This window comes from Pseudomonas sp. RIT-PI-q, assembly GCF_001297125.1.
Classification (GTDB): domain Bacteria; phylum Pseudomonadota; class Gammaproteobacteria; order Pseudomonadales; family Pseudomonadaceae; genus Aquipseudomonas.
The window spans coordinates 511,706-568,325 of record NZ_LHPC01000028.1 but is presented as its reverse complement, the minus strand read 5'-3'; the positions used below and the strand labels follow the sequence as shown (position 1 = coordinate 568,325).

The 56,620-nt window shown below is 58.4% G+C and carries 52 protein-coding genes (2 of these 52 cut by a window edge); 38 read left to right on the top strand and 14 right to left on the bottom strand.

Annotated elements, in window-relative coordinates:
• The 5 genes from AEQ67_RS15135 to AEQ67_RS15115 form a co-directional block, all read left to right on the top strand.
• Positions 1-665 carry the 3' portion of a zinc transporter ZntB gene (locus tag AEQ67_RS15135; RefSeq protein ID WP_059404626.1) on the top strand. Its footprint begins 331 nt before the window's first position, so only the last 665 of its 996 coding nucleotides appear in the window; the start codon falls outside the window, past its left edge; the stop codon is at positions 663-665.
• 63 nt (positions 666-728) lie between these two features.
• Positions 729-977, top strand: a complete 249-nt coding sequence (locus tag AEQ67_RS15130; protein WP_045060997.1) for a hypothetical protein — start codon at positions 729-731, stop codon at positions 975-977.
• A 2-nt stretch (positions 978-979) separates the two neighbouring features.
• Positions 980-1,804, top strand: coding sequence for a mechanosensitive ion channel family protein (locus AEQ67_RS15125; protein WP_008027407.1), 825 nt, complete (start codon positions 980-982; stop codon positions 1,802-1,804).
• Positions 1,805-1,890: 86 nt separating this feature from the next.
• The gene (gene sigX, locus AEQ67_RS15120; RefSeq protein ID WP_008146300.1) at positions 1,891-2,481 is read left to right on the top strand and encodes an RNA polymerase sigma factor SigX; all 591 of its coding nucleotides are present in this window, start codon (positions 1,891-1,893) and stop codon (positions 2,479-2,481) included.
• Positions 2,482-2,588: 107 nt separating this feature from the next.
• A complete protein-coding gene (locus AEQ67_RS15115) occupies positions 2,589-3,623 on the top strand; it encodes an OmpA family protein (RefSeq protein WP_059404625.1) in 1,035 nt (344 codons plus the stop codon).
• Positions 3,624-3,706: 83 nt separating this feature from the next.
• On the opposite strand, the gene cobA is transcribed toward AEQ67_RS15115, so the two are convergent.
• From cobA to AEQ67_RS15090, 5 genes are all read right to left on the bottom strand, one after another.
• Positions 3,707-4,471, bottom strand: a complete 765-nt coding sequence (gene cobA / locus AEQ67_RS15110) for a uroporphyrinogen-III C-methyltransferase (protein WP_059404624.1) — start codon at positions 4,469-4,471, stop codon at positions 3,707-3,709.
• Between the two features lie 97 nt (positions 4,472-4,568).
• Complete coding sequence (locus AEQ67_RS15105) at positions 4,569-6,239, bottom strand: bifunctional protein-serine/threonine kinase/phosphatase (RefSeq protein ID WP_059404623.1); 1,671 nt, start codon at positions 6,237-6,239, stop codon at positions 4,569-4,571.
• A gap of 7 nt (positions 6,240-6,246) precedes the next feature.
• Positions 6,247-7,458, bottom strand: a complete 1,212-nt coding sequence (locus tag AEQ67_RS15100; protein WP_059404622.1) for a nitrate/nitrite transporter — start codon at positions 7,456-7,458, stop codon at positions 6,247-6,249.
• 332 nt (positions 7,459-7,790) lie between these two features.
• Positions 7,791-8,366 carry an ANTAR domain-containing response regulator gene (locus tag AEQ67_RS15095; protein ID WP_008027390.1) on the bottom strand — a complete coding sequence of 192 codons (576 nt, stop codon included), beginning with the start codon at positions 8,364-8,366 and terminating at the stop codon, positions 7,791-7,793.
• 15 nt (positions 8,367-8,381) lie between these two features.
• Positions 8,382-9,593: a CmpA/NrtA family ABC transporter substrate-binding protein gene (locus AEQ67_RS15090; protein ID WP_059404621.1), complete on the bottom strand. Its 1,212-nt coding sequence runs from the start codon at positions 9,591-9,593 to the stop codon at positions 8,382-8,384.
• A gap of 231 nt (positions 9,594-9,824) precedes the next feature.
• Between AEQ67_RS15090 and AEQ67_RS15085 the strand changes: the two genes are divergently transcribed.
• The 19 genes from AEQ67_RS15085 to AEQ67_RS33840 all read left to right on the top strand — a co-directional run bounded on the left by AEQ67_RS15085 (position 9,825) and on the right by AEQ67_RS33840 (position 29,890).
• Positions 9,825-10,565, top strand: coding sequence for a helix-turn-helix domain-containing protein (locus AEQ67_RS15085; RefSeq protein ID WP_059404620.1), 741 nt, complete (start codon positions 9,825-9,827; stop codon positions 10,563-10,565).
• Positions 10,566-10,569: 4 nt separating this feature from the next.
• Positions 10,570-12,225, top strand: a complete 1,656-nt coding sequence (sctC, locus tag AEQ67_RS15080) for a type III secretion system outer membrane ring subunit SctC (protein WP_059404619.1) — start codon at positions 10,570-10,572, stop codon at positions 12,223-12,225.
• The gene (gene sctW, locus AEQ67_RS15075; RefSeq protein WP_059404618.1) at positions 12,222-13,328 is read left to right on the top strand and encodes a type III secretion system gatekeeper subunit SctW; all 1,107 of its coding nucleotides are present in this window, start codon (positions 12,222-12,224) and stop codon (positions 13,326-13,328) included. Before sctC ends, sctW begins: the two co-directional genes overlap by 4 nt.
• A 23-nt stretch (positions 13,329-13,351) precedes the next feature.
• A complete protein-coding gene (locus AEQ67_RS15070) occupies positions 13,352-15,406 on the top strand; it encodes an EscV/YscV/HrcV family type III secretion system export apparatus protein (protein ID WP_059404617.1) in 2,055 nt (684 codons plus the stop codon).
• Positions 15,407-15,419: 13 nt separating this feature from the next.
• Positions 15,420-15,827, top strand: a complete 408-nt coding sequence (locus AEQ67_RS15065) for an Invasion protein B family (RefSeq protein WP_059404616.1) — start codon at positions 15,420-15,422, stop codon at positions 15,825-15,827.
• Entirely contained in the window at positions 15,824-17,110 is a 1,287-nt protein-coding gene (gene sctN / locus AEQ67_RS15060; protein ID WP_059404615.1) for a type III secretion system ATPase SctN, read from the top strand. The genes AEQ67_RS15065 and sctN overlap by 4 nt, the downstream gene beginning before the upstream one ends.
• Positions 17,055-17,549, top strand: coding sequence for a type III secretion protein (locus tag AEQ67_RS33845; protein WP_330219462.1), 495 nt, complete (start codon positions 17,055-17,057; stop codon positions 17,547-17,549). The genes sctN and AEQ67_RS33845 overlap by 56 nt, the downstream gene beginning before the upstream one ends.
• A gap of 62 nt (positions 17,550-17,611) precedes the next feature.
• Entirely contained in the window at positions 17,612-18,463 is an 852-nt protein-coding gene (locus AEQ67_RS15050; RefSeq protein ID WP_152974851.1) for a SpaN/EivJ family type III secretion system needle length determinant, read from the top strand.
• A complete protein-coding gene (locus AEQ67_RS15045) occupies positions 18,460-19,395 on the top strand; it encodes a FliM/FliN family flagellar motor switch protein (RefSeq protein ID WP_059404612.1) in 936 nt (311 codons plus the stop codon). The genes AEQ67_RS15050 and AEQ67_RS15045 overlap by 4 nt, the downstream gene beginning before the upstream one ends.
• Positions 19,388-20,047: an EscR/YscR/HrcR family type III secretion system export apparatus protein gene (locus tag AEQ67_RS15040; RefSeq protein ID WP_059404611.1), complete on the top strand. Its 660-nt coding sequence runs from the start codon at positions 19,388-19,390 to the stop codon at positions 20,045-20,047. The genes AEQ67_RS15045 and AEQ67_RS15040 overlap by 8 nt, the downstream gene beginning before the upstream one ends.
• A gap of 10 nt (positions 20,048-20,057) precedes the next feature.
• Positions 20,058-20,312: an EscS/YscS/HrcS family type III secretion system export apparatus protein gene (locus AEQ67_RS15035; RefSeq protein WP_059404610.1), complete on the top strand. Its 255-nt coding sequence runs from the start codon at positions 20,058-20,060 to the stop codon at positions 20,310-20,312.
• Between the two features lie 4 nt (positions 20,313-20,316).
• Entirely contained in the window at positions 20,317-21,123 is an 807-nt protein-coding gene (gene sctT / locus AEQ67_RS15030; RefSeq protein WP_059404609.1) for a type III secretion system export apparatus subunit SctT, read from the top strand.
• Entirely contained in the window at positions 21,098-22,132 is a 1,035-nt protein-coding gene (locus tag AEQ67_RS15025) for an EscU/YscU/HrcU family type III secretion system export apparatus switch protein (RefSeq protein ID WP_059404608.1), read from the top strand. The genes sctT and AEQ67_RS15025 overlap by 26 nt, the downstream gene beginning before the upstream one ends.
• Before the next feature lie 276 nt (positions 22,133-22,408).
• Positions 22,409-22,897, top strand: coding sequence for a type III secretion system translocator chaperone SicA (sicA, locus tag AEQ67_RS15020; protein ID WP_059404607.1), 489 nt, complete (start codon positions 22,409-22,411; stop codon positions 22,895-22,897).
• Positions 22,894-24,654: a type III secretion system translocon subunit SctE gene (sctE, locus tag AEQ67_RS15015; RefSeq protein WP_059404606.1), complete on the top strand. Its 1,761-nt coding sequence runs from the start codon at positions 22,894-22,896 to the stop codon at positions 24,652-24,654. The genes sicA and sctE overlap by 4 nt, the downstream gene beginning before the upstream one ends.
• Before the next feature lie 24 nt (positions 24,655-24,678).
• Positions 24,679-25,785, top strand: a complete 1,107-nt coding sequence (locus AEQ67_RS15010) for an IpaC/SipC family type III secretion system effector (protein ID WP_059404605.1) — start codon at positions 24,679-24,681, stop codon at positions 25,783-25,785.
• A 13-nt stretch (positions 25,786-25,798) separates the two neighbouring features.
• Entirely contained in the window at positions 25,799-26,893 is a 1,095-nt protein-coding gene (locus AEQ67_RS15005; RefSeq protein ID WP_059404604.1) for an IpaD/SipD/SspD family type III secretion system needle tip protein, read from the top strand.
• Between the two features lie 103 nt (positions 26,894-26,996).
• The gene (locus tag AEQ67_RS36510; RefSeq protein ID WP_059404603.1) at positions 26,997-27,263 is read left to right on the top strand and encodes a phosphopantetheine-binding protein; all 267 of its coding nucleotides are present in this window, start codon (positions 26,997-26,999) and stop codon (positions 27,261-27,263) included.
• A gap of 83 nt (positions 27,264-27,346) precedes the next feature.
• Complete coding sequence (locus AEQ67_RS33840; protein WP_152974850.1) at positions 27,347-29,890, top strand: hypothetical protein; 2,544 nt, start codon at positions 27,347-27,349, stop codon at positions 29,888-29,890.
• 123 nt (positions 29,891-30,013) lie between these two features.
• On the opposite strand, the gene AEQ67_RS35075 is transcribed toward AEQ67_RS33840, so the two are convergent.
• Positions 30,014-31,246 (bottom strand): hypothetical protein, encoded by a 1,233-nt coding sequence (locus AEQ67_RS35075; protein ID WP_152974849.1) that lies wholly within the window; start codon positions 31,244-31,246, stop codon positions 30,014-30,016.
• Between the two features lie 441 nt (positions 31,247-31,687).
• Here AEQ67_RS35075 and AEQ67_RS14980 point away from each other — a divergent pair, with 441 nt between their 5' ends.
• The 9 genes from AEQ67_RS14980 to AEQ67_RS14940 all read left to right on the top strand — a co-directional run bounded on the left by AEQ67_RS14980 (position 31,688) and on the right by AEQ67_RS14940 (position 38,096).
• Positions 31,688-33,265: a winged helix-turn-helix domain-containing protein gene (locus tag AEQ67_RS14980; RefSeq protein WP_236710337.1), complete on the top strand. Its 1,578-nt coding sequence runs from the start codon at positions 31,688-31,690 to the stop codon at positions 33,263-33,265.
• Positions 33,262-33,753 (top strand): transglycosylase SLT domain-containing protein, encoded by a 492-nt coding sequence (locus tag AEQ67_RS14975; protein ID WP_059404599.1) that lies wholly within the window; start codon positions 33,262-33,264, stop codon positions 33,751-33,753. The genes AEQ67_RS14980 and AEQ67_RS14975 overlap by 4 nt, the downstream gene beginning before the upstream one ends.
• A 140-nt stretch (positions 33,754-33,893) precedes the next feature.
• Positions 33,894-35,063, top strand: a complete 1,170-nt coding sequence (locus AEQ67_RS14970) for a PrgH/EprH family type III secretion apparatus protein (protein ID WP_059404598.1) — start codon at positions 33,894-33,896, stop codon at positions 35,061-35,063.
• A gap of 10 nt (positions 35,064-35,073) precedes the next feature.
• Positions 35,074-35,343 (top strand): type III secretion system needle filament subunit SctF, encoded by a 270-nt coding sequence (gene sctF / locus AEQ67_RS14965; protein ID WP_059404597.1) that lies wholly within the window; start codon positions 35,074-35,076, stop codon positions 35,341-35,343.
• 54 nt (positions 35,344-35,397) lie between these two features.
• Positions 35,398-35,706 carry a type III secretion system inner rod subunit SctI gene (sctI, locus tag AEQ67_RS14960; RefSeq protein WP_059404596.1) on the top strand — a complete coding sequence of 103 codons (309 nt, stop codon included), beginning with the start codon at positions 35,398-35,400 and terminating at the stop codon, positions 35,704-35,706.
• Entirely contained in the window at positions 35,703-36,425 is a 723-nt protein-coding gene (locus AEQ67_RS14955; RefSeq protein WP_059404595.1) for an EscJ/YscJ/HrcJ family type III secretion inner membrane ring protein, read from the top strand. Before sctI ends, AEQ67_RS14955 begins: the two co-directional genes overlap by 4 nt.
• A complete protein-coding gene (locus tag AEQ67_RS14950; RefSeq protein WP_059404594.1) occupies positions 36,412-36,978 on the top strand; it encodes a secretion system protein in 567 nt (188 codons plus the stop codon). Before AEQ67_RS14955 ends, AEQ67_RS14950 begins: the two co-directional genes overlap by 14 nt.
• Positions 36,950-37,669, top strand: a complete 720-nt coding sequence (locus AEQ67_RS14945; RefSeq protein ID WP_059404593.1) for an oxygen-regulated invasion protein OrgB — start codon at positions 36,950-36,952, stop codon at positions 37,667-37,669. The genes AEQ67_RS14950 and AEQ67_RS14945 overlap by 29 nt, the downstream gene beginning before the upstream one ends.
• A complete protein-coding gene (locus AEQ67_RS14940) occupies positions 37,659-38,096 on the top strand; it encodes a hypothetical protein (RefSeq protein WP_059404592.1) in 438 nt (145 codons plus the stop codon). Before AEQ67_RS14945 ends, AEQ67_RS14940 begins: the two co-directional genes overlap by 11 nt.
• Positions 38,097-38,138: 42 nt before the next feature.
• On the opposite strand, the gene AEQ67_RS14935 is transcribed toward AEQ67_RS14940, so the two are convergent.
• Complete coding sequence (locus tag AEQ67_RS14935) at positions 38,139-39,593, bottom strand: hypothetical protein (protein WP_236710341.1); 1,455 nt, start codon at positions 39,591-39,593, stop codon at positions 38,139-38,141.
• A gap of 292 nt (positions 39,594-39,885) precedes the next feature.
• Here AEQ67_RS14935 and AEQ67_RS14930 point away from each other — a divergent pair, with 292 nt between their 5' ends.
• The gene (locus tag AEQ67_RS14930) at positions 39,886-40,905 is read left to right on the top strand and encodes a quinone-dependent dihydroorotate dehydrogenase (protein WP_059404591.1); all 1,020 of its coding nucleotides are present in this window, start codon (positions 39,886-39,888) and stop codon (positions 40,903-40,905) included.
• A 285-nt stretch (positions 40,906-41,190) separates the two neighbouring features.
• Here the strand turns inward: AEQ67_RS14930 and rmf are convergent, their stop codons facing one another.
• Positions 41,191-41,406, bottom strand: coding sequence for a ribosome modulation factor (gene rmf, locus AEQ67_RS33835; protein WP_003223300.1), 216 nt, complete (start codon positions 41,404-41,406; stop codon positions 41,191-41,193).
• Between the two features lie 530 nt (positions 41,407-41,936).
• Between rmf and rlmKL the strand changes: the two genes are divergently transcribed.
• Together rlmKL and AEQ67_RS14920 are read left to right on the top strand one after the other, a co-directional pair.
• The gene (rlmKL, locus tag AEQ67_RS14925) at positions 41,937-44,207 is read left to right on the top strand and encodes a bifunctional 23S rRNA (guanine(2069)-N(7))-methyltransferase RlmK/23S rRNA (guanine(2445)-N(2))-methyltransferase RlmL (protein ID WP_059404590.1); all 2,271 of its coding nucleotides are present in this window, start codon (positions 41,937-41,939) and stop codon (positions 44,205-44,207) included.
• A 359-nt stretch (positions 44,208-44,566) separates the two neighbouring features.
• Entirely contained in the window at positions 44,567-46,966 is a 2,400-nt protein-coding gene (locus AEQ67_RS14920) for a sensor domain-containing diguanylate cyclase (RefSeq protein ID WP_059404589.1), read from the top strand.
• Between the two features lie 114 nt (positions 46,967-47,080).
• Here the strand turns inward: AEQ67_RS14920 and dacB are convergent, their stop codons facing one another.
• On the bottom strand, positions 47,081-48,541 hold the full coding sequence (dacB, locus tag AEQ67_RS14915) for a D-alanyl-D-alanine carboxypeptidase/D-alanyl-D-alanine endopeptidase (protein ID WP_059404588.1): 1,461 nt from the start codon (positions 48,539-48,541) through the stop codon (positions 47,081-47,083).
• Between the two features lie 234 nt (positions 48,542-48,775).
• Here dacB and AEQ67_RS14910 point away from each other — a divergent pair, with 234 nt between their 5' ends.
• Positions 48,776-49,120 carry a YggL family protein gene (locus AEQ67_RS14910; protein WP_007896965.1) on the top strand — a complete coding sequence of 115 codons (345 nt, stop codon included), beginning with the start codon at positions 48,776-48,778 and terminating at the stop codon, positions 49,118-49,120.
• Positions 49,121-49,269: 149 nt separating this feature from the next.
• On the opposite strand, the gene AEQ67_RS14905 is transcribed toward AEQ67_RS14910, so the two are convergent.
• Entirely contained in the window at positions 49,270-50,460 is a 1,191-nt protein-coding gene (locus AEQ67_RS14905; RefSeq protein ID WP_059404587.1) for a benzoate/H(+) symporter BenE family transporter, read from the bottom strand.
• Between the two features lie 347 nt (positions 50,461-50,807).
• Here AEQ67_RS14905 and AEQ67_RS14900 point away from each other — a divergent pair, with 347 nt between their 5' ends.
• The gene (locus AEQ67_RS14900; RefSeq protein WP_054054029.1) at positions 50,808-51,572 is read left to right on the top strand and encodes a GntR family transcriptional regulator; all 765 of its coding nucleotides are present in this window, start codon (positions 50,808-50,810) and stop codon (positions 51,570-51,572) included.
• A 154-nt stretch (positions 51,573-51,726) separates the two neighbouring features.
• Here AEQ67_RS14900 and guaD read toward each other — a convergent pair whose 3' ends face one another.
• From guaD to xdhA, 4 genes are all read right to left on the bottom strand, one after another.
• On the bottom strand, positions 51,727-53,031 hold the full coding sequence (gene guaD / locus AEQ67_RS14895; protein ID WP_059404586.1) for a guanine deaminase: 1,305 nt from the start codon (positions 53,029-53,031) through the stop codon (positions 51,727-51,729).
• An 8-nt stretch (positions 53,032-53,039) separates the two neighbouring features.
• Complete coding sequence (gene xdhC / locus AEQ67_RS14890) at positions 53,040-53,885, bottom strand: xanthine dehydrogenase accessory protein XdhC (RefSeq protein WP_059404585.1); 846 nt, start codon at positions 53,883-53,885, stop codon at positions 53,040-53,042.
• Between the two features lie 144 nt (positions 53,886-54,029).
• Positions 54,030-56,429 carry a xanthine dehydrogenase molybdopterin binding subunit gene (gene xdhB, locus AEQ67_RS14885; protein ID WP_059404584.1) on the bottom strand — a complete coding sequence of 800 codons (2,400 nt, stop codon included), beginning with the start codon at positions 56,427-56,429 and terminating at the stop codon, positions 54,030-54,032.
• On the bottom strand, positions 56,422-56,620 hold the 3' portion of the coding sequence (xdhA, locus tag AEQ67_RS14880; protein WP_059404583.1) for a xanthine dehydrogenase small subunit. It continues 1,256 nt past the right edge of the window; 199 of the gene's 1,455 nt are visible here — the last part of the coding sequence; the start codon falls outside the window, past its right edge; the stop codon is at positions 56,422-56,424. The genes xdhB and xdhA overlap by 8 nt, the downstream gene beginning before the upstream one ends.

The following is a 56,620-nucleotide window of genomic DNA, read 5'->3' as shown; positions in this document are numbered from 1 at the left end:
TCTTCGGTTCGGCTAAACGGGTCATTTCCCTGCGTTTGCGTCCATTACGCGCCACTGATGAGTTGTTGGTGCAGCTGGCTGAGGGCAAGGGACCGAAAACCGCCTCCGAACTCGTCCTTTATATGGCGCAATTCCTCACCAACAAAGTGCAGGATCTGGTCAGTTGCCTCTCGGAAGTGGTCGATGAGGAAGAAGAAAAGCTGGATGCCGACGAACGGTATACACCCGAGCATGGCGCCATTTTGCAGATCCGCCGGCGGGCTGCTGCGTTGAAGCGCTTTCTCGCTCCGCAGCGGGATATTTTCGCTCAGCTGACGCGGATAAAACTGCCGTGGTTCGTCGACGATGATGGCGATTACTGGAACGAATTGAACAACAGCCTGACCCGCTATCTCGAGGAGCTGGAATTGACCCGGGAGCGGGTGGGGCTGGTCCTTGAGGCCGAAGATAGACGTTTGAGCGTGCGCATGAACCGCACGATGTACCGTTTCGGGATCATCACCGGAATCTTTTTGCCGATGAGTTTTCTGACCGGTCTGTTGGGCATCAACGTCGGTGGGATTCCGTTCTCGGCAAGCCCTTATGGCTTCCTGATTGCCTGCCTGATGATGGTCTCGGTGGCACTCGGGCAGTGGTGGTTATTCCGCCGTTTGCGCTGGGTCTGAGGATGAGCCATGTGACCCGGGCAAATTTGATCGCGTCTTTCACAGACATCACGAGAGGTGCGTATGCACGATCCGTTTGAACAGTCTTTACGTGACATGCTCAAGGCATCACCGTCCACCCGGGACGACGATGCGTGCCTTGGCCGTGTACTGAAAACCGCCAACCGCCAGGTCGGCGCCGGTGATCTGTTCAGCCTGCTGGGCCGCTGGCTGCCCGCGCTGATGATCGCCCTGAATAACGGATCGGCTCACGTCTCGCCGGTTTCCCGTCACCGTAAACCTACCGTTCGCACTGCTGATAAGGCTGATTGAATATGGAACTTGATCTCTGGACACAGAGCCTCGTCACTGCAATGACTGCGTTATGGACCAAGGTTGCAAATTTCATCCCGAACCTGTTTGGCGCACTGGTGGTACTGCTGCTAGGTTTTGTCGTGGCGAAACTTTTGGATACTTTGCTGTCCAAGTTGCTCGCCAAGCTGGGGCTCGATCGCCTGATGGGCGGCACCGGTCTGACTAAATTGCTGTCCCGGGCCGGTCTTCAGGTGCCGATTTCGACTCTGATCGGCAAGATTGTCTATTGGTTCGTTCTGCTGATTTTTTTGGTTTCCGCCGCAGAATCCCTTGGACTTGAGCGAGTTTCGGCTACGCTGGACATGCTTGCGCTGTATTTGCCGAAAGTATTCGGCGCCGCGCTGGTGCTGCTGGTGGGTGTTTTGCTGGCGCAACTGGCGAATGGGCTGGTGCGGGGTGCGGCAGAGGGCGTAGGGCTGGATTACGCCGCCGGTCTTGGGCGGATTGCCCAGGGCCTGGTGATTATCATCAGTATTTCGGTCGCAATCAGCCAGTTGGAGGTCAAGACTGACCTGCTCAACCATGTGATTGTGATTGTATTGATTACCGTTGGTCTGGCGGTTGCGCTGGCCATGGGATTGGGAAGCCGGGAAATTGCCGGCCAGATTCTTGCGGGAATCTACGTGCGTGAGTTGTATCAGGTTGGGCAACAAGTGCGTGTTGGCGAGGTCGAAGGTCAGATCGAAGAGATCGGCACGGTTAAAACCACATTGCTGACCGATGAGGGTGAGCTAGTCTCTCTCTCCAATCGGATCCTCCTGGAGCAGCATGTGAGTAGCCGCTAACCCGGCAAACCCTGCTAATGTATGCCGCCGCTAAATGCCCTGAAGGGCTGCGGCGGACATTGACCTGACTGTCGGCCCGACTTGTTTTGAATAAAGCTCAATCGCTCTCCACGCGCTACGACCCCCGCGAGCTCTCTGATGAGGAGTTGGTCGCGCGCTCGCATACCGAGCTGTTTCACGTAACGCGCGCCTATGAAGAACTGATGCGGCGTTACCAACGAACATTATTTAACGTCTGTGCACGATATCTTGGGAACGATCGAGATGCAGACGATGTCTGTCAGGAAGTGATGTTGAAGGTGCTGTACGGCTTGAAGAACTTCGAGGGTAAATCGAAGTTCAAGACATGGCTATATAGCATCACGTACAACGAATGCATCACACAGTATCGGAAGGAACGGCGAAAGCGTCGCTTGATGGACGCTTTGAGTCTGGACCCCCTTGAGGAAGCGTCTGAAGAAAAGGCGCCGAAACCCGAGGATAAGGGCGGACTCGATCGCTGGCTGGTGTATGTGAACCCGATTGACCGCGAAATTCTGGTGCTACGATTTGTCGCAGAGCTGGAGTTTCAGGAGATCGCAGACATCATGCACATGGGTTTGAGTGCAACAAAAATGCGGTACAAACGCGCTCTAGATAAATTGCGTGAGAAATTTGCAGGCATTGCTGAAACTTAGTTCGGCGCAAATATCTCTTACGTGTAGGCAAGTTCTGTTAGACTTGCCGCCGAGTTGTCCCCCGGTTTGCGGGACTGCTTCACAATCACCAGATGGGGATTTAACGGATGAAACTGAAAAACACCTTGGGCTTGGCCATTGGTTCTTTGATTGCCGCCACTTCGTTCGGCGCTCTGGCACAAGGCCAAGGCGCAGTTGAAATCGAAGGCTTCGCAAAGAAAGAACAATTCGACAGCGCTCGTAACTTCAAGAACAACGGCAACCTGTTCGGTGGTTCGGTTGGTTACTTCTTGACCGACGACGTTGAACTGCGTCTGGGCTACGACGAAGTGCACAACGTGCGTTCCGACGACGGTCGTAACATCAAGGGCGCTAACACCGCTCTGGACGCTCTGTACCACTTCAACAACCCAGGCGACATGGTCCGTCCATACGTTTCGGCTGGTTTCTCCGATCAAAGCATCGGCCAGAACGGCTCGAGCGGTCGTAACCGTTCCACCTTCGCCAACGTTGGCGGCGGTGCCAAGCTGTACTTCACCGAGAACTTCTACGCCCGTGCTGGCGTTGAAGCTCAATACAACATCGACCAGGGCGACACCGAGTGGGCTCCAAGCGTCGGTATCGGTGTGAACTTCGGTGGCGGCTCCAAGCCTGCTGCAGCTCCAGCTCCAGCTCCAGCTGAAGTGTGCTCCGACAGCGACAACGATGGCGTTTGCGACAACGTTGACAAGTGCCCGGACACCCCAGCTAACGTAACTGTTGACGCTGATGGCTGCCCAGCAGTTGCTGAAGTTGTTCGTGTTGAGCTGGACGTGAAGTTCGACTTCGACAAGTCGGTAGTCAAGCCTAACAGCTACGGCGACATCAAAAACCTCGCTGACTTCATGAAGCAGTACCCATCCACCACTACTACTGTTGAAGGTCACACTGACTCCGTCGGTCCTGACGCTTACAACCAGAAACTGTCCGAGCGTCGCGCTAGCGCCGTTAAACAAGTTCTGACCAACCAGTACGGTGTTGAATCGTCCCGCGTTCAGTCTGTTGGCTACGGCGAATCCCGCCCAGTTGCTGACAACAAAACTGAAGCTGGTCGCGCTGTAAACCGTCGCGTAGAAGCGCAGGTTGAAGCTCAAGCTAAGTAATTAGCTCGCAGCTCTGAAAAGCCCGGCTTAGGCCGGGCTTTTCTTTGTCTGCGATTTAGTGAAGAAGGGTTGAATCAGTGGATTCAGGCTGACTGATCGGCCGTCATCGCGGGCAAGCCATGCTCCCACAGGGATGATGTTGCTCGGGCTGCCACCGCACCGATTACCAGGATGGCCGGGCTCTTCAACTCAAAGGCGCAGGCATCTTCCTCCATCGCGGTCAGGTCACTGCGACATTCCCGTTGGTGCGCCAGGGACGCGTTTTCAATCATCGCCACCGGCGTATCCGCCGCCATCCCGCCCGCCAGCAGTTGCTCGCGGATCTCGCTCAGTTTCGCCACTCCCATGTAGATCACCAGCGTCGTGCCGCCCTGGGCCAAGGCCTGCCAGTTCAGGCTGCTGCCATCCTGAGTGTGGGCGGTCACCAGCGTCACACCGCGTGCCACGCCCCGGAGCGTCAACGGAATATCGCATTGCGTCGCGCCAGCCAGCCCGGCGGTGATGCCATTGACCAGCTCGACGTCGACCCCGCGTTCGCGCAACCACTGCGCCTCTTCACCACCGCGACCAAAAATGCACGGGTCGCCACCCTTGAGCCGCACCACGCATTTGCCGTGGCGGGCGTAACGCAGCATCAGGCGATGTATGAAGGCTTGAGGCGTGGAGCGACAGCCACCGCGTTTGCCGACGGCAATGATCCGCGCCTTGGGGCAGTGTTCCAGCACGGCGTCATTGACCAGATCATCGATCAGCACCACATCTGCTTCCCTCAACGCCCGAACCGCCTTGAGCGTCAGTAATTCCGGATCGCCAGGACCCGCACCCACCAGCCAGACTTTTGCGCTCATAGTGTTTTCCTCACGAGAAGATCAGAAGATCGCAGCCTTCGGCAGCTCCTACAGGTGTGTGCGATCTCATGTAGGAGCTGCCGAAGGCTGCGATCTTTTAGCCATGAAATGCCAAATACAACAGCACCAGATTCACTACCAACGACACCAGCGCCAAGGTCCGCCAGACCTTCAGCGGCTCGCGCTCCAGCAGCGGCCGAGGTCGTACGCTCAAACTGCGCCGCTCACCCTGTTCCAGCAGCAGTAACCACTCTTCCGCCGTTTCAAAGCGCTGACCCGGATCAGCCGCAACGGCGCGCTCCAGGCTTTGTGCGATCCACTCCGGCAGGTCGGGTCGGTAGCGACTGGCGCTGACCCGCACGCCAAAGCGTGGGCGCTGGAATGCTTCGATTTCGCCATAGGGATAATGCCCGGTGAGCAGGAAATACAAGGTCACGCCGACCGCATACAGGTCCTGTTGCGGTGTCGGCGGGTCGCCGCGAAAGGCTTCCGGCGCGATATAACTGGGCGTTCCGGGCAGGGCCGAGGGCTGATCTTCGGACAGGCCGGGGCAGTAGGCGAGGCCGAAATCCAGCAGGCGTAACTCGCCATCGTCCCCCAGCAGCACATTCTCCGGTTTGATATCCCGATGCAGAATCTGTCGACGATGCAGCATACCGACCGCCCGCAACAGGCGTTCCGCCAGGTCCAGCCATTGGGCCAGTGGCAGCGATCCGACCTGGTCATGCAACTGCGCCAGGGTCGATCCGGAATATTCACGCATCACGTAGTACAAATGCTGACGCTGGCAGGCGGCATGCACTTCAGGGAAATGCCGCCCGGCCACGCGCTTGAGGAACCATTCTTCCGACAGCAACGCCTGACCGGCCAGGTGATCGTCGCGCAGCGCACCGGGCAAGGTTTTCAGTAGCCAGGGCTGTTGCTGAGCATCACGAACCCGATAAAGCACCGACTGCTGGCTCTGGCCGAGGATCCCTTCAACCTCCCAACCCTCGAAGACCTGGCCCGGCTTCAATGCCGGAGGCAGCGGCCATTGCTGCACGTGAATCAAGGCATCGCCGATGTTCGTTTCACCGAGGGCATCGACCCGCACCAGCAAGGCGCTGGCGTTGTCCTGGCTGCCAGCCAGGTGCGCGGCAGTGACCAGCGTCTGCGCAGCACTGTGCAAATCCGGTTGATCACGCAGAATCGCCGCAATCGCCGTGTCACCCAACACTGCCCAGATGCCATCGCTGAGCAGCACGAAGCTCTCATTCAGCCGAAGTTCACCATCAAGAAAATCCAGCACCAGATGCTGATCCAGACCCAGTGCGCGTTTGAGCACGTGCTGCATGCCCGGCTGGTCCCAGACGTGATCCTCGCTGACCCGCTGCAAGGTGTCGGCATGCCAGCGATAGACCCGGCAATCGCCGACATGGGCCAGGGTGAAACGCCGGCCGCGCATGACCAAGGCACTGACGGTGGTCAGCAGCGGTTGCCCGCCACCATTGGCCTGCAACCAGCGATTCTGCGCCAGCAGCAGGCGATCCAGTGCCTGCGCGACGCCCCAGGTTTCCGGCGTGGCGTAGTAATCCAGCGCCAGGGCCTGCAAGGTCGAACGAGCCGCTAGCCCGCCGTCGGCGCATTGGCTGACGCCGTCGGCGATGGCGAACAGGTAACCCTTGCTCGCCGCCAGCGCCGGCGCTGGCGTCACCAGGCGCAGAGCGTCCTGGTTTTCCTCGCGAGGGCCGATGGCGCTGGCTTCGGCGAAGCTCAGTTGCAGGCTCATCGCTGCCTCAGACCCGTGCAGCGGTCACGGCAGCCGAGCCCCAGGTGGTTCTCCAGCGACGTTTGACACCGTGCAGGCCGAACCAGGCAAGTACGCCGAGGCTGGCGAATAACCACAACGCCAGTTGATAGCTGCCGGTGCTTTGCTTGATCGCGCCCATGCCGGCCGCGAGGGCGAAGCCACCGATGCCGCCGGCCATGCCGATCAGGCCGGTCATCACGCCGATCTCCCGACGAAAACGCTGCGGAACCAACTGGAAAACCGCGCCATTCCCCGCGCCCAAACCGAGCATGGTGCAGACGAAAAGTGCCAATGCCGCGTAGGAACTTGGCAGATTGAAACCCACCGCTGCGATGCAGATCGCCGCCACCGTGTACATGCCCAACAGAGTGCGAATGCCACCGAAACGGTCGGCCAGCGCGCCGCCCAACGGACGCATCAGGCTGCCACCGAAGACGCAGGCAGCTGTGTAATAACCGGCAGTCACCGGGCTCAGGCCATATTGGTCGTTGAAATAGCCGGGCAGGGCGCTGGCCAGGCCGATGAAGCCGCCGAAGGTCACGCTGTAGAAAAACATGAACCACCAGCTGTCACGATCACCAAGGGCCTTGAAGTAATCAGACACCGACTTGGCTTTCGGCCGTTCCGGGGCGTTCCTGGCGAGCCAGGCGAAGACGATCAGGGTCAGGATCAGCGGAATCAGGGCGAAGCCGAACACGTTGCTCCAGCCGAATGCAGCCGCCAGGACTGGGGCGATCAGCGCGGCGAGCACCGTACCCGAGTTACCGGCACCGGCGATGCCCATGGCTTTGCCTTGATGCTGCGGCGGATACCACTGCGACGCCAGGGGCAGGGCGACGGCAAAGGACGCGCCGGCCATGCCGAGGAACAGGCCCAGCAGCAGCGCTTGCTCGTAACTGTGAATGCCGAGTTTCCAGGCGCCGAACAGCGCACAGATGACGATCACCTGGCCAATCAGCCCGGCGGTTTTCGGTGACAGGCGATCAGCCAGCAGGCCCATTACAAAGCGCAGCACCGCCCCGGCCAGAATCGGCGTGGCCACCACCAGCCCGCGTTGTTGGGTGGTCAGGTGCAGGTCGGCGGCGATCTGCACTGCCAGGGGGCCGAGTAAGTACCAGACCATGAAGCTCAGGTCGAAATAGAGGAAGGCCGCGAACAGTGTCGGGGTATGGCCGGATTTCCAGAAGCTTGAATTCATCGCGCACCTCAGCTGATAGGAGTCTCGAACGGGAGTCATGCCGGTGGGGCGCCGAAGGGCTGCACCACCGGCCCCAGGCAATGGGGCCAAAACAAAAAAACGCCGCCACCTGATTCGCCAAGGGCAAATGAGGTGGGCGGCGTCTTTGTCGTAGGGGGGGCACCCGCCGTTGGTTACCTGTACCGATTACTTAGCCAAATCTGTGCCAACAGCCGAAACCGTGGTGTGGCTAATCGCGGGCAAGCCCGCTCCCACAGGTTTTGTGGGCACCCAAGATCCATGTGGGAGCGGGCTTGCCCGCGATGGGGCCCAGGCAGGTAAATACAGACGCTTCAGCCCAACAACTCACTCATGGCAATAATCTGCTCCGCCACCTGAATCAGCTTCTGCTGGCGGCTCATCGCCTGGCGGCGCATCAGCGTGTAGGCCTCTTCTTCGTTGCAGTCCTTCATTTTCATCAACAACCCTTTGGCCAGCTCGATGCGCTTGCGCTCGGCCAGTTGCTGGTCGCGGGCGTGCAATTGGGCGCGCAGGGCCTGGTCGCTTTCAAAACGCGCCATGGCCACGTCGAGAATCGGCTGCAAACGTTGTGCGTGAATGCCTTCGACGATGTAGGCACTGACTCCGGACTTGATCGCCTGACGCATCACGTCGGGGTCATGCTCGTCGGTAAACATCACGATCGGCCGCGGTTGGTCGCGGCTGACCAGCACCACTTGCTCCATTACATCGCGGCTCGGTGACTCGGTATCGATCAGAATCACGTCCGGACGCACCGTTTCGACGCGCGCGGGCAGGTCGATGGTCAGGCCGGATTCATCAATGACCTCGAACCCGGCTTCGGTCAGGGCGGCTTTCAGGCGGCCGACTTTCTTCGCGGTGTCGTTGATCAGCAGAATACGCAACATGTTTGCAGTCTCCTGTCAGCGGCTGGCGAGAAGGGGCGAGCTGTCGCTCATGGCGTGCAGCTTGAAACTGCGGGCATAGCCGGCCGGGTCGGAACCGTCCCAGACCTTGCCGTCGATCAACTGGCTGCTGCGCATTTCCAGTCCCAACGCGGCGACACCGACGGCGCTCGCGGCCTCTCGGTACACGTCCAGTTGCTGGACCTGACGGGCCACCGCGAGGTAGTCCGGATCATCGCGCAGCAAACCCCAGCGGCGGAACTGGGTCATGAACCACATGCCATCGGACAAGTAAGGCAAGTTGACCTCGCCCTCACCATGGAAGCGCAGCGCGTGCGGGTCCTGCCAGCGATTGCCCAGACCGTCGGCGTAGTCGCCGATCAATCGCGGTTCGATGCAATCGAGTGGCGCATCGAGGTATTGCGCTGCGCTCAACAGTTGCGCGGTACTGCGGCGATTTTCCGGGCGTTGTTCGATGAAACGGCTGGCCTGCAGAATCGCCATCACCAGCGCCCGGGCGGTGTTGGGGTATTGCTCGACGAAGGCGCGGGTGCAGCCGAGGACTTTTTCCGGGTGATCGGGCCAGATGGTCTGGGTCGTCGCCAAGGTAAACCCGAGGTTCTGTTTCACCGCGCTGGCAGACCACGGCTCACCGACGCAGAAGCCGTCGATGCGCCCCGCTTGCAGGTGCGCGACCATTTGCGGCGGCGGCACCACCACGCTGTCGACATCCTGCAGCGGATGAATGCCCTGACTCGCGAGCCAGTAATACAGCCACATGGCGTGGGTGCCGGTAGGAAATGTCTGGGCGAAGGTGAGTTTTGGGCGAGTTTGGTGCACGTGCCGATCCAGTGCCTCAGGACTGGTCACACCCAGCGCCTGCAAGCCGTGGGAAAGGTTGATGCTCTGACCGTTCTGGTTCAGGCCCATGAGCACGGCCATGTCGGTGGGCGCGACGCCGCCGATGCCCAAATGCACGGCGTAGATCAAACCGTACAGGCTGTGAGCGGCGTCGAGTTCGCCGCTGACCAGTTTGTCTCGCAGATTGGCCCAGGACGACTGGCGCTTGAGGTTCAACGTCAGGCCGTAAGGCTGGGCGAAACCCTGCGTCGCCGCGACCACCACCGAGGCGCAGTCGCTCAGGGCCATGAAGCCGAGATTGATTTCGGTCTTTTCCGGGGCATCGCTGCCATTGACCCAGGCCAATGGGCCGGCTGAAGGTTCATTCATCACTTCTCACCTTGCAAAAAAAGGCGTCGTCCCAGGTCCCTGCGCGAGCAAAGCCGGGTGACGACGCCATTGTCCTCCCACTCATCCCACCGTTGACATGAGTGCTGATGCCTGTTGACGGTGCAAGGCATATGCCAGCGCCCGGGTTTCATCAGCTTTCCATCAAGATTGAAAGCGCCACGCCTTTCATCCTGACGACCGTTACAACACGAGTCGCCACAGGAGGTAAGTGTGCAGATCAATCGACTTTGGGCGACACCCGTGCCTGATATTCGCCGGGACGAGCAGGTGCTGTTCGCGCAGGTCGCCGAGCAGGCGCTATGCCTGACGTTTGCCAGTGGCGCGTTGTGCTGCTGTCTGCCTGCAGGCTGGCAAGGACTGTTGGCGGTGCGCGGCGAGTTTGAAATGACCGGCGGCGCCGGTGCGCAGATTTTGCCGATGCCCGAAGCGTCCTTGGTGAAACTGCAGGTGTTTATCGACCTGGGCGGCGCATTGATCGGCCAAGGCCCACGCCCGACGTCCTGGGCGGCACTTGCTGTCTCTTACGAGACCCTCGATTCCGACAAGAAACGGGAGCGTTGGTACATCGAACAGGCCATGCGTGGCGGCGTGTCGTACCGGGCCTTTGCCAACGTACTGCGGCACAACGAGAACTATTGGCTGGTGCGGTTTCTGCTGGAGCAGGGCGCGAGCAGCGAAAAGCTGACCTGGCTGGCGCAGCGCTATGGCGTGTCGGTGTCGCACTTTCGGCGATTGTGCCGACAGGCGCTGGGCGGTGCGACCAAGCCTGCATTGCGCGACTGGCGCACGGCCCAGGCACTGCTGAGCATGAGCCTGGAAGATCGCTCCCTGACCGACGTGGCGCTGGCGTTCGGCTACGCCTCCTCTTCGCACTTCTCCAAGGAAATTCGCGAGCAGGTGGGTTTCGCACCCAGCAGGCTGGCGGATATCACGCACCTTTCAGGCAAGTAAGTCGATGATTGTTCGTTTCCTCCCTCTGCGCTTGGCACCCACGCTGCTCAGCGGTTTGCTGGTGCTCACGCCGCTCCCGACACTGGCCCTGGCCGACAGTTATGTGGCTCGCGAACAGAGCCTGCGCACGTTTTTCGCTGAGTTGTCCGGGCCACTGGGCAAGCCGGTGATTGTCAGCAAAGCCGCCGCCGCCAAGAAAATCTCCGGCGAGTTCGACCTGAGTTCGGCGCAACGTACCTTTGAGCGAATTGCCGGGCAAATGGGCCTGATCTGGTACAGCGATGGCCAGGCGATTTATTTGTACGATGCCTCTGAACTGAAAAGCTCGGTGGTGTCGCTACAGACCCTCACGGTGGCCAAGCTCCAGGCCTTCCTGCAGCGCTCCGGATTGCACGACAGCCGCTATCCACTGCGCCATGACGGCCTGCGCACGTTCCATGTTTCCGGGCCGCCGATGTATGTCGACCTGATTCTGCAAGCCGCCCAACTGATGGATAACCAGCGTTCGGAGCTGTTGCTGGGCAAGCAGCAGATCGGCGTCATCCAGGTGCAAAACACCTTTGTCGGCGACCGAAAATACGAACTGCGTGACGACAAAGTGACCATCCCTGGCCTGGCCACGGTGATTGAACAGTTGCTCAGGGGCGAGAAGGACGGGCTGGAGCCGACGGTCGCCAGGCCCTTTGCACCGAATCGTCCCGGCGTGATGCCGGAGTTTCCTCTGGAGGGCCTCGCCACCTCGCCGTCTGCTCAGGATCCGGCCGCGCCGCGAATCCTGGCGCGGGAAATGGCCGCCGGCAACATCCGCGTCGTTGCTTATCCCGACACCAACAGCTTGTTGGTCAAGGGGCTGCCGGAGCAGGTGCGCTTCATCGAGAACCTGGTGGCCGTCCTCGACCAGCCCAAGCGGCATGTCGAGTTGTCGCTGTGGATCATCGACCTGCACAAGGACGAACTCAATCAGTTGGGTATCAATTGGCAAGGTTCGATCAAGGTCGGTGGGCAGTTCGCCGCCTCGCTGAATGCGGGCTCGGCGACCACCCTTGATGGCGTCTCGTTTGTCACTCAGGTCATGGCGCTGGAGCGCACCAACCGGGCGAACGTGGTCGCCAGGCCGGTGATCCTGACGCAGGAAAACGTGCCGGCGATCTTTGACAACAACCGGACGTTTTACGCCCCGCTGGTGGGCGAGCGCAGTGTCGATCTGCAACACGTGACCTACGGCACCCTGGTGAGCGTGCTGCCGCGTTTCGCCAGGGCCGACGAGATCGAAATGTCGCTCAACATCGAAGACGGCAACGAAGTCGAAAAATCCGGCGAAGGCGAACACCCGAGCGCATTGCCGACGGTCGGGCGGACGCGGATCAGCACCGTGGCGCGGGTGCCGCAGGGCAAGAGTCTGTTGGTCGGTGGCTTTACCCGCGATGACCACAGCGAGCAGATCGGCCGGATACCGGTACTGGGTTCGATACCCTGGATTGGTCGACTGTTCAGCTACCGGCAGAACCGTTCGGCGAACACCGTGCGCGTATTTTTGATCCAGCCCAAAGAGATCGTCAGCGCGCTGGAACCCGCTGACATTGATCCGGCAACACGCTTGATGACTCCGGAGCAGCACGAACGGGTGCGCCGTGCCTACTTGCGTGCGGATCAACGCTGATGCTGCCGATTGGTTCCATGGGCGGACGCGCCGCACAGGCGCGGCTGAATACAGAAAAGGCCGCCACGCAACCGCAGCCGCAACCCGATGCGCAGATTGATCTCGACGAAAGCGGCACGGCCGCTGCCGCACAGCGGGTTGTGCAGATCAGCGACGAAATGTCGGCGGCATTGGCGCAATTTCGTGGCCGGCGCCACTTCGAATTCAAGTCCGAATCGCTGACCGATAACTTCGAAAAAGTCCTCGAAGACGACACCGTGCCCAAGGCCCGGCAAGTGCTCAGTCTGGCGCGGCTGGGGGACAAGCCGATCGCCTGGTTGCTGCAGATGGCGCGTAGCCTGTTTGCGGATGACAGTGACCTGACATTGGTCCTGCGCGAACTGTTGCGTCGTAAAAAACTCGACGCCGGCACCCGTCAACGGCTTGAAACGCTGTTGCAAACAGTGGTCGCCCAAGGCTCGCCGAAACGCATGAAAGCCGGGATCAACGCCGCGCTGAAAGCCAGGTTGTTCGGCAAGACTATGGCCGTGCGGGCCGGCATATTGCGCGAAACCTACCGGGACTTTCTCGAATCCGATGACGGCCCCGTCAGTTGCTACGAGGACTGGGTGGCGTTGTTCGGCCCCACACAACGCATGACTGTGCTGGCCTTTATCGAAGCCGCGTTGCTGACCGATATCGATGCCCAGGACCCCAGTTGCTCACGGGCCGAGTTTGGCCAGTTGCTGATCAAGTTGACCGACCTGAAACGGCTGCGTTCGGCGGATGGTTTGTTTATCGCCGGCCTGCTCGGCGATGAACTGGTCTGCCGCCACAACCCCGAAGAAATCGATTGGCTGGTGTTTCTCTTCGGCCTGTTGCGCTACCCCGATGAGCTCGACCAATTGCTGCTCGGCGTGTTGGGCGAAAGCGTGCTGCTGAGCGCGCACCGTGAGCGCTCGGCGCTGCTGCACGTGGTGCGTCGGCTCAGCCTGCAATTACCGTTCGAGCTGTTTGCCGATGACGAGGCGCCCTTGCGCCTGGCGCAGCAGTTCATCCATTTGGCGGACATCGCCTTCGCCCAGGAATGCATCGAGCGGCGACGTCCCGCCGCTGACGCCTGAGTTTCCAAGGACACTGACTTTCCATGCTCAATCAATTTCTGCGCAACGTCAGCGCGCGCCCGGAACTGCTGATCCTGTCGCTAATGGTGATGATCATCGCCATGCTGATCATTCCACTGCCGACGGCGCTGGTGGACTTCCTGATTGGCCTGAACATCGTTATTTCGCTGTTGATCTTCATGGGTTCGTTCTACATCGAACGCATCCTCAGCTATTCGACGTTCCCGGCCTTGTTGCTGTTGACCACGCTGTTTCGCCTGGCCTTGTCGATCAGCACCAGCCGGCTGATCCTCAGCCAGGCCGATGCCGGAGACATCATCGCGTCCTTCGGCGAGTTCGTGATCGGTGAAAGTCTGGTGGTGGGCTTCGTGATTTTTTCGATCGTCACGATTGTCCAGTTCATCGTGATCACCAAGGGCTCGGAGCGGGTTGCCGAGGTCGCGGCGCGCTTCTCCCTGGACGGCATGCCGGGCAAGCAGATGAGTATCGATGGTGACCTGAAAGCAGGTGCAATCGATGCCGAAGAAGCGCGTGAAAAGCGCAGTACCCTGGAGCGCGAAAGCCAGTTGTATGGGTCTTTCGACGGTGCGATGAAGTTCATCAAGGGCGATGCGATTGCGGGCATCATCATCATTTTTGTCAACTTCATCGGTGGCATGGCCATCGGTGTCGGGCAGATGGGCATGGACATGTCCACGGCGTTGTCGACCTATACGCTGCTGACCATCGGCGATGGTCTGGTGGCGCAGATTCCGGCGCTGCTGATCGCCATCGGTGCCGGTTTCATCGTCACCCGGGTCAACGGCGATGACAGCAACCTGGGGCGCAACATGCTCGCCCAGATGTTGGGCAACCCATTCGTATTGGGCGTGACCGCACTGCTGGCGGTCGGGGTTGGCCTGTTGCCGGGCTTTCCACTGCTGACCTTCCTGTCGATTGCCGCAGCCTTGGGCCTGGTGGTTTATTTTCGCCATCGCAAGGCCTCCAGAGCCGCCAGCCAGGCTGCTGACCCGCGTCCGGCGGCGTCTGCGCCAGGTGAAGCGCCATCCGAGTTGGGCTTGCTGGAAGACGTGGACAACGTCGCCACACAAACCATCCCCTTGATGTTGCTGGTGCCCACCGCGCGCCTGGAGGAATTGACGAACGCTCGTTTGGCCGCACGTTTTCGCAGCCAGTTTTTCGTTGATTACGGGCTGCGGATACCCGAGCCGGAATTGCGTTCCAGCGATGCCTTGCCGGCCCATCAAGTGGCCGTGCTGATCAACGAAGTGCGGGCCGATCAGTTCGACATCCATTTCGATCACTGGCGTCTGCTCGACTATTCGCCAGAGCTGGAACCCCTGGGTTTCGCACTGGTGCGCGGCATCGACAGCAATCGGCTGGGCGGTGTCTGGGTCACTGCCGCCGACAAGGAACGGGTGCAGCAACTGGGCTACCAACTGCGCCCGGCCTATGACGAATGTTATCGCTGCCTGGTGACGCTGCTGGCGCGCAACATCACCGAGTTTTTCGGGGTCCAGGAAACCAAGCAGCTGCTCGACGAGATGGAAAGTCGCTACCCCGATTTACTCAAGGAGGTCTACCGCCACGTCACCGTGCAGAAGATTGCCGAGGTGCTGCAACGGCTGATTGGCGAGCGGATTTCGGTGCGCAACATGAAGCTGATCCTGGAGTCGCTGGCGCATTGGGCATCCCGTGAAAAGGACGTGATGGCCCTGGTCGAACATGTACGTGGCGCGATGGCCCGCTACATCAGCAACAAGTTCGCCCACGGCAATGACTTGCGCGTGTTGCTGCTGTCGCCGGAGTTCGAAGACGTGGTGCGCAAGGGCATTCGGCAAACCTCCGGTGGCAGTTTCGTCAATCTGGAACCGGCTGAAACGGAAGAGTTGATCGACCGTCTCAGTGCCGGCCTGGACAGCCTGCATATTCCGCAAAAGGACATGGTGGTGCTGTGTTCGATCGATGTGCGGCGCTACATCAAAAAACTGATCGAGGGACGATTCCGCGAACTGGACGTGATGTCGTTTGGCGAAGTCTCCGAAACCATCTCGGTCAATGTCATCAAGACGCTATAAGGAAACGCTGGAAATGAGACAAGTGGACATTGCCGGGCTGTTGCGTGAAGCGCTGTTGCACAGCGGCTGCACAGGCAAGCAGTTGGGGCACTTCGACAGCCACAGCACCATTGAAATGCAGATGAAGGAGATGCCCAACATCAACGTGGGCACCGTCGACGCCGACGTGTGGGTCTGGGCTGCGATAACGGAAATCGGGCCTGGGCAGTTGAACCATTGCGCCGTCGAACTGTTGCAGTTTTTGCTGCAAGGCTGTCCTTGGTCCCGCAGTGGGCAGTTGCACCTGTGCGAGGTGCAGGGGCAGCTCGAACTGCGGCTTTTGAGCAACGAACAAGCCTTGTGCGATGCCAAGGATTTTGCCCAGGCCCTGGACCATTTTGTGGCGGCGATTGAACAACTGTGCGGCATTCTGCGCCAATGAACGGGCGGCTGGAACGACGCGCCGCCCACCCTTTGCGATTGAGCGGCCCATTGCTCGAAGCGAATCTGTTCGACGTGGTGATCGGTGAGGTTTGCGAGGTCCGTCAGCACTGGCGTTCACCGCAGCTGGCGGCCAGGGCGCAAGTGATCGGATTCAAGCCCGGGGTTGTGCTGCTCAGTTTGCTGGGGGAGGCGCGAGGGCTTTCCCGGGAGTCGATGATCGTGCCCACGGGCTCGGTGTTGCGACTGACCTGCAGCGACGCGTTGCTCGGCAGCGTGGTCGATCCGCACGGCACAATCGTCGAGCGGCTGGTGCCCTCGACGGCCGTTCATGAGCAGGAATATCCGGTCGACGCCGACCCGCCACCGTACCACCAGCGCCGGCCAGTGGCCGAGCCGTTGATGACCGGCGTGCGTGCCATCGATGGCTTGTTGACCTGCGGCATCGGTCAGCGCATCGGCATTTTTGCCGCTGCCGGGTCCGGCAAGACGTCGTTGATCAACATGCTGATCCAGCACACCGAGGCGGACGTATTCGTCATTGGCCTGATCGGTGAGCGGGGCCGTGAAGTGACCGAATTCATCGAGCATCTGCGGCAATCGGACAAGCGTTCGCGGTGCGTGGTGGTGTTCGCCACGTCGGATTTTTCATCGGTGGATCGCTGCAACTCCGCTTTGCAGGCCACGGCCATCGCCGAGTATTTTCGCGACCAGGGCAAGCGCGTGGTGCTGTTGCTCGACTCGCTGACCCGCTACGCCCGAGCGCGTCGCGACCTGGCCCTGGCAGCCGGTGAAGCGCCGGCCCGTCGCGGTTATCCGGCATCAGTTTTCGATGCCTTGCCGCGCTTGCTCGAACGACCGGGGGTGACTGCCAAAGGCAGCATTACTGCGTGGTACACGGTGCTGCTGGAAAGCGACGATGAACCGGACCCGATCGCCGAGGAGATTCGCTCGATTCTCGACGGCCATATCTATCTCAGTCGCACCCTGGCCGCCAAAGGCCATTTCCCGGCGATCGATGTGTTGCGCAGCGCCAGCCGCGTGGCCGCGCAAGTGACGGAACCGAGCGTGCAGCAGTTGGCGTCGCAGACCCGCGAACTGATGGCCTGCCTTGAACGCTTGCAGGTGTTCCTCGACCTGGGGGAATACGCACCGGGCTCAAACGCTGCCAACGATCACGCCATGCAACGCCGTGACGCCCTCACCGATTGGCTGCGCCAGCCAACGAATGAATGCTGCGCGCCTGCCGAAACGTTGCGGAGGCTCAATGAACTCATTACCTGATATGCGCCGCTTGCTGGGCTTCAGTGAGTTTCGCCAGCAACGTCACGAGCAGACGCTGCGGCGTACACAGCAGCAATTGCAACCGCTGATTGAGCAGCAGTCGAGCCTCGATGAACACGAGGCCTCGTTGCAAACCCTGCTGGCCAGTCATCGTGCGCAAGCGTGCCTGTTGGATCGCGGGCAACTCCTGACATTGCTGCGTCGGCAGGCTGTCATCCGCCGACAAATTCAAATGGTGCGCCTGGAGCGTGAGCGCATAGCGCAGCAGTCCGTTGAGCTGCATCAAACGTTGCACGAGCAACGCGAGCAATTGCGCTTTTTGCAGCGCAGGCATGGCAAGTACCAGCAGTCCTTTGAGCAGCTGTCGCGCACGCACCGACTCGAAGCGGTGCGCCGAGAGGAACGGGAGATAGAAGACATGATGGGAGTGCGACGATGATTGATGTTTCTGTGATGCCACGGCTGCCGGTTCAACCGGTGGAGCCTGACCTTGATGCGCCGATGGATGAGCTTGAAGAAAGCCTCGTGCCGGTTGAAGAGGATCAGTTGCCGCAAGGTGTGCTCGATCTGCTTGCAATGCTGATGCTGCGTCATCGGCCAATGGCGGCAGCGGGGAGCAGGGAGCCGCTTCTGTTGGCTGTCCCTGCAAAGGGTGAAGGCCCCGACATTCATTTACCGCGCCGGCATGCTCAGCCCGTTGCACTGGATCAGCGATCGGCTCCGTTGTTCAGCGCATTGCTGCAACGCCCGGCACCATCGCGTGTGGAGTTTGTCGCCCCGATCATTGAGAAGCTGGCTACGCGGGTGGCGCGTGTTGAGGTGCCGTTGTCGGTCATCGATCAGGCGTTGCGCTTGCCCGCATTGTCGTCGCCCGAGCGACCGTTGATCTCGGTTGAGCCGTTGTCAGTTGATCGGCCATCGCCCTCCATCGAGCTGGAGACACCTGTCAGCGATCTTGAACTGCATGCAGGGCAATCAAACGTTCAAGTTGCGCGTAATGCCCCACCGGTTGCGCTGCCCGTTGCTGCTCAAATCCTGACCCCACCACCCATGCCACCACCCGAAGTGACGTTGGAAGACGTCGCGGGCTCGTCCCGTGATTTCCTGCAAATCCCGTTCAATAAAGGCACCGTCAGCGGACAAGTGACGATTGCCCGAATGCCCGGTGAGTCAACGCAGAACCTGGTGCTCAGTCCGAGCTCCGCGCAGATCTTCGAGCAACTCGAGGCACCTTTTGAACGGGCACAAGAACCTGGCTGGCGGCTCACTGACAGCGGTGATGAGCAACAGCATCACGGTTCGCGCCAAACGCCCGACGATGACGAGTCAGAACAGCCGGAACACCTGGCATGACAGCGCTGAATGTGCGCCGCGTAAACACGCTGACGCAGGCCCGTGCGCAGGTGGTTGAGCGTTGGCAGCGGGCCGGTCATTGCGCGGGTCTGGGTCAGCCGGAGGGGCCGCAGGGCTATTTGCGCTTCTCGGCCCGCGGCGAGCGGGGGGACTGGCGGGGGGTGGGCCTGGCCCGGGACTGGCTGCATCGCTCGCTGCCGCAGTTGCAATCATTGCTGGCGGTTGAGTGCCCGCAAGCGAGTATCGCCGGGTTATTCCGAACGGTGCCGCGACCCTTGGACCTGGCGGTGGACGAGCTGCACTACCGGGAACTGGCGGACGTCGAGTTGATCGATTCGGCGGTTATCAAGGCGCAGGCATTACCGTGGCTCGACACCGCACAAGGGCGGTTATGGGTGACGGATTTACCCCCGCAGCGCCCTTCGCAACAGACGTCGGAATGGCAGTCATGGCTGGCCGATTTGCCGCTGCGTCTGGAACTGATTCTGGGTGTCAGCGACCTGAGTCGCTCAAGTCGTGAACGGCTTGGATGCGGCGACGTGCTGTTGATCAGTGATTCGACTCGCCAGTGTTGGCTGGCCGATCGGAGCATTGGGTTTTTCACTTTTACCGAAGAGGGTTTACGTATGGAGTTGGCACCTGCCGATTCACCCGCGCAGGCTGAGACCGAACAGCCGGTCAGTGCCGACTTGAACCATTTGCCGGTTCGCCTGGAGTTCGTTCTGGCGACGCATGACATCACGCTAGGCGAATTGGCGGCCTTCGTTGCCGGTCAGGCCATACCGCTGGCCACGGATGCGGCGCACCAAATCGAAGTCCGCGCCAACGGCAAGACGGTTGCTCGCGCGGAGCTGGTGCAGCTGGACGAGCAGCTGGGGGTGGAGTTGCTTGAGGTCTTTCGCAACACGCTATCGGAACCCCGCGATGAATGACGTCTCGCTGATCGCGTTGCTGGCGTTCGCGTCATTACTGCCGTTTCTGGTGGCGGCCGGAACCTGCTACATCAAGTTTTCCATCGTGTTCATCATCGTGCGCAATGCGCTGGGATTGCAGCAGGTTCCATCGAACATGGCCCTCAATGCGATTGCGCTGATGCTGGCGATTTTCGTCATGACGCCAGTGATGAAACAGGGCTACGACTATTACAAAGTCGAGCAGGTGGCTTTCACTGACGTCGAGTCGGTGGTGAATTTCGCCGAGAACGGTCTGGGCGGGTACAAGGCGTATCTGCGCAAGTACACCGACCCGGAATTGGCTCTGTTTTTCGAGCGTGCGCAAGCGGTCCAGAACGAAACCGAGGCAGGCCTGCCCGACGATGAAGAACTCGAGCCGTCACTGTTTTCGCTGTTACCCGCCTACGCGCTGAGTGAAATCAAGAGTGCGTTCAAGATCGGGTTCTATCTGTATCTGCCGTTCGTGATTGTCGACCTGGTGATCTCCAGCATCCTGCTGGCGCTGGGCATGATGATGATGAGCCCGGTGATCATTTCGGTGCCGATCAAACTGGTGTTGTTTGTGGCGCTGGACGGTTGGGCGCTGCTGTCCACCGGGCTGGTCAAGCAATACCTGACCTTGCTGACATGAGGGCCAGTCAATGAATGACCTGGTGTATGCCGGCAACAAAACCCTGTACCTGATTCTGCTGATGGTGGCGTGGCCGATTATTGTCGCGACGGTGGTCGGGCTGGTGGTCGGGTTGATTCAGACCGTGACCCAGTTGCAGGAGCAGACCTTGCCGTTCGGCTTCAAGTTGTTGTCGGTCGCGGCGTGCCTGTTCCTGCTCTCCGGTTGGTACGGCGAAACCTTGCTCGATTTCAGCCGTGAAGTCATGCGCCTGGCGTTGAGTTAGATCGATGTCGGTGACGCTGTTTTTCGATTTGTACGCCTTGTTCGCCGCCGCGGCGGTGGGCGTTGCGCGCCTCGCGCCGATTTTTTTCATGTTGCCGTTCTTGAACAGCGGGGTGCTGACAGGCGCGCCACGTCAGGCGGTGATCGTGCTGGTGGCGCTGGGGTTCTGGGCGTACGTCGGGGTGCCTTTGCCTCATCTCGACGGCTTGGCGTTTTTTGGGCTGTTGTTGCGTGAGGCCGGCATCGGCGTATTGCTCGGGTGCCTGTTGTGCTGGCCGTTCTGGGTGCTGCATGCCATGGGCAATCTGATCGACAACCAGCGCGGTGCGATGCTCAGCAGCACGGTGGACCCGGCCAACGGCGTCGATACCTCGGAGCTGGCGAACTTTCTTCAGTTGTTCGCCGCAGCGGTCTATCTCGAAGGCGGCGGCATGCTGCTGATGCTGGAAACCGTGGGCCAGAGTTACCTGATTTGCGCGCCGGCGAACAGCTGCGAGCTGCACGTGCAACCGATCCTGAGGCTGCTGGATGCCTTGGTGAGCAAGACGCTGGTGATCAGCGCGCCAGTGGTGGCAACGCTGTTGGTCAGCGAAGCACTGCTGGGATTGCTCTCGCGGTACGCGCCGCAAATGAACGCGTTTTCCGTGTCGTTGACCATCAAGAGCCTGGTGGCATTGGTGGTGCTGATGCTGTATTTCGGCGTGCATCTGCCGGATGAAGTCCTGCGCATGGGCTCCAAGTCGCAGACGCTGGAACACTATCTGAGTGTCGACGGGGAGGGTGACGATGTCGTCCAGCGCCTCGAAGACTGAGAAGCCCACGGCCAAGCGTCTGCGCGATGCCTCTCGCAAAGGGCAGACGTTCAAGGCCAAGGACCTGGTGATCACCTGCCTGACCCTGTGCGGCATCGCCTACATGGTCTTCAACAGTTCGCTGCTGGACCTCATGGAAGTCTACCGACGCATCATCGCCAGTGACTTCGATGCCGACTTGCAAAAGTACTCGGCGATGCTGGTGCTGGTGGGACTCAAGGCGTTGTTGCCGCTGCTGTTGGTGTGTGTCTTGACCAGCGCGTTGCCGGCGATGCTGCAAAGCGGTTTCGCGCTGGCCAGTGAAGCCTTGAAGCTGAATCTCGGTGCGTTGAATCCGATCAATGGTTTCAAAAAACTGTTCAGTATGCGCACGGTCAAGGACACGGTCAAAGCGCTGCTTTACCTCGGCAGTTTTGCCATGGCGCTGTGGATTGTCTGGGTCACGCAAAAGCATTTGCTGTTCGGCCAGCTGTTCGTCCAGGCGCCGGATCTGTTCGCGATCTGGGGGCATTTGCTGTTGGTGCTGGTGGTGACTTTTCTGGGCTGCATTGCGCTGATCGTGGTGCTGGATGCGCTCTGCGAATACTGGCTGTTCATGAAAGACCAAATGATGGACAAGGACTCGGTCAAGCGCGAACACAAGGAACAGGACGGCAACCCGGAAATCAAGGGCCGTCGTCGTGACTTGCACCGGGAGCTGCTGTCGGAGCAGGTCAAGTCCGATGTGCGCAGCTCGCGGATGATCATCGCCAACCCGACCCACATCGCTGTCGGCGTGTATTTCCGCCCGGAAATCACCGTGCTGCCGTTCATCTCGCTGATGGAAACCAACCAGCGCGCACTGGCGGTTCGAGCGTATGCCAAGGAGGTGGGTGTGCCGGTCATCAACGACATCGCGCTGGCCCGGCGGATCTTCAAGACCCACCAGCGCTACAGCTTCCTCCAGGTGCAGGAGATCGAAGAAGTCCTGCGCCTGCTGATCTGGCTCGAGCAAGTCGAACAAGCCTAAGACGAACGCAGATTCTGTAGCAGCTGGCGAAGCCTGCGTTCGGCTGCGCAGCAGTCGTAAAACCTGAGTGCGAGGTCGTCCTGAAATACCGCGTTGTCTGATTTCGCGACTGCTTCGCAGCCGAACGCAGGCTTCGCCAGCTGCTACAGGGTTCGCGTCGCCTCTGTTTCTTTTCCAAACCAACGTGGGCGTGAGCGCAATTTGGCAGCAGCTGCGCCAGCGCTTTGGCTCAATGCATTCGTCAGCAGCGCTGACGTTTTTTCAGGAGTGTGGCCGATGAGTCGCGACAAAAAACAAGATGAACAGGTAGCCCTTGACGTCGTGGATGCAGTGCTCGGCGGAGCGGCGTTAAAGGATGTGCAAGGCATCAGCGACGAGCAGATGAACAGCCTGTACGCCTTCGCCTACCAGTTCTATGAGCAAGGGCGCCTGGACGATGCCGAGAAGTTCTTTCACTTCCTGTGCATCTACGATTTTTACAACAGCGATTACTGGATGGGACTGGCTGCGGTGCACCAGCTCAAGCAGCACTACCAGAAGGCAATCGATTTGTACGCCATCGCCTTCGCCCAGGGCAAGAACGACTACCGGCCGATGTTTTACACCGGTCAATGTCAGTTAGCCCTGGGCAAGGTCGGTAAGGCGAAGTTGTGTTTCGAGTACGTGCTCGAGCGGGCTTCGCAAGACGATTTGCGCAAGCAAGCCCAGGTCTATCTCGACACATTGGGCCACATGGAAAAGCACTCTTCAGAGGATGAACAATGAGCGAAATCAGAAACGTATCAACCCCGGTGTTTCAGGGAAACCTGAGCCGTACCGAGGCATTTGAAATCTATGGCAAGGCCGCGAGCCAGGCCGCTCGAACGGCAGAGTTTCAGAAGGCGGGCCAAGAGGCCCTGGCCGGTCTGATGTCGGTGAACTATGAATCCGGGGAACACGGCAAATCCTCCGCGAGCACGGGAAGGCCGCAGCTGCAGGCGCCAGTGGCGCGCGAGGATGGCAAAGAATCGAAAGGTGATCTGTTCACGCTGTTGATGGCGATGATCAGCGAGTTGCTGGGTACGGTCGAAGTCAACAAGCTGAAAAGTCGCCTGGCCATGCTGTTGAGCATGGCCGGCGCGAAACAACAGGGGCATGAAAAACTCGCGGCTGAGTACGCGGCTGCCGTCGAGGCACTGGAAGCGGCCGAGGGCGCGGTAGGCAGTAGTCAGGAACACCTCGATCAGTTGCAAGCGTGGGTCCGGCAGGTCCAGGGGCTGCTGAGCGAAAGCGAAGCGCGCCTGGCAGAGTTGGACCCGGAGTCACCTGAATATGCACGCGAACTGGCGCGGCGTGATCAGCTCAAAGGCGAGCTGACGAGCCACACCCAGACGTTGCAAAAGGCCACCGATGCTCACCTGAAGTTGATCGAGATCGCCAATGCCTGCGCCAAAACCCTGGCCGTTGTCGCCGCGAAAGTCCAGGAGGCCGGCCTCGGCGGTTCCTCCATCAAGGACTCGAATGAGAAGGCCCTGAGCAGCAGCGCACAGGCACTGCTGAACCGGCTGAAGGTTATCGAGCTGTTGGGCGAGGCTGCACAGAACAAGGAGGAACTCAGTCAGGAGCTGTTCCAGGAGCTGCAAGCCAAGCTTCAGGCACACATGGAACTTGAGTCGGAAAAGTACCTGGAAGAGGTCCGTAAAGCCGAAGCGCTGCAGAAGACCATGGGCTGTATTGGCACCATCGTCGGCGCGTTGTTGACCGTCGCGACCATCGTCGCCGGCGTGCTGACCGCGAACCCGGTGCTGATCGCGGTAGGTGTGATCGGTGCGTCGGTGATGATTGCCGATGCGGTAGTCAAGGAGACAACGGGGACTTCGTTCATGGCCGAGGCCATGAAACCGCTGACCACTGTGATGCAGGCCGCTATCAAGTTATTCACCGAGATCTACGCCAAGGTGTTGACTACAATTTTGCGCGATTCGGAACTCGCAGAAGACATCGCGCGAATCGCCGGCATGATCGCGGGGATTGCCTCCACGCTTGCAGCTGTTGCGTTGGTCGCCATTGTCGGGGTTCAGGTGATCGGGCCCATCGTCGGTGCCATTGCCTCGAAACTGGCGTCGGTGGTGGCTCAAGCGGCGCCGGCTGCGGTGCAGGTGGCCAAGCAGATGGCTTCATCGGTCGGCAACTCGCTGACGCAAATGCTGACCCAGCTGCGCGGTTTCATTTCCAACGATGCCGTGTCCCTGGCCCGCTACGCCGCCAACCTCGAAATCGCCCAGGCGGTTACCGAGTTCAGCAACGTGGCAGTGCAAGGCGGGCTGCAGATCAAAAGCGGCGAGCATCAGGCCCAGGCGGCCGAGCACTTGGCCGACGTGCGGGTGCGCATGGCAATCAGCGAAGAGATCACTGGCTACCTGACTCGCCTGGTCGAGGACTATGGCACGGCAATGCAGGACAGAACCCGGCAGATCGAACAGGTTTTTGCCGATATGCAGCGCAGTCATTCGGTGAGCCTGCAAATGGTTCGGCATGTTTGAACTCAAAGATAAAAGGAATTTTTGATGATCTTTATTCACTCATCGGTCGGGAAAACACCCGCGGCATTACCCCACGATCCGGTCAACGATGCCGGCCTGAGCGAATTGATTGCCCAGGACCAGTTTTCAAAAGAACGCAAAGGCAAGCGCCTTTCGGATGCGGTACTGGTCGACCAGATTGTGCAAAAGCAAATACTCCAGAGCGGTGACTCGCCAGCGTCTATTGCCATGGAGCTTGATTATGCGATTAACGCCAGACAGCTGGATGAATCGGATTGGCAAGACTTCGTCGCGGCGTCGGTGAACGTCGATGATGAAGTGCGCAACGACTTGATTTTTGACCCTGGCGCGTGGGAAAAACACGCCAACGTACTGGTCGCCGCGATCATCGCGCTGAACATCTCCCGCGTCGCCAACGCTCAGCTGCGTGGGCATTTCAGTGTCATGGCCGCTGATGCTGCCAAAGCCCAGGGCGCCGCTATTGTCGAGTCGGGCAAGGCTGCGCTGAACAGCGCCATCACCGCGGCCGTGGTGTCCGGTGCCATCGCCGGTTTTGCCATGGTCAAGACCTTTCAGGGCCAAGGGTTGAAACACGCGGACATCAACCTGCACAAGCGCAACGCCCTCGACGCCAACAACATCGCCGGCGACCTCGGTCAGCATGGCAAGCGCGATGACTGGAATCCGGAAACGACCTACAAAATCAAGACGCTCGATGATTACGGCCGCGTAATTACAGTTGATTTCAAACCCAAGGGGGCAACCCTGACGCCTAAGGAGCAGGCCTGGTTCGACGGGGAAATCCTCAAGGCGCAGACGATGGAGAAGACCTCCGACTGGCTAAGCCTGGCGAACGCCAAAGGCATCGAAAAGAAACTCGAAATCGGCCGCGCGCTCAACGCCATGTCGATGAGCATGAGTAAGGTGGTCTCCAATATGGTGCGCATGACCGAGCATGCGGCGCGGGAGAAAGAGGTCCTGCAGCAAAGTGCGCAGAACACCCAGAAGAGCTTGAGTGATGAAGTCGGCCAGAAAGACTCGGCCGAGGCCGCGCTACTGCAAAAGCTGATGGACATGGTGATGCAGCTTTTCCAATCCCGCGCTGATGTGATTCGCGCGATAACGGCTTGAGTGGGGAAACAACATGATAATCAACGGTTTTGTTCCACCGCCAGCTCGGCCATTGGCAGACTTCAACGTTCCCATCGATGCACCGCCGCCGCCTGAAATGCCGGTTGAAATGCACACAGGTTTCTCGCTGACACAGTTGCTCGATCGCTCCATGCAAACGCTGAACCGTAACCTCGGTAACGGACTCAAGATTCAGTTCGATATGGCTAAAGCGATGGACCGCCTGATAGCGGACAGTTCGGCTCAAGCCTTCGTGGCGGAGTTTCTTGAGCAGACGCACACCAGACGTATCAGGCATCTGATGCATGTCCACCAGATGAGGCAGTGCGCAACGGTGTTCCAGCACTGTGCCGAAACACTGCCAGTGGAACGGCAGCGCGAATTGGAGAAAGAAAAAGATCAGATTCTAGAGCGGTTGGTGCTGACGGATGTGCCACTAGAGATTGAGGAGGAATTCCATGCCGAGCTCAAATCTTCGAATGATTTCTTCGACAAACTGCTTGAACTTATCGACCTGATCAAGAACGGCTACCTGGAGGGTTATGAACATATCCTCAAGGCGTACTCAGACTTCTTCGCCGATTTCAACAACGACATAACAGCAATGTTGAAAGAGTGGATTAAAGGAGGCGATGACGGTAAAGAGGTAAGTTTGAACGTCCACGAGCTGAAAGCCGCGTTGGAAAACCTGATGAAGAAATACACTCATCCCAGCCCGGACTCCGTGCTTTATCCGGATCCCAAAAAAGGCGGGGTTAGCTGGGATGAGGCGGATAAATGGCGAAAAGCGTTGGGACTACCTGAGAGTTGTCTCAAGCAAAACGCAGACGGCACTTATTGCGTGGTCATTGACACCGGACCGTTGGAAACCATGATAAAAGGCTTGCCTCCAACGCATCCATTATTTCCATGGGTAACTTGGGATACCGCAAAATTCCAGGCCTGGCAAACCGGCTTCAACGCCCAGGAGGAGCGCATGAAAAACATGCTGCAGTCCCTCACGCAGAAATACTCAAACGCCAATTCTTATCACGATAACTTCAACAAGACACTGTCTTCTCATCTTAATCAATATGCCGACATGCTTAAGGCTATGTTGAATTTTTGATTCTGGATGTAAGAGGAAATTTCATTTAAGAATAATCAGGTGGCGTAGCTCAGGCTTTTGCAAGTCGGAGCCGCGCTGCCTGCTGGTGCTTGGGGTGTAGCTAATGTCAGGTAGACAGATTGTGGATGTTGAAATTGAGCGTCAGGTTATTAGAGTGTTGTCGGAGTATTTTCCGGTAGGTCGTAGGAAAATTGAACGGGGTTCACTGTTGGTGGAAGACTTATACGTCGACTCAATAAGTCTCGTAGAAATTGTTATGGAGCTTAACGAGGTGTTTTGTATGGAGTTGCCTGAGGCAGGAGTAGCTAAGTTCAGGACCGTCTCTGATATTTGCTGTTTGGTAGAAAGCAACAGAGTAACCACTGTGTAGTATTTTACAGCTATTTTTTTGGGGGAGGGGTGTCCGGCTTGTTATTTTAACGTGCTCTTCGAAATTTCAGAGGTGGAAAACAAATGAAAGTTGTATCAAATATCCCTGTTTCGAATGTGTCTTTGGTTAATGGATGTTTGCAGCGTCATGATTCTAATGAAGACGTATTGAAGGATAAGTTGATAAAGTGCGAAAACTCGGTAAGAGTTGAAGGTTTTCCATATAGGGGTGGAGTGTTCACAGGGACCTTGGTAGAGGGTAAACCTTTCGAGGGAGAAGTTAAAGGTGTTGATATTGTTTACAAGAAATTTGATGGTGTTGTTAAAGACGGTGCTTTAGCATATCCAGACAGAACACGTTTCCAGAAAGCGGGAAGTGCCACTCCATTTCAAAAAATTTTGCGAGAAGAGAATACTCCATTTCAGCGATTGGAGAAAGGTGCTTCTTTTTCAAGTGAAGACGAGGCAGTACGTAAGCTTATATTGAATTACGATGCCCAATATACGAAATTAGATGTTAACGAAAAGTTTGATGTGACGAATGACAATCAGCGTCGCTTTTTTGATACTTGCTTTTCCAAGGAAATGCTAACAAGTATCGTCGGGAACGATGCTAAGATGACGGCAATTCGAACACTCTCGGACTCTATTGTTGCGTTTTATAAGAGTGATGTACTTGCAAATGAATTTCCGGATTGGGAGGCAGCTTGTAAAGGTTCTTATTGTGGGAAGGATGCCAGGTTTCAGCAGCTTATGACCCAAAATGATCGTGCGCGAGATGCTATTGATGGTCTGGATATTAATAATGATGCTAAAAAATTACTTCTTGATCTTTATCAGCGAAGATACCTGAATTATTTGGTAGACGAAACCGATGCTTATAAAGATTATCACCCAGTAGGTATAATTAAGTCAAAAACTAACCCTTTGTATTTTAAGCGCGGGCGGCTGGATGGAGATTTTGGTCGTAGCGACAGTTTGAATGTTGGAATACTCCGGAATGTTGATAAGTCACCTGTGGATTTCAGATTTTCCACTATGCCCGACAAAAAGCCAGACGTTGCGTCAGAACTCTATACTCGCTGTCCTGATCGCCTGAATATGGCAGATCCCAGTGGAACTGTAGACAGGGACTCGGACAGTTGGTTGACGTATAATTTTTTAAGCGGTAATACGCCATTTGTCAATGGTCTGTCTGGGTCGATGCTCATAGAAATAAGAGGGATGTTGTTTTTAAAAGAAAAACTTGAGAGCCAAAACGCTGGTGGACATTTTTTAAAGTCGTCGGAGATGATCGGTGTTCTCAATGATTACTTCTCGGCTATTTCTGGCTTGTATGTTTATATTGATGGTGGGCACAGTCTTTTCGAAATTCAATCTTCATTTAAGCAAACTTGGGTTAGAGGTGCGTTCATCAGCACATTTGAGGGTGAAAGTTGGGGGGGCGTCGGCCAAGATCTCTATAATGATACCGAGGCGTTTAAAAAGACTTATCAGGCAACTAAAATTTTTGATGAAGTGCTGCAGCGTCAGCATGCAGTACATAGTCAGTTAGGCTATGTCGATCCGGCAACTCAGTCTGCGTTGCGGAGTCAGACAATGGACTTGGCTGTAAAGCAGAGCGTTGAAGGGAGAAGAGCTCTGTATAGTCCAGGTGCTGCACTGATCAAAGAGCTTGGTGCGGCAGCAAAAGTTCTGCATCTCATTTTTTTAAAGTTGAGTCCTGAAAGTCAAGAGGAAATCGGAGCGCATTTATTGGGCAAGGGACGATTGATGGATGGAAAGACATCTGCCGATTTGGTTGAGGTCCTGCAGCGAGTTAGTAAAGGTGGTACGTCAATGGAAACTGAGTCTGCCAGTGCTACAGACAGAGCCGTAGTGATAGGTCTCATGGGGGATATAGGAGGCTTTTACACTACTCCCGTTAATGCAACTGAAAAATTGATATCTGAGCTTAACCTTCAACTGACAGCGTTAGGCTTATATGTGCCAAGTCGTCTCGACATCCAGAGTATGAAAGACGCTGGTGGATCCGGTGCAGTCGGGCCAGACAAAAGAGCTGAGCGAAAGATAAAGGCTGAAACACTCCGGGGGGAAATACCTTTCCGGACGGGTGTTCATAATACTGGGCGGGAGGCAGACAAGATGTTGAATATTCTTCCTGAAGATCGTATTCCGGAAAATCGCTGGGCAGTATTTGATATTAGAACACCACGGGTAAAGGAGACCACCGAACCGCTCGTTGGACACATGTCAGGTTCTCCGGCCGAGATTTTGCAAGCTTGGGATATGTTGCGTGGAGAGAGGGGGGAAGATCAGTATGTAGGAAGTTTAGCTCGTAATAATTCTTTTTCGAATGACGAGGAGTTCGTCAATCCTATGTCTGGCAAAACATCATCTGACCAAACGCAACGTTATGCTCGTGCTGCAGGTGCCAGCGCCTTTTTGCTTGGGCTCGGCTATCATACCGCAGTGGAAGTTCTTGAAGGCACGCTAGGATATACAGGTCAAAGCATTCGCACTGAAGGAGTTCTGTCTCAATCACAACGAGATGCTGGTGATCTGTTCGGACAAGGCGCCGCTACCGATCTCATATCAGAGTTGCTCACGGCGAACTCTGAGTTCTAGAAATTGTAACTTTATGGCTGAGTTACAGTAGTTCAGGTGCTATTACCAATAGTTAGTCAACTCCTAGAATGCTCGATGCACGGTCGGCATGGTAGGAGTTGACGTTTTTTTTCTAAACTTTAATTAATGTCGGTTTACTGCGGAAGACCGGCCTTCGGTCCAGGTTTTCAACTGTCGAGCAAGTTCAGCATCCTTGATCTCGATGGTAAGTCGACCGTTAAAAAGATCTCCCTGGTTATCTTCAATTAATGCATTGAGTGAATCGCTGTCAATATTCCTCAAACATTCATCCAAAAAAGCTTGGGTGTCTATGGAGAATTCCTCGTGCGGAATATCATTAATGCTTTCCATGTTGTATATAGCAACTGCAGGAAGTAACGAGGTTTCGACGTAATTGGGTTCAAGGTAGTCGTGCAAGTGGCTTTCTTCCCTGGGTGTCAGGGGCAAATCCAGCGAGTGCTGATGGGTCAAAAGAGTATGGAGGTCTGAACTGAGGCTCAAAACTTGGAGGTAAGTTATTTGGCTTTGTAAGATGTTTTCGAATTCGGCGGTGTCCTCTATTTTGCTTTGAGGGATTTCTTTTATTTCTTCATTTTTTTCGAAGGCATAGGATTTTTCTGTCACGGATTTGCCGGTATGAGCGAGTGTCAGAGTTGTTCCCATGACCGATGCATGTGTTTCGACGCTGTGAGCGAGTTTGACAGGGAAGTGATTTGTCGCACCTTCGGCATACAACGCTTTCGTCGTGGGGGTCATGGTTGCTCTGGAGATAAAGGATGTCTGGCGGGAGTCTTTGCCGGACTGTGCTTTAGAAGCACCTAGTTCATATTTTGAATATTCATGCTCCTTCGCATGGGGTTGGTCGATACTGCCTTCCTCATAGTTAACATTGATATATCCACCGGCAAGTACTTGGGAGGCCAGGGTCCATCGATGAAAATGTGGACTGTCCTCTCCCCCCAATCCACTTCCTTTGACACTAAAAGTATGCAGTCGGAGATTCCACCCTTGACCCTCATCGGACATAAGGTACAGTTTTGTAAAAAGAGGAGATTTTGCGGAACTCTGTCGACATTGCTCTAATAAATGACCGTCTGACTTTATGTGATTTAATATTGATACAAGATCTTCTTTTGATATGCTGTCAATGTCGCCGGTGAGTCCGGCTTTATTTTGATAGCCAATCTCCCTGTCCTGATCAAATGCAACATATCGAGTGCTTATTTGATTGTGAATGTTGGTATAGACTTCTTCGTCGCTCTTTTTTTCAGCCTCACTGGCGCGGAGTAAAGGGGGGGTAATGCTTTGTTGTGGAAAGGTGGATGCTTGGGGCTGAATGGATTGAGTAATATGCATTATGGGTTCGGATGGTTGTAGATAGAGGCTTTATAATATTGTCGAGGGTTATAGAGTTCTTGTAAAAATCGCTTATTTTTTTGATTGTATTTATTAGTGTCATGTTTTTGATTTTTTTTAAGAACGGTAAAAATAGTAGTGGCTCATTGAGGGTGGAATGTTTACGTCTGAATGTATTTTCTAAAGTTGGTGCATTTGGATTTGTCCTACAGCTTTAGACGTGATTTCGTCTGTCTATAAATCTCTTTGTCCTACGGATTAGTCTCGCCCAACTTCCTATAGTCCCCCTGCTTGTCATCGTTAAACCTGCCCACCACAGGTTTAACCGCGTTTCAGTACCTTTCTATAGAGACGTCTCAATATATGGACAGTGCAACTGATCAACCGCCAGTCAGGTCATTCGTTTTTGACCACTGGCTATTGCAAAGCGATGGAACGCTGATGCGAGACGGACAAGGAATTCACGTCCCCCCCAAAGAGTTACACGTGCTGCGCCTGCTGCTCGGTTCTGCCGGCACGGTGATCAGCAAAGACCAGCTGCTGGACTGTGTCTGGCCGAATACTGATGCTGCCGAGGAGTCGTTGACCCGGTGCATTTACGCCTTGCGCAAGCTGCTCAAGGAAAACAAGAATTTCATTGCCACGGTGTACGGTCAGGGCTACCGCTTTACCTGCCCGGCGGTTGCGTTGGACCTGCCTTGCCAGGAAACCGCAATGGCGCCATCGCTGGCTATCCTGCCGTTTCGCGGTGTCGATGAGACGGATGCGCTGGATTTGCAGGATGCAATGATCCGGCAGTTGACCGCGGCATTCGGTGAGGCGGTGCATGTCATTCCCTCCAGCCTGATGGCGGGCTATGAGCAGCCGACTGATGCCCGACGGTTGGTCGAGCAATTGGCGGCGGACTATTACGTGAGCGGGCGGTGTACCCGCGCGGGCGAGCAATGGTCGATCGAGTTGATCCGCGGCCGCGATCACAGTCTGCTTCATGGGCAGATGCTCGGCGGTCTCGGTCTTGAGGCGTCGCTCGGGGAGCTGGTTTACCTGGTGGCGCAGCGCCTTCCGGGTTTGCGTCCCGCTGGCGACTCTTGTTCGTCATACCCTGCCGTGGTGGCTTACCTCAATGGGGTGTGCAGCGTGCAGCGACACACCCCCGATAGTTTGCGCGATGCATTCGTGCAATTTCGCCAGTGCCTGCAATTGTCTGCGGGGTATGCGCCGCCCTGGTGTGGTTTGGCTGATGCCTGGCTCGGGCAGGCGATGATCGGTCTGTGTTATCAGGGTCGCGCGATTGAAGAAGCGCATTCGGCGATTTCCAAGGCATTGTTGCTTGACCCTTGCAGCACCGCTGCGCTGACACGCCTGGCCTTGCTCACCAGTCTGCGCGGCTGTGAGGACGCGGCGAAGGTGCTGTTTCGACGATGCTTGCTGGCGTCCGATCAGGCTGATGTTCATTACTTCCATGCCTGGCACCATTGGTTCTGGCGGCGCAATGAGCAGGCGGCGCAAAGCATCGATAAGTGCCTGCGTCATGACCCGAGTTGCGTTCGGGCGCAGGTCTTGCGGGTGCGTATTGCCCTGTCGGGAAGATCCGAAGACGCGGTGCTGATGGCCCGTCAAACTTTGCAGCAAGGGGCGTCGGGCAATCCGTTGCTGGTGATTTTGCACGCCGTGGTGTTGGCGTACTTCGATCAGCATGCGGCTGCCTGGTCTGAACTCGAACAGGCTGGACTGGGCGAAAGTGCGATCGGCGAGCAAGGCCTGGCGGCCTGGAATGTGCTCTTCGGTGTCAATCCGCTGATCGCCCGCAACCAGTATGCAATCTGGTTGCGGCTGGCACGGGCTCGATCCGTCGAGGCGGCGCCGTCGTCGCATTGGTCTGGCCTGATGGGCGGGCCAGTGGTTGCGCCGCTCTGGCGATCATTGCAGCGTGCAACCGATGCCCGGCCTGCCACACCGGCATGGAATCGGCCGATGCAGGAACTGCCGGCGCTCGAAAACGGGCGGCTTCTGGCATGAGGCAGTGCAGAATCAAGTGGCTGTTGGTGCTGGCGTGTCTTGGCGCGGGACCGGCCCAAGCCTATTGCTGGAGTCGGGCGGGGCAGCAACATGCCATCGAACCCGAACTCCTTCAGGCCATTGCCGAGGTGGAGTCAGGGCAGCGCTCGGGCGCCATGAACTACAACAAGGACGGCACTCGCGATATCGGGCTGATGCAGATCAACAGCAGTCATTTATCCCGGTTAGGTGCTCAGGGCATTACCGAGCAGCGCCTGCTGGATGAGCCTTGCTTGTCGGTTGAAGTCGGTGCTTCGGTGCTGGCCGGTTTTGTTGCCCTCTATGGCTACAACTGGACCGCCGTCGGTGCCTACAACGCCGGGAATGCACCTGACCGGCAAGCGGCGCGCCTGCGTTATGCGCACAAGGTCTGGGAGCGTTACCAAGTGTTGAACTCTAATAAGCTCGCGCGACCGGAGGACGCGCTGCAAAAGATGTCGGTGCGTTAGATAACACCATGGCGGCGTGTGTTTGCGGGACAGGATTGCAGATTCTGATCCCGCTCTGGCGAGATCGGCAGAATTCGATCAGGAACACTCAGGGCGATGTTTTTATCATGGGCGCTCATTTAATGCCTTGAGCGTGATCGGTGACTGTCATGTCCGCCCCCCTTTTACAGCCCTTCGTCTTGCGGATTTTCAACGGTCCGCTGCAAGGTTGCGAGTTCCCTCTGCGCGAGCCCAGAACGCTGTTCGTTGTGGCGCCCGTGGATCTATTGGCAGGGGAGCTTGCAGTCAGCGTGCCTGAGGATGCCATCTTCGTTCCACTGGAGCACGGAGGGTGCAATTTCGAAGTGCTGGTGGAAGAGGGCGAGCGGGACGGGGTGACGCTGCGTCGGCTTGACGATCATGCGCAGACACACCATTGCGAACTTCAGCACCTTGAGCAGATCGGCGGTTTGCAGATTGCCGTGCGCCGTGACGATCAGCCTTGGGCGCCTGAACTTCTGGCGCCGCCACAGCTTTCTCTGTCTAAAACAGCCGCTCACCCATGGGCCCGGCCAATCGTCGCCAAATGGGCTTGTGCAGGGCTGGCGTTTTTTCTGCTGGCTGTTGCGGTGGGCCTCTGGTCGGTGCCCGAGCCGACACCCGAAACCGATGTTCGCGCCCTGATCACCGGTGCCAGCGCCGAAGCCGAGGTGGTGCAAGGGCGGGACGAAAGGGTCTACGTGTTTGTTTCTTCCGAGCGCGACGCGGGCTGGAGTCGCCAGGTGCTGATGCGTCACAACACGCAGTCCGGCAAGGTGTTGGTCAAGGACCAGGAGCGCCGCCGACTGGAGCAAGTGCTGGTCGACCATGACCCGCAACTGGCCTGGCATTCCCTTGATCTCAAGAATCCAGCGGTGCCACGCCTTCTGCTAAGCGCTCAACGCAACCTGCTCACGCCTCAGCTGCAATCAAAACTGTTCGACGTTTTGCTCAAGGCTGCGCCCTATGCCCGGGACGTCACGCTGCAAGTACAGGACGACAGCCTGTTGGCGGATCTCGCGCAAGAGGGGTTGCAACGCCTGTCGCTTGGGTTCAGCCGCGACGAGCACGGCGACAGTGTCACGTTTGCCGTTCAAGGCAACTTGCAGGATTCCGAGGTGGCGGCGGTTCGCCAATACGTCGACGGGTTTTACCGGCAGTGGGGTGATCGCTACGTGAACTTCGCTGTCGAGCTCAAGGACGACGCGCTCAAGGGCAAGTCGTTTCAAACCGGCCCGCTGGGCTACATCAAGATGACTTCGTCGTCTTGGCATTTTCCCAAGCAAATCTAGAAGGTGACGTATGTCTAATCCTGGTATTCCACCGTTTCCAATCAATTTCCCCGATGATTTTCTCGGGCGGCAGGCCGCGGGGTTCGAGGAAGGTGCGAGATCACTCAAGCAAGCACTGGATGAAGCCCTTGCGGCCCTCAAGGGTGATGCTTCGGATCCGGAAAAGTTGGCGCTTTATCAGACCGCATTCTCATCCTACACAGTGTTCCGTAATGCCCAGACCAACACGATCAAGGGCTTCAAAGACATCGACATGGCGATCATCCAGGCCGCTCGCTGATTTTTTTTGGCCGGCCATCGTTGCCTGACGATGGCCATTTCATGGGGGCACTGTATGCCGGTTCAACCTATTTCCAATTCGATAGTCGAGGGACCCGCCTTCGTTGAATTGCGCGGCCCGCAGGAAGGGCCGATCGTTTCCCTGGAGTCTCGATTGATTCAAGCGTTTGCCGGTTCGGCGGTGAGCAGCGAGCAGGAGGTTTCGGCGATCACCCAGCTGATGCAGCGTCCTGATATCACCAGCCCTGCAGCATTGACTCAGTTGCAGGAGCAAGTGGGGCAGTACAACGTGGACATCAACTTGCTCAACGTCCTGGTGCGTAAAGCGGTGGGCACGGCCGAAACCCTGCTGCGTGCGTCATGAAGGCAAGCGCGCTGCTGTTGCTCCTGTGTATGGCGTTACTGGGTTGTCGGCAACCGAGTCTGCTGGAAGGTCTCGACCAGCAGCAGGCCAATGAAGTGCTGTCGGTCCTGCAGCGCAATAACATCGGTGCGGTGAAAGTCGACGCCGGTAAAACCGGCTATGCGGTGAGAATCAATCAGGTCGATTTTTCCGCGGCGGTCGACCTGCTCAACCTCTATTCGTTGCCGTCCAGGCCACGCCTGCAAGTGGCGGAGATGTTCCCCAGCGATTCGCTGGTGGCCTCGCCCCGCGCCGAAAAAGCGCGGCTTTATTCGGCGCTGGAACAACGCATCGAACAGTCGCTGAGTGTGCTCGAAGGCGTGGTGTCGGCGCGGGTGCATGTCAGTTATGACCTCGATGCTGGCGAAGGCGGGCGCAAAGCGGCACCCATCCACCTCTCGGCGGTAGCGATTCATGAACTCGACATCGAGCCGCAATTGCTGATCACCGACATCAAGCGTTTTCTCAAGAACAGTTTTGCGGCGGTGGAGTACGAGAACATCTCGGTGGTGCTGTCGAAACGGTCACCGACCCAGCATGTCGCGCCGTCGGCGCCTGCTGCACACAGTGATTCACGCTGGTTGTGGGTGTTGGTCGCGGTGAGTGTATTGCTGCTGGCCGGTGGCGCCGCCTGGGCGTATCGACAGTTGAAGGCAGGGCCGCGTGATGTCGCACGCTGAGTGTTTGCAAAGGATACTCGCCGAGCCCCTGAGTTATCTGCACCCTCGGCGGCTGCAATTACCGGAGGGATTTGACGGGCCTGACGCACGAAACCAACTCAACCGGATACTGCTTGAAGGTCTCGAACTGCAAGGTCCGTGGCCTTCCACGCCGCTGACAGCCGTAGCAAAACAATGGGTGGGTCTTTGGCGGCAGTTGCCGTACATCGCCACCCTGGTGGGGGCTCATCGCCTGATGCCCAATCTGGCGCAAGGCGCGGCCCTGCAGCATCTTCCCTCATCGTTGCGTCGCTTCGCCGGTCACAGCCTCGGCGCTCGAAGAGGCCTGCTGACCGAGTGCTCGCCGGTTTCAATGGAACAGGTCGAAGCTGCCGGCCTCAATGCGTTATGGAGCTGGCACCCTCAGGTGCCGCCGATGTTGCTGGAACGCCTGGCCTTGCAATTTTCCGAGCCGGTGGTGCGCTTGCACAGGCAATGGCCGGTTACTGAACCCGATACAGCTCTTTTCTTTTTGGCGGTGCAGCATGCTCGACTCCATCCGAACCCTGACTGATCTCCCCGAGTCGAGCGATGCACATTTGTCTCGTGAAGACATCGCCGCCGCGCGTCGGCGCAGTGCCCTGCAACGCCAGGCCCAGCGCCGCGCCCGTGATTGTGTCGAGCAGGCCCGAGGTGACGCCGAAGTCATTCATGCCCGGGCTTTTCAGGACGGCTACGCCGAGGGCATCTTGCGCGCGACCGAGCATCTGGCCAGCGGTTTGCTTGAGTCGCAGGCGCTGGGGTCGCAACTGCGCACCGAGCTTGCACGGTCGGCTCGCGAGTTGCTCGCGCAGGCCCTGAGTTGTCCTGAATGGCTGGACGAAATGCTGGAACGCTGGTTGGTCGAGCAACCGGGTGACACGAGCGCTGTGTTGCAGGTGCTGCTACCGCTGTATTGTCGGTCCCGGGGCAATGAGTTGCGCGAGCGATTGTGCAGGCTTTGGTCAGGCGAACTGGTGCTCGACTATCACCCGCAGGAGCGCTACGTGGTGCGCCTGGCGGATCAACTGCTCGAATTCGATATCGAATCGACCCGGCAACGACTGGAGCCGCGACTGCTGGCAGGCGTCGCGAACCTGCCTCAGTCGGTTCGCTCGCTGGACCAGGCCTCGATGCAGGCACTCACTGATTTGTGTTCGACCTTCACCGGGCGCTCAGCCGGTTCCACGCACACTGCCCCGACCGAGGTTCTCCATGAAGATTGAAACCGTGATGAGTGCGCGCTCGCTCGAGCGCAGTGGCAACCCGCCGGTCGAGACGCTGGAGTCACGCCTGCTCGCTGCCAGCCAGAGCCTGCCTGACAACAAGCGCCCGGACCCTGAGTTCGATCTTTTGTATCAACAGCTGTTGGCCATGGAGGGGCAGGGCGAGAAAGCCATTTATGAGTTTCTGCGCACGTTACGAGGGGCGGACGGCGAGTCTCGCGCGTATCCCGATGCCAAGGCACTGTTGGCGGTCACGCTGAAGGTGCTGGTGCAATTAAAGGACGAGAAACTGGAAAAAACCCTGATCTACAAGGAAGTCAGCGGCGCCAATGGCCTGGCGTTCAGTCTGGACCTTTTCGTCAAAGGCTTTTTGCGGGAGGTGTTCAAGCCGATGGAGGACGATGCGTGGGAGAAGAGTGAGTGGTGAGCCCGATTGCGCCCAGCCACACAGGGCCAGGCGCAACCATTGTCATAGTTGTGTAGAGGGTGGCTCAGGCTGTGTGCCTTGATTGACGTACACAATGCTGGGGCGTCCCGCAAAAACCACTGCCGCCACCAACGCATTGACGACGTGATCGACTTCCGCTTTGGAGATCGGTAGCGTCGAGAAGTACCGGGTTGCCGAAACCACGACGGCGGTAATCGTTTCGCTCAGCGAGGTCCTGATCGCATTAGTGGTCAGGAACTGATTAGCCACTTGTTCGGCGGTGGGGATCCGCGCAGGTTTGAGCTGGATGCGAAAGCCTTCAGGTGCTTTCTCCGGTTGCAGCGCATGCATTATTTCGCCTCCGAGCACCTGACTGGCCACTTCGGCGCCAGCCACATAGACACCACGTAAAACGTCATGCCCCAGTACCGGAGTCAGCGACTCCAGGATTTCGGTAGCGCGGTTTATGGTGGATAGAGGAAGGCTGACCGTTACGTCGGCATTGCGGGTCATCCATTCCGAAAGTTGGGCCGCGAGCACTGCTGTATCGGTCGATGGCGCACTGCCCGCCGACATGGCGTAGCCGGGGCCTGATCTTGGTGCGGTATTGCTCATTGCCGTAAAGGCAAGGAACTGGAGAGCACCATTCACCCCTCCAGAAACTGCTGCACCGCCTGGAGTGGGTTTCGAGTTGTCACCTATCGGTAAGAACAGGTTCACCAGATCGGTGGCGAAACTGTAGAAAGCCATTTGCGGGCCAAACGAGGCTAACGCCGGCAGCGCCTGAGGCACTGCCGCCGCAGTTACCAGCGCTGCCATCGACAGCGTGAGGGTGGCGAGGCGGGCGAGGCGCGTTTGCGTATTGGCCGTGCCATTGCACTCGTCCCTGACCGCACCAATGATGTTCAACGCTGGGCCAATCATCAAGGAGATTGCGCCGATCACGTTGCGTGTCAGCGGCGAGGCGGCATTGGACTGCAAGGATTTTTCCAGCGCGAAGCCGATCAGTTGCCTGATCGTTGTCAGAGTGCCCAGGACCAGGCCGGTGCGAAGTCCGGAAATAGTCAGGTTGCTGGCCCATCGACCGAGATCGCCTTCGAATTCGTTGCGTCCCAGTTTGCCGAGCAGGTCGCCGAGTGAGTCAACGATTGCTTGGGCGCGTTGTAGTGTTGCTGCGGGTGACTGATCTGTTTTTGTGGGTAAATCCAGGTCATCAATGGTAATGGCAACGAACTCGGCCACCGATTCTGGAGCAGCACTGCGCTTTGCACCGTTGATGTCTCCATCAATCGCCAGCTCAATGGTCCGTGCAAGCTCTTGTTCACTGGTAGAAGAACTAACGGATAGGTCTGTAATGAACTCTTCCAGTATCTGGTCGATACCCTCGAGCGTGATTCTTGTTTCAGATCCGGATATTCCAGTGGCATGCCCGTCGGGACCGTCTAATTGCAGGGTCAGGGCCTTGTCGATTTGCTGAGAAGAAGCGCAATCGCCCATCTCCACGATCGTGTGATCCTTACGATGTGCCTGAGGGGCAACACCTGAGGCATTTTCTTGAGGTGGAGGGGGACTGGGTGGTCTAGGGGAAACCAGCATTTTATTTCCTGCTGTGGGGGCGCTGCGTCAGTGCAGTCGAATCGATCATTCATCCCCCGTGCGGCCGTCACTATCAAAAAACGCTCTGGCAAAACGTTACCGACCGGGGAATAAATCCCGGGGTTCTCGCCCGCGACCCTTCACCCCGGCTATAATCGCCGCCACTTTTCGTAGCCCAGAGTCAAACCCGCCCATGTACACCCTGGCCCGTCAGCTGTTGTTCAAACTTTCCCCGGAAACCTCCCACGATCTGTCCCTGGACCTGATCGGCGCGGGCGGACGTTTGGGCCTCAACGGCTTGCTGTGCAAGGCGCCGGCGAAGATGCCGGTGAGCGTCATGGGCCTGGACTTTCCGAACCCGGTCGGTCTGGCCGCCGGTCTGGACAAGAACGGCGCGGCCATCGACGGTTTCGCCCAGTTGGGTTTCGGTTTCGTCGAAATCGGCACCATCACGCCACGTCCGCAGCCGGGCAATCCGAAACCACGGATTTTTCGTCTGCCGGAAGCCGAGGCGATCATCAACCGTATGGGCTTCAACAACCTCGGTGTCGATCACTTGTTGGCCCGCGTCGCGGCGGCCAAGTACAAGGGCGTGTTGGGCATCAACATCGGCAAGAACTTCGATACGCCGGTCGAGCGTGCGGTAGACGATTACCTGATCTGCCTGGACAAGGTCTACGCCCATGCCAGCTACGTGACCGTCAACGTCAGCTCGCCGAACACCCCGGGCCTGCGCAGCCTGCAATTCGGCGATTCGCTGAAGCAGTTGCTCGCCGACCTGGCGACTCGTCGCGCCGAACTGGCGCTGCGCCACGGCAAACACGTGCCGCTGGCGATCAAGATCGCGCCGGACATGACCGACGAAGAAACCGCTCAGGTCGCGCAAGCACTGATCGAAACCGGGATGGACGCGGTGATCGCCACCAATACCACCCTGAGCCGCGTCGGCGTCGAAGGCATGGAACACGGTGACGAGGCGGGCGGTTTGTCCGGCGCACCGGTTCGCGACAAGAGCACCCACACGGTGAAGGTGCTGGCGGCGGAATTGGCCGGTCGTTTGCCGATCATTGCCGTGGGCGGCATCACCGAAGGCAAGCACGCGGCAGAGAAAATCACGGCGGGCGCGAGCCTGGTACAGATTTACTCCGGCTTCATCTATAAAGGCCCGGCGCTGATTCGTGAATCCGTCGACGCAATAGCCGCCCTGCGCTAACCCCGGTAGGACCTGAAGGACCTGAAGGACCTGTAGGAGCTGTCGAGTGAAACGAGGCTGCGATCTTTTGATCTTGCTTTAAAAAACAGGATCAAAAGATCGCAGCCTCGTTTCACTCGACAGCTCCTACGGCTCCCACAGGGGATTTGTGTTTAGCGAACCGGCGGACATAAAAAAGGGCTCCTCGAAGGAGCCCCTGGGCCGAAGCCCGCCGTCCGGATGGGACGTGCGTGGTTAATGCAGAAAGTAATCAGATTGTCGTGTCGGAGTGTTTGGCCCTGTTAATTAGCCGACGGCGTGAAGTTCGTTGAGTCTGTGGATTCCCGCAGTGCCGGTCATACCGTCCCAGTTGTCGCCGCGTCCTTCTCGCCAGCCGTTAATCCAGGCTTGGCGTACCGACGGTAGAGTAAATGGGCAAAGCTCACGGGATTTGCCACCAACGCCATATTGATATCCGCGCAAAAATGCTCTTTCCAACGGATCACGCTTAAGTCTTCTCATAGGGTGTTGCCCTCACTTGTTGACTGTATTCATCGCGTCGACCTCAATTGAGGTCTGGCAGAAAAACTCTGCCGTTGGCGGCTCGCTGCCGGCGTCGCGAGCCAAGGTGTTGACGCCGTTGCGACGTCAACCTGTGTTGAGTTCTAACCAATGCGTCACATCGAGGGAATGATCATTTTGTCATAAGGACGTAACCATTAAGGTGCTATGGCCATAAGTAACCGGATGTCTGGTTCGTGTTTATTAGTCAAACCCCCGGTATGATCGGCCCCGCGCTGCATGATGGGGTTAATCCTTTAGTGAGAATGCCTCCTGTTAGTCAGGGGATTATTCGACGAAGGGTCGACTTATGACATTTTGTTGCATCAACTTTTTTATCTGCCCTGGCATCTAAGCTCTTCTAACCTGAGCAGCAAGGGTGGGACGGCACACCTTCGTGCCACGCGGGCGCTCTTCGAGAAAAGCGCCTGATTGAAAACCGGGCCGGCAATGCGTTGCCGGTTCACTCAGCTAAAGGCTCTGAAATTCCAATGTCCGACCAATTCGAAATCTTCCTCACTTGCCCCAAAGGCCTTGAAGGCCTGCTCATCGAGGAAGCCGTCGGGCTTGGCCTTGAAGAGGCGCGTGAGCACACGTCTGCCGTGCGCGGCATGGCGACCATGGAAACCGCTTATCGCCTGTGCCTGTGGTCGCGTCTGGCGAACCGGGTGCTGCTGGTGCTCAAGCGTTTCCCGATGAAGGACGCCGAAGACCTGTACCACGGCGTGCTCGATATCGAGTGGCAAGACCACATGCTCAATGACGGCACCCTGGCCGTGGAGTTCAGCGGCCACGGCTCGGGCATCGACAACACCCACTTCGGCGCCCTGAAAGTCAAAGACGCCATCGTCGACAAACTGCGCACCCCGCAAGGTGATCGTCCGTCCATCGACAAGCTCAACCCGGACCTGCGCATTCACCTGCGCCTGGACCGTGGCGAAGCGATTCTGTCCCTCGATCTCTCAGGCCACAGCCTGCACCAGCGCGGTTATCGCTTGCAGCAGGGCGCAGCGCCGTTGAAGGAAAACCTCGCGGCAGCGATTCTGATCCGCTCCGGCTGGCCACGCATCGCGGCCGATGGCGGCGCCCTGGCTGACCCGATGTGCGGTGTGGGTACGTTCCTGGTGGAAGCGGCGATGATCGCCGCCGACATGGCGCCGAACCTGCGTCGCGAGCAGTGGGGCTTCACCGCCTGGCTCGGTCACGTACCGGCGCTGTGGAAAAAGCTGCACGAAGAAGCCACCGAGCGTTGCGCGGCCGGCCTGGCCAAGCCACCGCTGTGGATTCGCGGTTATGAAGCTGACCCACGCCTGATTCAACCGGGCCGCAACAACGTCGAACGTGCCGGCCTGAGTGAGTGGATCAAGATCTACCAGGGCGAAGTCGCGACGTTCGAGCCGCGTCCGGACCAGAACCAGAAAGGCCTGGTGATCTGCAACCCGCCGTACGGCGAGCGTCTGGGCGACGAGGCGAGCCTGCTCTACCTCTACCAGAACCTTGGCGAACGCCTGCGTCAGGCCTGCCTGAACTGGGAAGCCGCGGTCTTCACCGGCGCCCCGGACCTGGGCAAGCGCATGGGCATCCGCAGCCACAAACAGTATTCGTTCTGGAACGGCGCCTTGCCGTGCAAATTGCTGCTGATCAAGGTCACGCCGGACCAGTTCGTCACCGGCGAACGTCGCACTCCGGAACAGCGTCAGGTCGAGCGTGAGCAGGCCCAAGTCGAAGTCACCGACAACGACGTGGCGCCGGGCAAGTACGAGAAGTACAACAAGAACGGCAACCCGATCAAACCGGCACCGGTGGTGATCGAGCAACCGCGCTTGAGCGAAGGCGGGCAGATGTTCGCTAACCGTCTGCAGAAAAATCTGAAGGCGTTGGGCAAGTGGGTCAAGCGCGAGGGCATCGATTGCTACCGCGTCTACGATGCCGACATGCCGGAATATTCCATGGCCATCGACCTGTATCAGGATTGGGTCCACGTCCAGGAATACGCCGCGCCGAAATCCATCGATCCGGAGAAAGCCTCGGCACGCATGTTCGATGCCTTGGCGGCAATTCCGCAGGCCTTGAACATCGACAAGAGCCGCGTGGTGGTCAAACGCCGCGAGCGCCAAAGCGGCACCAAGCAGTACGAGCGTCAAGCCGCGCAGGGCAAGTTCGTCGAGGTCAATGAAGGTGGCGTCAAGCTGCTGGTCAACCTTACCGACTACCTCGATACCGGGCTGTTCCTCGACCACCGGCCGATGCGCATGCGTATCCAGAAAGAGGCCGAGGGCAAGCGCTTCCTCAACCTGTATTGCTACACCGCGACCGCCAGCGTTCACGCAGCCAAGGGCGGTGCGCGCAGCACCACCAGCGTCGACCTGTCAAAAACCTATCTGGACTGGGCGCGTCGTAACCTGTCGCTGAACGGTTTTTCCGACAAGAACCGTCTGGAGCAGGGCGATGTGATGGTCTGGCTGGATGCCTGCCGTGACGAGTTCGACCTGATCTTCATCGATCCGCCGACCTTCTCCAACTCCAAGCGCATGGAAGGGATTTTCGACGTGCAGCGTGACCAGGTGCAATTGATCGACCTGGCCATGGCGCGCCTGGCGCCGGGCGGGGTGTTGTACTTCTCCAACAACTTCCGCAAGTTCGTGCTGGAGGAAAATCTCACCCAGCGTTACGCCGTCGAAGAAATCACCGCGCAGACCATCGACCCGGACTTTGCCCGTAACGGCAAGATCCACCGTGCCTGGAAAATCATGGCACGTTAACGGTAATGAGGGCTGCCTGGATAACCGCGTCGCCCTCAGGTCCATCGCGAGCAAGCTCGCTCCTACAAAGTGCCAGGTTTCGTTGGTGGCTCAATCCACTGTAGGAGCGAGCTCGCTCGCGATGGACGTTAACGGTAATGAGGGCTGCCTGGATGAACGCGCCGCTCTTACGTCCATCGCGAGCAAGCTCGCTCCTACAAAGAATCTGGTTCGTTGACGGTTAATTTGATTGGATCCACAGAGCCTTGATTTTAAAAGGCTCTTGGCTCCGTTCAGTGCTGGTCAAATTAGTGGCTAATAGCTATAACTCAACTCATGGCCAATGGGCTTTCCCGCACCTGGCGTTTTGAGTTGCGTCTATGTCGTTGCACGCCGTGCGCCCAAAGATCCTGGGGTTTATCAGTGAAGATGTTTCGGCCTGGCTGGTCGCGCTGCTGGTATTGCTCGTCGGCGGGATTCTCACGGGCCTGCTGGCCTGGTCAACGCTGAACCTGTTTCACCATCAATTGCGGCAACGTTTCCAGCTTCTGGCCAGTGAACGTTACAGCCGTATCGAAGAACGTTTCGAAGATCAGGAGCAGCGCCTCGATGGCCTGCGCCGGTTCTTTGCCAATTCCGATGAGGTCTCCCGAGAGGAGTTCGACGGTTACACCCAGCCTCTATTGCACCGAACTCAGGCGTACTCCTTCGCTCAGCGGGTTGCGGGCGCCGAGCGAGCGGCTTTCGAGCGCCGGATGCGTGATGAAGGCTTGAGTGATTTCACCTTTCGCGAACTCAATGTCGACGGCCAGTTGCAACGGGCAGCGGAGCGGGATGAGTACGTGGTGGTGCTCTTTAGCCAGACTCAAAGCAAACTCGGTTCGCCGCTGGGCTACGACTTGCTGGCCCAACCGTTGCGCCGTTCCACCCTTGAGCGCGCCGACCGGCACGGCAGCATGGCGGTGTCGCAACCCATGCATCTGGTCAATATCGAGCCGGCCTATGCACGGGGCGTGCTGCTGGTCGCACCGGTGATGTTGCGCAATAGCCCGAACACTGTGGCGGTCAAACCGTTCGGCTATGTGATGGCGGTAATCAGCATGCGTCAGTTGCTGGCGGACGGATTGCCGGAGGCGGGGCGTGACTATCTGTCGGTGCGCATCCTCGACTTATCCACAGACGATCAGCACGAAGTCCTTTACGAATCCCCCAATACGCCGGCCACCAGTGATTTGGCCGCGACTCGGTTGCTGCGGCTGGCCGATCACGATTACCAGGTCGACATCCAGCCCAGCGAGGCCTTCCTGCAAGCCAACCATTCGTCGGTGACCAGTCTGGTGGTGCTCGGCGGCCTGCTCAGTCTGTTGCTCAGTGCCTTGCTCTATGTGCTGGTCAGTCAGCGGCAACGGGCGTTGAGGATGGTGGATCAGCGCACCCAGGAACTGCGCGCCCGTGAGCAGGAGTTGCGCGGCACCCATGGCCAGTTGCGCGGCGTGTTGAATGCCGCGACCCAGGTGGCGATCATCGCCACCGACCTGCGCGGGGTCATCAGCACCTTTAATGCTGGTGCCGAACAGATGCTCGGTTATGCCAGCGCGGAGGTGGTCGGCCACATGACCCTGGAAAACCTGCACCTGCCCCGGGAGCTCGTGGCCCGCTCGGCGGAGTTGAGCGCGCGCTATGGCAAGCCGATTCCGACCTGCCAGGCGATGTTGGTCGAAGGCAGCGAGGAGGGCGGCCACGAAGCGCGAGAGTGGACGCTGGTGCGCAGCGATGGCAGCCATCTGGCGGTGAACATGCTGGCCACCCCGGTGCTCGACGAGCAAGGCCTGTGGGTTGGCCACCTGGCGATCTGTATCGACATCACCGAGCGCAAACGGGTGCACGAGGCCTTGGCGGCGCGGGACCTGCTGTTGAAGAAACTCAGCGCCCATGTGCCCGGCGGGATCTACCAGTTCAAGATGGAATTCGACGGGCGTTTCAGTGTGATCTACGCCAGCGACGGTATCCGCGAGATCTACGAACTCGAACCGGACGTGCTGCTGCTCAACGCCGAAGCGATCTTCACGCGGATTCATCCACAGGACACCACCCGCGTGCGCGCCTCGATCCGCGCCTCGGCCGACACCCTCAGCCCGTGGCGCGAGGAGTACCGCGTGCAACTGCCGGTGCGCGGTCTGCGTTGGGTCCGTGGCGAGGCGACGCCGGAGGAACTGCCCGGTGGCGGCGTGCTCTGGCATGGCTACATCTCGGACATCTCCGACCTGAAACGGGTGGAAGAGGAATTACGCGCGCTGTCGATTACCGATTCCCTGACCGGCATTCATAACCGTCGTTATTTCCAGGAACGCCTGACCACCGAAATGGCCCGGGTCGAGCGCGGAGGCGGCGAGTTGTCGGTGATCATGCTCGACATCGATCACTTCAAACGCATCAATGACCAACATGGCCACGCGGTGGGTGATCGGGTGCTGCAAGCGGTGTGCGAGCGTATCGGCCATCGGTTGCGGCGCACCGACGTGTTCTGTCGCCTCGGGGGCGAGGAGTTCATGGTGCTGTGCCCGGACATCAACGGCGAGCATGCCCATGTCCTGGCCTTGCAGCTATGGCAAGCGTTGCGCAGTTCGCCGATCGAGGGCGTCGGAACGGTGACCGCGAGTTTCGGGATTGCCAGTTGGCGCGTCGGAGAGGGCGCGGATGCGCTGTTGCTGCGAGCGGACTCGGGAGTTTATGCGGCGAAGCAAGCCGGGCGGGATCGGGTTGAAGGGGAGATGAACTAGGCTTGCCGTGGTATCTGTGGGCATTGAAAAGATCGCGGCCTTCGGCAGCTCCTACAGGTGTACACATCACCCTGTAGGAGCTGCCGAAGGCTGCGATCTTTTGACTTTAAAGGCTTACAACACCGAAGCCGTTTCCGGCAGTTTCGGCTGGCGGTACAGGTCCAGCAACACTTGATCCAGTACCGAAGAGGCGCCAAACGGGGCCTTGTCGTTGAGGATCGCCACCACCGCCCAGGTATTGCCGTTGATGTCGCGGCTGAAACCGGCAATCGCTCGCACGGTGTTCAGGGTGCCGGTCTTGACGTGGGCTTCACCGCGCATCGCGGTGGTCTTCAGGCGTTTGCGCATGGTGCCGTCGGTGCCGGCAATCGGCATCGAGCTGATGAACTCGGCCGAATACGGGCTTCTCCAGGCCGCTTGCAACATGCCGGCCATTTCACGCGCACTCACGCGTTCGGCACGGGACAGGCCAGAGCCGTTTTCCATCACCAGGTGCGGCGCGGTGATGCCTTTCTTCGCCAGCCACTGACGGACCACGCGCTGGGCAGCCTTGGCGTCGTCGGCATCGGCGTCGGTGCGGAACTTCTGGCCCAGGCTCAGGAACAGCTGCTGGGCCATGGTGTTGTTACTGTATTTGTTGATGTCGCGGATGATTTCCGCCAGGTCCGGCGAGAATGCCCGCGCCAGCACCTTGGCGTCTTTCGGCGTTGGCCCCAGCAGGTCCTTGCCTTGAATGCTGCCGCCCAGTTCCTTCCAGATCGCCCGCACGGCGCCAGCGGTGTAGGTCGCGTGGTCAAGCAGCGACAGGTAAGTCTGCGAACTGCAGCCTTCGCCCAACTGGCCGCCGACGGTCACGGTCACGCTGCCATCAGCCTGCGTCACCGGGTTGTAGCGCACGCCACCGGTGCATTGCTTGGAGTTGACGGCTTTGACCTGGTTTTCGATGCGGATGGTGGCGATCGGCGGTTCCACCGAGATCAGCACCCGGCCATTGTCGTTGCGTGCCACAAAACGCAGGGCCTTGAGGTTGACCATCAGCGAGTCGGGTTTGACCAGGAACGGTTTGTTCTCGTCATTGCCATCGTCGTTGAACTCGGGCAACTGCGGTTGAATGAAGAAACTGCGGTCCAGCACCAGGTCACCGGTGATTTGCGTGACGCCATTGGCGCGCAGGTCGCGCATCAGCAGCCAGAGTTTTTCCATGTTCAGCTTCGGATCGCCGCCACCCTTGAGGTAGAGGTTGCCGTTGAGGATGCCGCCGCTCAGGGTGCCATCGGTGTAGAACTCGGTTTTCCACTGGTGGTTCGGGCCGAGCATTTCCAGCGCGGCATAGGTGGTGACCAGCTTCATGGTCGAGGCCGGGTTCACCGAGACGTCAGCGTTGAAAATGGTTGGCGTGCCAGGGCCGGTCAGCGGGATCATCACCAGCGACAGGGCGTTGTCTTGCAACTTGCTGGCTTTCAGGGCTTTTTCAACGTTGGGCGATAGCGCGGTGTTGATCGGGGCGGCAGAAACAGAGAAGGCCAGCGGGAGCAGGAAACCGGCCAGTAACAATGGACGCAAAGATTTGATCATCTGAAATAAAACCCTACAGCCGAGGGGAAAAAAGACGAGGGCATGAAGATAAATTCCCTCAGTGGTCATGAAAGTGTCGGCATTATGCCCCAAGGTGTAGCGGCGTGTGCCGTGCCCTGGTCTTCTAATCCGCTATTTTTTTACCGACGGTAGGCTGACCGCCACTGCGAGACGGGCAATTGGCGCCTTAAACTGCTAAAGTGCCGCCCGTTATTACTTATGAGGATTGTTCCAATGGCGACTAACCGTTCCCAGCGTCTGCGCAAAAAACTGTGCGTCGATGAATTTCAAGAGCTGGGTTTCGAGCTGAACCTGGATTTCAAAGAAGATTTGGCTGATGAAGCCATTGATGCTTTCCTCGATGCGTTCCTCAAAGAAGCCATGGAAGCCAACGGTCTGGGCTATGTTGGCGGCGACGACTTCGGTCTGGTTTGCCTGCAGAAGCGTGGCTCGGTGTCCGAAGAGCAGCGCGCTGCTGTTGAAGCCTGGCTCAAAGGCCGCAGCGAACTGACCGAAGCAACCGTCAGCCCGCTGATCGACGTCTGGTATCCGGAAAAGCCGATCAATCCGGTAGCTTGATGTTGTAAAAAAACGGCGACCTGAGGGTCGCCGTTTTTTTATGCCTGTTTTTTTTGGGTGTATGGCTTGATGGACCCTTCGCGGGCAAGCCTCGCTCCTACAAGGACACGCTGAACCTGTAGGAGCGAGGCTTGCCCGCGAAGGCGCCCTCAAACCTTGCGCCAATTCAAAATCACCAACGTCAACACCCCCGCCACAATCCCCCAAAACGCCGACCCGATTGAAAACAGCGTCAGCCCCGACGCCGTGACCATAAAGGTGATCAACGCGGCTTCACGTTCCTTCACTTCGCTCATGGCTATGCTCAAGCCGTTGATGATCGAACCGAACAACGCCAGCGCCGCAATCGACAGCACCAACTCTTTCGGCAGCGCCGCAAACAACGCCGCCAGCGTCGCGCCGAACACCCCGGCGATCCCGTAGAAAATCCCGCACCAGACCGCCGCCGTGTAGCGCTTGTTGCGATCTTCATGGGCATGTGGCCCGGTGCAGATTGCCGCGCTGATGGCCGCCAGGTTGATCCCGTGGGAACCGAACGGCGCCAGCAGCAACGAGGCGATGCCGGTGGTGGTGATCAGCGGCGAGGCCGGCACGGTGTAACCGTCGGCGCGCAACACGGCGATGCCGGGCATGTTCTGCGACGTCATCGCCACCACGAACAGCGGGATGCCAATGCTGATGGTCGCGGCCAGTGAAAAGTGCGGCGTGGTCCAGACCGGCGTCGCCACCTCGAGGTGGAAACCACTGAAATCCAGCAAGCCCATAAACCCGGACAGCGCCGTGCCGATCAACAACGCAGCCAGCACCGCATACCGCGGCGACAGGCGCTTGACCACCAGGTAAGTGAAGAACATGCCCAGCACCAGCGCGGTGCGATGCTGCGCGGCGACGAAAATCTCGCTGCCGATCTTGAACAGAATCCCCGCCAGCAACGCGGCGGCCAGTGAGGCCGGAATCTTTTTCACCAGGCGTTCGAAGCTGCCGGTCAGCCCGCAAATCGTCACCAGCACCGCGCACGTGATGTACGCGCCGATGGCTTCGCCGTAAGACACGCCGCCCAGGCTGGTAATCAGCAACGCTGCACCAGGAGTCGACCAGGCAATGGTGATCGGCGTGCGATAGCGCAAAGACAGGCCGATCGAGCACACCGCCATGCCAATCGAGATGGCCCAGATCCACGACGAAATCTGCCCGCTGGTCAGGCCCGCCGCTTGCCCGGCCTGGAACATCAGCACCAGGGAGCTGGTGTAGCCGGTCATCATGGCGATGAACCCGGCGACGATGGCCGAGGGTGACGTGTCGGCCAGAGGGCGGAGCTGCGTGTGCGTGGCGTCGTTCACAACGGTGTTCCTTATACGTATGAAAATATCCGCAACACCGCCCCCCCCTGTAGGAGCTGGCTTGCCAGCGAAGGGGCCCTCCGGTTTTGCATAGCCTTTAAGGCCGCCTTCGCTGGCAAGCCAGCTCCTATAGGGATTGTGTTCGGGCTGCGGATTCTGTGTTCAAGCCTAAACTCAAACGTAAGGGATCGTTGCAATACAGCAGAAGCGACAAACAGCCGTACAGTCGTGTTGCCACCGTCCATTGTGTACAATCGCAGTGTTTTTTACGCGATACTTGCCAGCGACCCACTGTGCCGTATTACAGTCACGGTCAATTCGCCGCAGTTCTCCCGACTCGAGTGCCCATGAACGAACAGTTGCAACCCCTAAAAAAACAACCGCGAGCAGGCAAAGCCGGCCGCAGCGGTACGCAGGACGATATTGTCTACGCGCATATCTTCGAGGCCATCCTCGAACAGCGTCTGGCGCCCGGCACGAAGTTGAGCGAAGAAGCGCTGGGGGAAATTTTCGGGGTCAGCCGCACCATCATTCGCCGCGCGCTGTCACGCCTGGCCCATGAAGGCGTGGTGTTGCTGCGACCCAACCGTGGCGCCGTGGTTGCCAGCCCGAGTGTCGAAGAGGCGCGTCAGGTGTTCCTGGCGCGGCGTCTGGTCGAGCGAGCGATCACAGAACTGGCGGTGCAGCACGCCACCGCCGAGCAAATCGCCGAGTTGCGGCAGATGGTCAACGACGAACGCGACAGCTTCTCCCGTGGCGATCGCGGTGCCGGTATCCGCCTGTCGGGCGAATTCCACCTGAAACTGGCCGAAGCGGCAAAGAATGCCCCGCTGATCAGCTTCCAGCGCAGCCTGGTGTCCCAGACTTCGCTGATCATCGCCCAGTATGAAAGCGGCAACCGTTCCCATTGCTCCTACGATGAGCACACCCAGCTGATCGACGCGATCGAAGCGCGCAATGGTGAGCTGGCGGTGGACCTGATGATGCACCACATGGATCATATCGACAGCAAACTCAACCTCGACGAAGAAAGCGCGTCGGATGATTTGCATGCGGTGTTTTCGCATTTGTTGCAGACCAAGAAGCCAGGGCGCTCGACCGCCAAGTTATAAATCAGACCGAGTTGCGGCCTTCGCGGGCAAGCCTCGCTCCTACAGTTACAGCGTGATCCCTGTAGGAGCGAGGCTTGCCCGCGAAGGCGGCCTCAAAGACACAAAAAATCCCCCGCAACCAACGATTGCGGGGGATTTTTTATGCCTGAAAAACCTAGCGCTGATGCACTTGATTCCCCGCCGCATACGTCTGCAGAACAGTCCGGTCATCCCCCAGCGTCATCAACACAAACAACGTCTCGGCAATGTTGTTGGCTTGCTTCAAGCGATAACTCAGCAGCGGCGTCGCGTTGTAATCCAGCACCAGGAAGTCCGCATCCGTGCCCGGTTGCAGGGTGCCGATCTTGTCTTCCAGACGCAGCGCACGCGCACCACCGAGCGTGGCCAGGTACAGCGACTTGAACGGGCTCAACCGCGCACCTTGCAACTGCATGACCTTGTACGCTTCGTTCAACGTTTGCAGCAGCGAAAAACTGGTGCCGCCACCCACGTCCGTGCCGAGGCCGACATTCAGTTTGTGCTTCTCGGCCATCGGCAAATTGAACAGGCCGCTACCCAGGAAGAAGTTCGAAGTCGGGCAGAAGGCGATCGCCGAACCGGTTTCCGCCAGTCGCGCGCACTCGTCGTCGCACAGGTGCACACCGTGGGCGAACACTGAGCGCTCGCCCAGCAATTGGTAGTGATCGTAGACGTCGAGGTAGCCCTTGCGCTCCGGGAACAGCTCTTTGACCCATTCGACTTCCTTGAGGTTTTCGCTGATGTGGGTCTGCATGTACAGGTCCGGGAATTCGCTCAGCAACTGCCCGGCGAGGGTCAGTTGTTCCGGGGTGCTGGTCGGGGCGAAACGCGGGGTGACCGCGTAGTGCAAGCGGCCCTTGCCGTGCCAGCGCTCGATCAGTGCCTTGCTTTCCACGTAGCTGGATTCGGCTGTATCGGTCAAATAGTCCGGTGCGTTGCGGTCCATCATCACCTTGCCGGCGATCATTCGCAGGTCGAGCTGTTCGGCGGCTTCGAAGAACGAGTTGACCGATTGCGGATGGACACTGCCGAACACCAGCGCGGTGGTGGTGCCGTTGCGCAGCAGTTCCTTGATGAAAATGTCGGCGACTTCGTCGGCATGAGTCTTGTCGGCAAACTGGCTTTCGCACGGGAAGGTGTAGGTGTTGAGCCAGTCCAGCAACTGCTCGCCGTAGGCGCCGACCATGCCGGTTTGCGGCAGGTGAATGTGGGTGTCGATGAAGCCTGGCGTGATCAGTGCATCCTGGTAATGGGTGATCTCGATATCGGCCGGCAGGGTCGGCAGCAATTCGCTGGCATGGCCCAGGGCGCTGATCTGGCCGTTATCGACCACCAGCAGGCCGTCCTCGAAATACTCGTACGAGGCTTCGATACCCACTTCGGCGGGGTCGGCGATGCTGTGCAGGATGGCGGCGCGGTAAGCTTTGCGTGTCAGAGGCATGTGAGTTCTCAATTAGTCGCTTGGCTGCGGCGAGAAGCAGGCAGCAGTTTGGCAATCGATGATCCGGCGCTGGCAGTTTGCTGGCCGAAATTCGCGTTATAGGTGGCGATGATTTCGCCGGCGATGGAGATGGCGATTTCCACAGGCAACTTGCCTTTGACTTCGCCGATGCCCATCGGGCAGCGCATGCGTTGCAGCACGGCGCTGTCGAAACCGCGATCACGCAGGCGGTGCTCGAACTTGACCCGTTTGGTTTTCGAGCCGATCAGGCCGAAGTAGGTGAAGTCGTTGCGCTTGAGGATCGCGGCGGTGAGTTCGAGGTCGAGCTGGTGGTTGTGGGTCATGACGATGCAGTAGCTGCCGGCGGGCAGGTCGTCGATTTCGTCCACGGGTTCTTCGCTGACGATTTTGCGCACGCCATAGGGAATCTGTTCCGGGAATTCCGCCTCCCGCGAATCGATCCAGCGCACCCGGCAAGGCAGGCTGGCGAGCAGCGGCACCAGCGCCCGGCCGACATGGCCGGCGCCGAATACGGCGATCTGTGCCTGGACCTGGCCCATCGGTTCGAACAGCAACACGGTCGCGCCGCCGCAGCACTGGCCGAGGCTGGCGCCGAGGCTGAAGCGCTCCAGATGGGTGCTCTGTTTGCCGCTGGCGAGCATCTCGCGGCCGATCTGCATGGCTTTGTATTCCAGATGCCCGCCACCGATGGTGTCGAAGGTCTGGGTGGCGCTGATGACCATCTTCGAACCAGCGTTACGCGGCGTCGAGCCGAGCTCTTCGATGATGGTCACCAACACGCAGGGTTCACCCTGGGATTGCAGGTCGGCGAGGGCGTCGATCCAGTTGTACATGTTTTCACCTCGACATCTCTGTTGTCTGTTCGGGCCTCTTCGCGGGCAAGCCTCACTCCTACAGGTTTCGCGTCGTTCACATAACCGCGATCCACCACCTACCTTGTAGGAGCGAGGCTTGCCCGCGAAGGCCGCGCCTCGGTCTTAAAGCGAAGCCAACTCCGGCTCTGCCTCAACAGCCTTCGCCACCTTCAACTGGCGCATCTGCTCACAGCCCCACAACACCCGCTCCGGCGTCGCCGGTGCGTCGATTTTCGGTTGATGCTTGTAGTCGCCCAAACTCGCCACGGCGTCCTTGATCGCACACCACGACGCGATGCCAAGCATGAACGGCGGTTCACCCACAGCCTTGGAATGGAACACCGTGTCTTCCGGGTTCTTGCGGTTTTCCACCAGCTTCACCCGCAGGTCCAGCGGCATGTCCGCCACCGCCGGGATCTTGTAGCTGGCCGGGCCGTTGGTCATCAGCTTGCCCTTGTTGTTCCACACCAGTTCTTCCATGGTCAGCCAGCCCATGCCCTGGATGAAACCGCCCTCGACCTGACCGATATCGATGGCCGGGTTCAACGAGGCGCCGACGTCATGCAGGATGTCGGTACGCAGCATCTTGTACTCGCCGGTCAGGGTGTCGATGATCACCTCGCAGCAGGCCGCACCGAAGGCGTAGTAGTAGAACGGCCGACCACGCGCCTGGCTGCGGTCGTAGAAGATTTTCGGGGTCTTGTAGAAGCCGGTGCTCGACAGCGACACCTGGGCAAAATACGCCTGCTGGATCAGCGCTTCGAAGGTCAGGATGTGATCGCGAACCCGCACGTGGCCGTTGTGGAATTCGACGTCTTCTTCGCTGACCTTGTATTGCCGCGCAGCGAATTCCACCAGGCGTTTCTTGATGATTTCAGCGGCGTTCTGTGCGGCTTTACCGTTGAGGTCGGCGCCACTGGACGCGGCGGTCGGCGAGGTGTTCGGAACCTTGTCCGTGTTGGTCGCGGTGATTTGTACGCGGTCCATTTCTACCTGGAACACTTCGGCCACGACTTGCGCGACTTTGGTGTTCAGGCCCTGGCCCATTTCGGTGCCACCGTGGTTCAAGTGGATGCTGCCGTCGGTGTAGACATGCACCAGTGCACCGGCCTGGTTGAGGAAACTGGCAGTGAAGGAAATGCCGAATTTCACCGGTGTCAGCGCCAGGCCTTTTTTCAGGACCGGGCTGTTGGCGTTGTAGCGACGGATCGCTTCGCGACGCTCGGCGTACTGGCTGCTTTCTTCCAGTTCGGCGGTCATTTCCTCGAGCATGTTGTGCTCGACGGTCTGGTAGTAATGGGTGACGTTGCGCTCGGTCTTGCCGTAGTAGTTGGCCTTGCGCACGGCCAGCGGATCGAGGGCCAGATGGCGGGCGATGGCGTCCATCACTTCTTCGATGGCGACCATCCCTTGCGGGCCGCCGAAGCCACGGTAAGCGGTGTTCGACGCGGTGTTGGTCTTGCAGCGATGACCGTTGATGGTCGCATCGCCCAGGTAGTACGAGTTGTCGGCGTGGAACATCGCACGGTCGACAATCGAGGCCGACAAGTCGGGCGAGCAACCGCAGTTACCGGCCAGTTCCAGGGCAATGCCGTGCAGGCGACCGGTGCTGTCGAACCCGACGTCGTACTCGACGTAAAACGGATGGCGCTTGCCGGTCATCAGCATGTCTTCGACGCGCGGCAGGCGCATCTTGGTCGGCTGACCGGTGAGGTGCGCGATCACCGCGCACAGGCACGCCGGGCTCGCGGCCTGGGTTTCCTTGCCGCCGAAACCACCGCCCATGCGGCGCATGTCGACGACGATTTTGTTCATCGACACGTCCAGCACTTCGGCCACCAGTTTCTGCACTTCGGTGGGGTTCTGGGTCGAGCAGTAGACGATCATGCCGCCGTCTTCAGTCGGCATCACCGAAGAGATCTGGGTTTCGAGGTAGAAGTGTTCTTGGCCGCCGATGTGCAGCGTGCCTTGAATACGATGTTCAGCGGTGGCCAGTGCACCGGCCGAATCGCCGCGCTGATGCGTATGACTGTCGAGCACAAAGTGGCGTTTGCGCAGGGCTTCGACCACATCCAGAACCGGTTCGAGATCCTCGTATTCGATGATCGCGGCCATCGCCGCTTTACGCGCGGTTTCCAGGTCTTTTGCGGCGACCGCGAGCACCACTTGACCGACGAATTGCACATCATCGATGGCCAGCAGCGGATCACCCGGCAGCAACGGGCCGATGTCTTTTAGGCCCGGCACGTCTTTGTGAGTGATGGCAATGCGCACGCCGTCAAAGGCGTAGCACGGTTGGGTGTCGATGCTGATGATTTTCGCGTGGGCGCGGTCTGACAGGCGTGCATAAACGTGCAGCTGATTGGGGAATTCCAGCCGGTCATCGATGTACTGCGCTTCACCGGACACGTGCTTGGCGGCGCTGTCGTGCTTGACGCTGCGACCGACACCGGTGGTCAGGTCCTTGGCGAACAGTTCAGCCAGTTCGGCCTGGGTCTTCTCTACGGCGTGATGATTAGACATAAGCGGTCACCCGAGTCTCGATGTGCGGTGTTTGCAGTTCGATGAAGTATTTGCGCAGCAGGTTTTGCGCGCTGAGCAGGCGATATTCCTTGCTGGCGCGGAAGTCCGAGAGCGGTGTGAAATCTTCGGCCAGGGCGGCACAGGCGCGTTCGACGGTGGCATGGTTGAATGGCGCACCGAGCAGGGCGGTT

Bases quoted from the DNA above. Each gene is read 5' to 3' on its own strand.
- AEQ67_RS15130 (WP_045060997.1), top strand. From the start codon at position 729: ATGCACGATCCGTTTGAACAGTCTTTACGTGACATGCTCAAGGCATCA.
- AEQ67_RS15125 (WP_008027407.1), top strand. From the start codon at position 980: ATGGAACTTGATCTCTGGACACAGAGCCTCGTCACTGCAATGACTGCG.
- AEQ67_RS15115 (WP_059404625.1), top strand. From the start codon at position 2,589: ATGAAACTGAAAAACACCTTGGGCTTGGCCATTGGTTCTTTGATTGCC.
- cobA (WP_059404624.1), bottom strand. From the start codon at position 4,471: ATGAGCGCAAAAGTCTGGCTGGTGGGTGCGGGTCCTGGCGATCCGGAA.
- AEQ67_RS15105 (WP_059404623.1), bottom strand. From the start codon at position 6,239: ATGAGCCTGCAACTGAGCTTCGCCGAAGCCAGCGCCATCGGCCCTCGC.
- AEQ67_RS15100 (WP_059404622.1), bottom strand. From the start codon at position 7,458: ATGAATTCAAGCTTCTGGAAATCCGGCCATACCCCGACACTGTTCGCG.
- AEQ67_RS15095 (WP_008027390.1), bottom strand. From the start codon at position 8,366: ATGTTGCGTATTCTGCTGATCAACGACACCGCGAAGAAAGTCGGCCGC.
- AEQ67_RS15090 (WP_059404621.1), bottom strand. From the start codon at position 9,593: ATGAATGAACCTTCAGCCGGCCCATTGGCCTGGGTCAATGGCAGCGAT.
- sctC (WP_059404619.1), top strand. From the start codon at position 10,570: ATGATTGTTCGTTTCCTCCCTCTGCGCTTGGCACCCACGCTGCTCAGC.
- AEQ67_RS15070 (WP_059404617.1), top strand. From the start codon at position 13,352: ATGCTCAATCAATTTCTGCGCAACGTCAGCGCGCGCCCGGAACTGCTG.
- AEQ67_RS15065 (WP_059404616.1), top strand. From the start codon at position 15,420: ATGAGACAAGTGGACATTGCCGGGCTGTTGCGTGAAGCGCTGTTGCAC.
- sctN (WP_059404615.1), top strand. From the start codon at position 15,824: ATGAACGGGCGGCTGGAACGACGCGCCGCCCACCCTTTGCGATTGAGC.
- AEQ67_RS33845 (WP_330219462.1), top strand. From the start codon at position 17,055: ATGAATGCTGCGCGCCTGCCGAAACGTTGCGGAGGCTCAATGAACTCA.
- AEQ67_RS15050 (WP_152974851.1), top strand. From the start codon at position 17,612: ATGGATGAGCTTGAAGAAAGCCTCGTGCCGGTTGAAGAGGATCAGTTG.
- AEQ67_RS15045 (WP_059404612.1), top strand. From the start codon at position 18,460: ATGACAGCGCTGAATGTGCGCCGCGTAAACACGCTGACGCAGGCCCGT.
- AEQ67_RS15040 (WP_059404611.1), top strand. From the start codon at position 19,388: ATGAATGACGTCTCGCTGATCGCGTTGCTGGCGTTCGCGTCATTACTG.
- AEQ67_RS15035 (WP_059404610.1), top strand. From the start codon at position 20,058: ATGAATGACCTGGTGTATGCCGGCAACAAAACCCTGTACCTGATTCTG.
- sctT (WP_059404609.1), top strand. From the start codon at position 20,317: ATGTCGGTGACGCTGTTTTTCGATTTGTACGCCTTGTTCGCCGCCGCG.
- AEQ67_RS15025 (WP_059404608.1), top strand. From the start codon at position 21,098: ATGTCGTCCAGCGCCTCGAAGACTGAGAAGCCCACGGCCAAGCGTCTG.
- sicA (WP_059404607.1), top strand. From the start codon at position 22,409: ATGAGTCGCGACAAAAAACAAGATGAACAGGTAGCCCTTGACGTCGTG.
- sctE (WP_059404606.1), top strand. From the start codon at position 22,894: ATGAGCGAAATCAGAAACGTATCAACCCCGGTGTTTCAGGGAAACCTG.
- AEQ67_RS15010 (WP_059404605.1), top strand. From the start codon at position 24,679: ATGATCTTTATTCACTCATCGGTCGGGAAAACACCCGCGGCATTACCC.
- AEQ67_RS15005 (WP_059404604.1), top strand. From the start codon at position 25,799: ATGATAATCAACGGTTTTGTTCCACCGCCAGCTCGGCCATTGGCAGAC.
- AEQ67_RS36510 (WP_059404603.1), top strand. From the start codon at position 26,997: ATGTCAGGTAGACAGATTGTGGATGTTGAAATTGAGCGTCAGGTTATT.
- AEQ67_RS33840 (WP_152974850.1), top strand. From the start codon at position 27,347: ATGAAAGTTGTATCAAATATCCCTGTTTCGAATGTGTCTTTGGTTAAT.
- AEQ67_RS35075 (WP_152974849.1), bottom strand. From the start codon at position 31,246: ATGCATATTACTCAATCCATTCAGCCCCAAGCATCCACCTTTCCACAA.
- AEQ67_RS14980 (WP_236710337.1), top strand. From the start codon at position 31,688: ATGCGAGACGGACAAGGAATTCACGTCCCCCCCAAAGAGTTACACGTG.
- AEQ67_RS14975 (WP_059404599.1), top strand. From the start codon at position 33,262: ATGAGGCAGTGCAGAATCAAGTGGCTGTTGGTGCTGGCGTGTCTTGGC.
- sctF (WP_059404597.1), top strand. From the start codon at position 35,074: ATGTCTAATCCTGGTATTCCACCGTTTCCAATCAATTTCCCCGATGAT.
- sctI (WP_059404596.1), top strand. From the start codon at position 35,398: ATGCCGGTTCAACCTATTTCCAATTCGATAGTCGAGGGACCCGCCTTC.
- AEQ67_RS14955 (WP_059404595.1), top strand. From the start codon at position 35,703: ATGAAGGCAAGCGCGCTGCTGTTGCTCCTGTGTATGGCGTTACTGGGT.
- AEQ67_RS14950 (WP_059404594.1), top strand. From the start codon at position 36,412: ATGTCGCACGCTGAGTGTTTGCAAAGGATACTCGCCGAGCCCCTGAGT.
- AEQ67_RS14945 (WP_059404593.1), top strand. From the start codon at position 36,950: ATGCTCGACTCCATCCGAACCCTGACTGATCTCCCCGAGTCGAGCGAT.
- AEQ67_RS14940 (WP_059404592.1), top strand. From the start codon at position 37,659: ATGAAGATTGAAACCGTGATGAGTGCGCGCTCGCTCGAGCGCAGTGGC.
- AEQ67_RS14935 (WP_236710341.1), bottom strand. From the start codon at position 39,593: ATGGGCGATTGCGCTTCTTCTCAGCAAATCGACAAGGCCCTGACCCTG.
- AEQ67_RS14930 (WP_059404591.1), top strand. From the start codon at position 39,886: ATGTACACCCTGGCCCGTCAGCTGTTGTTCAAACTTTCCCCGGAAACC.
- rmf (WP_003223300.1), bottom strand. From the start codon at position 41,406: ATGAGAAGACTTAAGCGTGATCCGTTGGAAAGAGCATTTTTGCGCGGA.
- rlmKL (WP_059404590.1), top strand. From the start codon at position 41,937: ATGTCCGACCAATTCGAAATCTTCCTCACTTGCCCCAAAGGCCTTGAA.
- AEQ67_RS14920 (WP_059404589.1), top strand. From the start codon at position 44,567: ATGTCGTTGCACGCCGTGCGCCCAAAGATCCTGGGGTTTATCAGTGAA.
- dacB (WP_059404588.1), bottom strand. From the start codon at position 48,541: ATGATCAAATCTTTGCGTCCATTGTTACTGGCCGGTTTCCTGCTCCCG.
- AEQ67_RS14910 (WP_007896965.1), top strand. From the start codon at position 48,776: ATGGCGACTAACCGTTCCCAGCGTCTGCGCAAAAAACTGTGCGTCGAT.
- AEQ67_RS14900 (WP_054054029.1), top strand. From the start codon at position 50,808: ATGAACGAACAGTTGCAACCCCTAAAAAAACAACCGCGAGCAGGCAAA.
- guaD (WP_059404586.1), bottom strand. From the start codon at position 53,031: ATGCCTCTGACACGCAAAGCTTACCGCGCCGCCATCCTGCACAGCATC.
- xdhC (WP_059404585.1), bottom strand. From the start codon at position 53,885: ATGTACAACTGGATCGACGCCCTCGCCGACCTGCAATCCCAGGGTGAA.
- xdhB (WP_059404584.1), bottom strand. From the start codon at position 56,429: ATGTCTAATCATCACGCCGTAGAGAAGACCCAGGCCGAACTGGCTGAA.